Raw genomic sequence first — 57,671 nt, 5'->3', positions numbered from 1 at the left:
CGGCACCCGAGATCGACGCGTTCTTCTTACACAGGATGCCCACCGCCGCCGCGCCGAGGAAATAGTCGACCACGTTGGCCTCGGTCACTTCTTCGCTGAACTTCATGAAGTAGTGCAGCACCGCCGGGATGATCCCCGCCGCGCCGTTGGTCGGTGCCGTGACCATGCGCCCGCCGGCGGCGTTTTCTTCATTCACCGCCAGGGCGAACAGGTTGACCCATTCCATCGCGCTCAAGGTCGAGCCGATCACGTTCGGCTTGCCCAGCTCCTGCAAGCTGCGGTGCAACTTGGCTGCACGCCGCCGAACATTGAGACCGCCGGGAAGAATGCCTTCGTGCTTTAGGCCTTGCTCCACGCAATCCTGCATGGCGCGCCAAAGCTTCATCAGGCCGCTGCGGATTTCTTCTTCCGAGCGCCAGGTTTTTTCGTTCGCCAACATCAGCTCAGCGACGCGCAGGTTGTGGGTCTTGCACAGCTGCAGCAGTTCCACCGCACTGGAAAAATCATAGGGCAGCTCGGTGCGGTCCATGTCCGCCACGCCGCTGTTGGCCTGGGCTTCATCCACCACGAATCCGCCGCCCACCGAGTAGTAGGTGTCGCGGTGCAGCTCGCCGTTATCACCGAACACCACCAGGGTCATGGCATTGGGGTGGAACGGCAGGTTTTCGTCGATCAGGCGCATGTCCCGCGCCCATAAGAAAGGCACCGGCAAACGTGCGTCCAGCAGCAGGGTGTTGGTCTCGCGCAGGGTTTCGATGCGGATGCCGATCTGTGACGGATCGATCGCGTCCGGCCACTCGCCCATCAGGCCCATGATCACCGCGTTGTCGCTGCCGTGACCGATGCCCGTGGCCGATAAGGAGCCATACAGCTGAACTTCGACGCGCCTGACTTGTTCCAACACATCACGTTCACGTAATCCTTGAACGAACAACGCCGCGGCGCGCATGGGGCCGACGGTGTGAGAACTCGAAGGCCCAATGCCGATCTTGAACAGGTCGAAAACGCTGATAGCCATTGCCGTGAAACTCCTCGATGAGCACAGGCCAGGCGCACATAACGCCTGGTGACGGAGCTGCTACGCTCATGTCGCAATCCGCCCAGATGCGGCCATCATCAAGCTTTTGTTGGCGCTCACGGCGTCTCACACCGACGTACCCATGCTCATCAGCGCCGCTGTTGTGGAAGGCGACGTTTTGGCCGTTTTTTGCGGTGCAGATCGGTAAAAAGTGCAGTTTTGCCGTGGAAAAAATCTGTAAGCGACGTCACCGACACTGGATACGACCATCCCTGTACTGGATACGACGCCCCCTGTAGGCGTCAGATTTTCACTGGTACATGATCAGTCTCGACTCGTTTGCACAGTTGCGTGGCAGAGCTGTGCCGCACGCCCAACCGCAACACCTATAAGCGCGGTGTTATTGCCGCCAGAAAAACACCAGGAGTCCACCCCCATGAAAGGTTCCCCGTCGTTGTTGTTGGCCGCCATGCTGAGTCTGCCAGTCGTGGCTCACGCTGCAGAACCGGCGCAATGCCAGACCGTCAACTTCTCCGATGTCGGCTGGACCGACATCACCGTCACCACGGCCACCACCAGCGAAGTCCTCAAGGGCCTCGGCTACAAACCCCGCACCACGATGATTTCAGTACCAGTGACCTACAAGTCCCTGGCCGACGGCAAGAACATGGACATCTTCCTCGGCAACTGGATGCCGACCATGGAAAACGACATCAAGCAGTACCGTGATGCCGGCACCGTGGAAACCGTGCGCGCCAACCTGGAAAACGCCAAGTACACCCTGGCCGTACCGGAAGCGCTGTACAACAAGGGCCTGAAAGACTTCGCCGACATCGTCAAATTCAAGGATGAGCTGGGCGGCAAGATCTACGGGATCGAGCCGGGCAACGACGGCAACCGGACCATCCAGACCCTCATCGACAAGGACGCTTTCGGCCTGAAAACCGCCGGTTTCAAAGTGGTCGAATCCAGCGAAGCCGGGATGCTTTCGCAGGTGGAACGCGCCACCAAGCGCGACCAGGCCATCGTGTTCCTCGGCTGGGAACCGCACCCGATGAACACCCGCTTCAAGATGAAGTACCTGACCGGGGGTGATGATTCATTCGGCCCTAACTACGGCCAGGCCACCATCTACACCAACGTCCGCAAGGGCTACACCCAGGAATGCAGCAACGTGGGCCAGTTGCTGAAAAACCTGTCGTTCACCCTGAACATGGAAAGCACCCTGATGGGTAACGTCCTGGACGACAAAATGAAGCCCGACGCCGCCGCCAAGGCGTGGCTGAAGAAGAACCCGCAAGTGCTCGACACCTGGCTCGCCGGTGTCACCACTGTCGATGGCAAACCAGGACTGGAGGCCGTCAAAGCTTACCTCGCCAAGTAAACCGCTGACCCCGGGCCGGTACGCTGGCCCGGGATGTTTTTCCTCTTCGCATGTGGACATTCACTACCATGCTGACTGAACATAAAATCCCGCTAGGCCAGTACATCGCTGCCTTCGTTGAGTGGTTGACCCAACACGGGGCCGCCTACTTCGACGCAATCGCATCGACCCTGGAAACGATGATCCACGGCGTGACGTTCGCGCTGACCTGGTTCAATCCACTGGCATTGATCGGTCTGATTGCGCTGCTCGCTCACTTCATTCAACGCAAATGGGGCCTGACCGTTTTTGTCATCGCCTCCTTCCTGCTGATCCTCAACCTGGGGTACTGGCAGGAAACCATGGAGACCCTGGCGCAAGTGCTGTTCGCCACCCTGGTCTGCGTGGTGATCGGGGTGCCGCTGGGCATTGTTGCCGCGCACAAACCGATGTTCTACACCCTGATGCGGCCGGTGCTCGATCTGATGCAGACCGTACCGACCTTCGTCTACCTCATCCCTACCCTGACCCTCTTCGGGCTGGGTGTGGTGCCCGGGCTGATTTCCACGGTGGTGTTTGCGATTGCCGCGCCTATCCGTCTGACTTACCTGGGTATCCGTGATGTGCCGCAAGAGTTGATGGACGCCGGCAAGGCCTTTGGCTGCTCGCGCCGTCAGTTGCTCTCGCGGATCGAACTGCCCCACGCCATGCCGAGCATCGCCGCCGGCATTACCCAATGCATCATGCTGTCGTTGTCGATGGTGGTGATCGCGGCCCTGGTGGGCGCCGACGGCCTCGGCAAACCGGTGGTCAACGCGCTGAACACCGCCGACATCGCCCTGGGCTTTGAAGCCGGCCTGGCGATCGTATTGCTGGCCATCATGCTCGACCGCATCTGCAAACAACCCGACGCCAAAGTAGGGGGTGATGCATGAGCATTATCCGATTCGAAAATGTCGACGTGATCTTCTCCAAAGACCCACGCGAGGCGCTCAAGCTGCTGGACCAGGGCATGACGCGCAACGAGATCCTGAAAAAGACCGGGCAGATTGTCGGCGTTGAAAACGCCAGCCTGGATGTCGAGAAAGGCGAGATCTGCGTGCTGATGGGCCTGTCCGGCTCGGGCAAGTCGAGCTTGTTGCGCTGCATCAACGGCTTGAACACCGTCAGCCGCGGCAAGCTGTTTGTGGAGCATGAAGGTCGCCAGATCGACATCGCATCCTGCACCCCCGCCGAGCTGAAAATGATGCGCACCCAGCGCATCGCCATGGTGTTCCAGAAGTTCGCCCTGATGCCCTGGCTGACGGTGCGCGAGAACATCAGCTTCGGCCTGGAGATGCAGGGCCGCCCGGAGAAAGAACGACGCAAGCTGGTGGACGACAAGCTGGAACTGGTGGGCCTGTCGCAGTGGCGCAACAAGAAGCCAGACGAGCTTTCCGGTGGCATGCAGCAGCGTGTCGGCCTGGCCCGCGCATTGGCGATGGACGCCGATATCCTGTTGATGGACGAACCCTTCTCGGCACTCGACCCGCTGATCCGCCAGGGCTTGCAGGATGAGTTGCTGGAGCTGCAACGCAAGCTGAGCAAGACCATCGTATTCGTGAGCCACGACCTGGATGAGGCGCTGAAACTCGGCAGCCGCATCGCGATCATGAAAGACGGGCGGATCATCCAGTACAGCGTGCCGGAAGAGATCGTGCTGAACCCGGCGGATGACTATGTGCGGACCTTCGTGGCCCACACCAACCCGCTGAATGTGCTGTGTGGCCGCAGCCTGATGCGCACGGTGGATAACTGCACCCACGTCAACGGCTCCATCAGCCTGGACCCGGGCGGTGACTCGTGGCTGGACCTGGCCGAAGGCAACACCATCAAGGGCGCGCGGCAGAACGGTTCGGTGCTGAACCTGCAGAACTGGGCACCGGGGCAAGCCGTGGAAGGTTTGGGGCGGATGCCGACGCTGGTGGATTCCAATATCGGAATGCGTGAGGCGTTGCAGATTCGGTACCAGACAGGCAACAAGCTGGTGCTGCAGGACGACAACAAGGTGGTGGGGATTCTGGGTGACAGCGAGCTCTATCACGCCCTCTTGGGCAAGAACCTGGGCTAACAGACACCGCAAAATAAATGTGGGAGCGGGCTTGCTCGCGAATGCGGTGTATCAGTGTCAGATGTACTGACTGACACTGCGCATTCGCGAGCAAGCCCGCTCCCACATTTTGCTCAGGTGGTGTCAGTAACGACACCACCTGTCCTTTCACCACTCAGCTATAGACACGGCCAAGGAGCTGCCGATGGCTTTCAAACTGATCGAGCACGTCCCGGGTGATCTGCTCCTGGGTGAAGCCCATCAGGTCGTATTCCTGAGGCCCGTTGTGCAGGTAAACCTCGGCGCGGTAGTAGCGCGTGCGTTCTTCCTCGGGCAAGTCGTTCGGTGCCGACGAATAAGCATCCAGGCTGACCTCGTAGACAAACGGATTGCCCTCTTGCATCTCGATGCGCACACCAATGCAGCGCTTGGATTTGCCCAGCAGGGTCTGCACTTCCAGCCCCTGGTCACGCAACGCAGTCGCCGCTTCTTCCAGCGCCGGCGTGACGTGCTTGTCCATAAAGCGTTGCACGGTACCCTGGCTAGGTTGCAGGTCCAGGGCAGTCAAACGCTCGCTGAAACCACGCCGACCACGCTCGGCCAACTGCGCCTGCTCCAACTCGATCGCCACGTCCTGGCGCATCGCCTTGTGCAGGCCGAACATGAAGAACACCAGCACCACCGAGAACGGCAAGCCCGCCAGCACCACCATGGTTTGCATGGCTTCGAAGTTACCGGCGAACAGCAGGCCGATGGTCACCAGGGTGATCACCGCCGACCAGAAAATCCGCAGCCAGTGCGGCGCATCTTCGTCAACGTTGCCGCCCTTGCAGGACAGGTTCGCCATCATCACCGCGCCGGAATCCGCCGGGGTCAGGAAGAGTACGAAGCCGACGAAGATCGACACACCGATGACGATTTTCGACGCCGGGTAATGCTCAAGCAGTTGGTAGATCGCCATGGACGGCTGTTCCAGCGCCGTCTTGCCCAACTCCACCGCACCATGGTTCACCACCAGGTCCAGGGCCGAGTTGCCGAAGATCGACAGCCACGCCAGGGTGAAGCCCAGCGGGATCAGCAGCACGCCGGCCACCAGTTCACGCACCGTGCGACCACGGGAAATACGCGCGATGAACATGCCCACGAATGGCGCCCAGGAAATCCACCAGGCCCAGTAGAACAGGGTCCACAGGCCCATCCAGCGTTCGGTCTTGTCGGCGTCGCCTTCGTACACGTACAGGTCGAAGGTCTTCAGCACGATGCCGTTCATGTAGTCGCCGATGTTCTGCACGAAGCCGTTGAGCAGGTGCAGGGTCGGGCCAAACAGCAGCACGAAAATCAGCAGGCCGCTGAACAGCACGATGTTCAGGTTGGACAGGCGGCGAATGCCGTTCTCCACACCCGACACGGCGGCAATGGTCGCCACGGTGCTCATCACGATGATCACGATCAGCAGGTTGGTGTTGCTGTGCTGCATGCCGAACAGGTTTTCCAGCCCGGACGACACTTGCATCGAACCAATCCCCAGGTTCGTCACCAGGCCCAGCAGCGTTACGAACATGCCGAAGCCGTCTACCGCGTGACCGGCCGCGCCTTTGACCCAACGCTCGCCCACCAGCGGGTACAGCGCCGAACGCAAGGCCAGCGGCTGGTTATGACGGTAGGCAAAGTACGCCACGGCCAGGCCGACCAGTGCGTAGATCGCCCAGCCGTGCAGGCCCCAGTGCAGGAACGTCAACTGCAACGCCTGACGCGCAGCGTCGCCAGTGGCCGATGCGCCTTCAGGCGGGTTGAAGTAGTGGTCCAGCGGCTCGGACGCACCGAAGTACAGCAGCGAGATGCCGATACCCGACGAAAAGAGCATGCCGGCCCAGGCGCCGTAGCTGAAGTCCGGGGTGTCGTCCTTGCTGCCCAGTTTCAATTTGCCATAGGACGAAAACGCCAGGCCCACCACAAACACCAGGTAGGCGGCGATCACGACCATGTAGTACCAGCCAAAGCTTTTCGACAACCAGGCTTGGGCCACACCGAGCATCCTGCCGGCTTCCTGCGGGGCGATGATCAGAATCGCGGTCAACAACAGAATCAGCGCGGTGGAGGTGTAGAACACCCAACCGTTGACCCGCACCTTTTCTGGCGGGGTCTTTATAAGAGAGGCAGAACTCATGGCACAGATGCTCCGGGCAGTGCAGAGAAACACAAGGCAACGCTTGACCCGAGCCATCGATTTTTCGGCAGTCGACGGACGGGTGTATAAAGACACCCCGAAAAACCATAAACCCCCGGCGAACCGCTGTGCCGGGCTGTTTCATGGGTTTTCCCGATGTCAGGTGGCGCCACATGCACGTAGGAAATACCTGTAGGCAGCGACCATTTGTCGCAGATCTTATTCTTTGTTGATTGAACGTTCAATCAAAACAAAATAGACTGGCCCTCAAGCCGACGGACGTTTATCGCCCGTTGGCAGGCCTAAGGAGAGGTGCACGATGCCCAAGGTCGGTATGCAACCCATACGCCGCCAGCAGTTGATCGAAGCCACATTGACGGCCGTCGATCAGGTCGGAATGGGGGATGCCAGCATTGCGCTGATCGCCCGTCTGGCCGGTGTCTCGAATGGCATCATCAGTCACTATTTTCAGGACAAGAATGGCCTGATCGCCGCCACGATGCGGTACCTGATGAACGTGCTGATCGAGAACGTCACCGAGCGCCGGTTGGCGCTGAAAGATGACAGCCCGCGGGCCCATCTTCAGGTGATCATCGAAGGCAACTTCGACGCCAGCCAAGTCAACGGCCCGGCTATGAAAACCTGGCTGGCCTTCTGGGCCACCAGCATGCACCACCCGTCATTGCACAGGCTGCAGCGGATCAACGATCACCGTCTGTATTCCAACCTGTGTTGCCAGTTCCGCCGAGCGTTGCCGTTGCCCGAGGCACGCAGCGCAGCCCGAGGCCTGGCGGCCCTGATCGACGGTTTGTGGTTGCGCGGCGCCCTGTCGGGAGACGCTTTCGACACGGAGCAGGCGCAACGGATCGCTTACGAATACATGGACTTCCAATTGGCCAAGCAGGTGAGTTAGAGCACACATAAACGCTCAACTCCCGAACCGCGCCAACCACTAATGCACTTGCGAGGACTTTATGGCCCGTTTCGAACTGCAAAAACTCTACATTGACGGCGGCTACTCCGACGCTGGCAGCGATGCCACTTTCGAAGCCATCAACCCGGCTAACGGTGAAGTTCTCGCCAACGTGCAACGCGCCACCAAAGAAGACGTCGAGCGCGCTGTGGTCAGCGCCGAAAAGGGCCAGAAAATCTGGGCCGCCATGACTGCCATGGAGCGTTCGCGCATCCTGCGTCGTGCCGTCGACATCCTGCGTGAGCGCAACGACGAACTGGCCGCCCTGGAAACCCTGGACACCGGCAAGCCGTATTCCGAAACCCAATACGTCGACATCGTCACCGGCGCTGACGTACTGGAATACTACGCAGGTCTGGTGCCCGCCATCGAAGGCGAGCAGATCCCGCTGCGTGACACCTCGTTCGTCTACACCCGTCGCGAGCCGCTGGGCGTCGTGGCCGGTATCGGCGCATGGAACTACCCGATCCAGATCGCCCTGTGGAAATCCGCACCCGCCCTGGCGGCCGGTAACGCGATGATCTTCAAGCCAAGCGAAGTCACCTCGCTGACCACCCTGAAACTGGCTGAAATCTACACCGCCGCCGGCGTTCCGGATGGCGTGTTCAACGTCCTGACCGGCAGCGGCCGTGAAGTCGGCACCTGGCTGACCGAACACCCGCGCATCGAGAAAGTCTCCTTCACCGGCGGCACCGACACCGGCAAGAAAGTCATGGCCAGCGCTTCGAGCTCTTCGCTCAAGGAAGTCACCATGGAACTGGGCGGCAAATCCCCGCTGATCATTTTCGACGACGCCGACCTCGACCGCGCCGCCGACATCGCGATGATGGCCAACTTCTACAGCTCGGGCCAGGTCTGCACCAACGGCACCCGCGTGTTCGTTCCGACCGCCCTCAAAGGCGCGTTCGAAGCCAAGATCGCCGAGCGCGTTGCCCGCATCCGCATCGGCAACCCGGAAGATGAAAACACCAACTTCGGCCCGCTGGTCAGCTTCGCCCACATGGAAAGCGTGCTCGGCTACATCGCCAAAGGTAAAGAAGAAGGCGCCCGCGTGCTGTGCGGCGGCGACCGTCTGACCGACGGTGAATTCGCCAAGGGTGCCTACGTGGCCCCGACCGTGTTCACTGACTGCACCGACGAAATGACCATCGTGCGTGAAGAAATCTTCGGCCCGGTGATGAGCATCCTCACCTACGACACCGAAGAAGAAGTGATCCGCCGTGCCAACGACACCGACTTCGGCCTGGCCGCTGGCCTGGTGACCAAGGACCTGAACCGCGCCCACCGCGTGATTCATCAGCTGGAAGCCGGTATCTGCTGGATCAACGCCTGGGGCGAGTCCGACGCGAAGATGCCGGTGGGCGGCTACAAGCAGTCGGGCGTGGGCCGTGAAAACGGGATCAGCTCGCTGAACAACTTCACTCGCATCAAATCGGTACAGGTTGAGCTGGGCGACTACGCCTCGGTGTTCTAAAACCTGATTGAGCCTGGCATGGCCCATGTGGCGAGGGAGCTTGCTCCCGTCGGGCTGCGAAGCAGCCCCATGCCAGGTACCGCAGTTCTTTCAGACAGAACTCGAGCGCTGACTTTGCGACTGCTGCGCAGTCGAACGGGAGCAAGCTCCCTCGCCACAAAAGCAGCCTGAACCAACTTTCACGAGGGTGCATTTAATGTCCCAAGAATACGACTACATCATTGTGGGTGCCGGCTCCGCCGGTAACACCCTGGCGACCCGTCTGACCGAAGACGAAGGCGTCACCGTCCTGCTGCTGGAAGCCGGCGGCCCGGACTACCGTTTCGATTTCCGTACCCAGATGCCAGCCGCCCTGGCGTTCCCGCTGCAAGGCCGCCGCTACAACTGGGCCTACGAAACCGATCCAGAACCACACATGGACGGCCGCCGGATGGAATGCGGTCGCGGCAAGGGCCTCGGCGGTTCCTCGTTGATCAACGGCATGTGCTACATCCGCGGCAACGCGATGGACTACGACAACTGGTCGAAACTGCCGGGCCTGGAAGACTGGACCTACCTGGACTGCCTGCCGTATTTCCGTAAAGCCGAAACCCGCGACATCGGCCCGAACGACTACCACGGTGGCGACGGCCCGGTCAGCGTGACCACGCCAAAGGCCGGCAACAACCCGCTGTTCCACGCGATGGTTGAAGCCGGCGTACAGGCCGGTTACCCACGTACCGAAGACTTGAACGGCTACCAGCAGGAAGGCTTCGGCCCGATGGACCGTACCGTGACGCCAAACGGTCGTCGCGCCAGCACCGCTCGCGGTTACCTGGACACGGCCAAGAAGCGCTCGACGCTGACCATCGTCACCCACGCCCTGACCGACAAAGTCCTGTTCGAAGGCAAGCGCGCCGTCGGCGTGCGTTACCTGATCGGTGCTGCCGAAGAGCGCGTTGAAGCCCGTGCCCGCAAGGAAGTCCTGGTGTGCAGCGGCGCAATCGCTTCGCCGCAACTGCTGCAACGCTCCGGTGTTGGCCCGGCGAAACTGCTGGAAAGCCTCGACATTCCGGTGGTCCACGACCTGCCTGGCGTCGGCGAAAACCTGCAGGATCACCTTGAGCTGTACCTGCAATACGCGTGCACCCAACCGGTCTCGCTGTACCCGTCGCTGCTCTGGTACAACCAGCCGGCCATTGGTGCCGAGTGGCTGTTCAACGGCACCGGCATCGGCGCCAGCAACCAGTTCGAAGCGGGCGGTTTCATCCGTACCCGTGAAGAATTCGATTGGCCGAACATCCAGTATCACTTCCTGCCGGTAGCGATTAACTACAACGGCAGCAACGGTGTGAAAGAGCACGGTTTCCAGGCGCACATGGGTTCCATGCGTTCGCCGAGCCGTGGCCGCGTGCAGCTGAAGTCGAAGAACCCACGGGAATACCCGAGCATCCTCTTCAACTACATGTCTACCGAACAGGACTGGCAGGAATTCCGCGACGGCATCCGCCTGACCCGTGAAATCATGCAACAGCCGGCACTCGACCAATACCGTGGCCGCGAAATCAGCCCGGGCATCGACGTACAGACCGACGAGCAACTGGATAAATTTATCCGTGAGCACGCCGAGACGGCGTTCCACCCGTCCTGCTCGTGCAAGATGGGCACCGACGAGATGGCCGTGGTTGACGCCGAAGGCCGTGTGCATGGCATGCAGGGTCTGCGCGTGGTTGACGCCTCGATCATGCCGATCATCACCACCGGCAACCTGAACGCGCCGACGATCATGATCGCCGAGAAAATCGCCGACAAGATCCGTGGCCGCAAGCCACTGCCGCGCAGCACTGCGGATTACTACGTGGCAGGCGATGCGCCGGTGCGTGGCAAGCCGATGCGTGAAGTGGGTCCTACTGCGCAGTAGCTGATGGACCGAGGTGCTCCCTTCGCGAGCAAGCCCGCTCCCACATTTTTGACCGTGTGAACCCGATCAAATGTGGGAGGGGGCTTGCTCCCGAAGAGGCCCGATCTGACACCGCAAGACCTCCCGCCCGCCTACACTTTCCTTGATCAGCTCCCAGCCCAGGCCTACTCTGTTTGCCTGCCCGCGCCGAGCCGCCCACAAGGAAGGCCCCATGTTCGAACACCACGCCACACTCAAAAAGCAGTTCAGTGCCCTGCGCACTACCGCCGAATTCTTTTCCCTGCGCTACGTCCGCGAGTCCGGCCAGTACCTGTCGGTACGCAAGAACGTCGCCGAGCCACCACACCTCAGCCAGGACGAAGGCGCGATGCTCACCGTGCGCCTCAATGGCGTCGAAGCCTACGCCGCCACCCACGACATTTCCCTGCCCGGCCTGCAAGCCGCCCTTGAGCGCGCCGAACAGCAAGCCCGGCTCATCAAGCCCCACGCCCTGCTCGACCTGCGCGACCAGCCAGTGTCCAGCGACATTGCCGACTACCTGTCGCCGAGCCTCGACCAGCCCTTCCCGTCCCTGAGCGACTGCTACCAACTGCTCGGCGCCGAATCGGCCGCCGTGCCCAAGGACGAGCGCCTGGTGAACTGGGAAGTCAGCCTGGGCACCACCCACGTCGAACAGATCTACCTCAACAGCGCCGGCGCCGAACTGCGCCAGGCCCAGCGGTTTGTGTTCCCGGGTGTCAACGTCACGGCCTACGACGGCAACGACAGCCAGACCCGCACCCTGGGCGGCACCAACTTCGGCCAGCAAGGCGGCTTTGACGTGATCAGCCGCTTCGGCCTGGTGGGCGCGGCCCCAAAAGTCGCAGACAGCGCCCTGCAATTACTGTTGGCGCCAAACACGCCCAACGGCAAACGCGACCTGCTGCTGACGCCCGACCAGATGATCCTGCAGATCCACGAATCCATCGGCCACCCGCTGGAACTGGACCGCATCCTCGGCGACGAGCGCAATTACGCCGGCACCAGCTTCGTCAAGGCCAGCGATTTCGGCCATTTGCAATATGGCTCCAACCTGTTGAACGTGACCTTTGACCCGGACATTCCCGAGCAGCTTGCCAGCTATGGCCATGACGACGACGGTACCAAAGCCAGCAAGCAATTCCTGATCCGAGAGGGTCTGCTGCTCAAACCGTTGGGCGGGGCGCTGTCTCAATACCGTTCTGGCATGGACGGCGTGGCCAACAGCCGTGCCTGCAGCTGGAATCGCGCGCCGATCGACCGCATGGCCAACCTCAACATCGAGCCCGGCAACAAAAGCATGGCGCAGCTGATTGGCGGTATCGAGAACGGCATCCTGATGTCCACCAACCGTTCGTGGTCGATTGACGACGCGCGCAACAAATTCCAGTTCGGTTGCGAATGGGGCCAGTTGATTGAAAACGGTGAACTCAAAGGCGTGGTCAAGAACCCCAACTACCGGGCGATCTCCGCACAGTTCTGGCGCAACCTCAGCGCTGTAGGCGACGCCAGCACCTCCAGGGTCCTGGGTACGCCAAACTGTGGCAAGGGCGAACCGAACCAGGTGATCCGCGTCGGCCATGCATCGCCGGCCTGTGTGTTCAGCAATATTGATGTATTTGGGGGAGATGCCTGATGAACAACTTCAAGGCATTGGTCGATTGGCTCAAGCAGGCCATCACCGACCACGAACAATTCCACCTCGGCTACGCCGACGAGTCCTCCGAGTTTGTGCGTTTCAACCACGGCAAAGTGCGCCAGGCCGGCCAGGTGCAACAGGCCAGCCTGAACCTGAAGCTGATCAACGACGGGCGCCACGCCGACCTCGGTATCACTCTGGCGGGCGAGCCTGAACTGGATCGCCAGCGCCTGGCCGACGGCCTGCAACAACTGCGCGAGACCTTGCCGTTGTTGCCGCAGGATCCGTACCTGCTGCTCAACCACAACGCCTGGCAAAACAAGGACCAGCAGGACCGACCGCTGCCGGACCTGGCCCAGGTGCTGGAAGCAATCAGCCTGGCCGCTGAAGGTGTGGACATGGTCGGCTTCTACGCCGCCGGCCCTATCAGCCGTGGTTTCGCCAGCTCATCAGGCGCCTTCGGCTGGCACCAGGCCAACAGTTTCAACTTCGACTTCAGCCTGTTCCACGCCAACGGTGAAGCGGTGAAAGCCAGCTACGCCGGCAACGATTGGGACAGCGTGGCCTTCGCCCAGCGTTTCAAGCAGGCCCGTGAGCAACTGGAATACCTTGGTCGCCCGTTGCACCCGCTGGCACCGGGGCAATACCGCGCCTACCTTGCCCCGGCGGCCATGGAAGAAATCATCAGCATGCTCACCTGGGGCGGGTTTTCCGCCCAGGCCATCGCCAGCAAAGGCAGCCCGTTGCAACGGTTGTATGGCGGTGATCAGTCCTTGAGCCCGCTGGTGACCCTGGACGAACAGGTCAGCGGCTCCCTGAGCTCGGCGTTTTCCCGTGACGGCTATCCGCGCAGTGATGTGAAACTGATCAATGCCGGCAAGGCTGAAGGCCAATTGGTGAACTCTCGCAGTGCTGCCGAATACGGCTTGAGCACCAATGGCGCCAGCGGCGATGAATCTCCCAGCGCCCTGCAGATGGCCGCCGGCGACCTGGCCCAGGCCGATATCCTCAAGCAACTGGGCACCGGTTTGTATATCAGCAACCTGTGGTACCTGAACTACTCCGACCAGCCCGCCGCACGCCTGACCGGCATGACCCGCTTCGCCACGTTCTGGGTCGAAGACGGCGAGATCAAGGCGCCGGTCAGCACCATGCGTTTTGATGACAGCGTGTACAGCCTGCTGGGCTCGCAACTGGAAGCGCTGACCGCTGATCGGGAGTTGCTGCTGTCGGCGAGTACGTACAGCCAGCGTAATACCTCGTCCAATCTATTGCCGGGGGCATTGGTAAAACGCCTGACCCTTACCTTATAAGCAACGCAAAACCCATGTGGGAGCGGGCTTTCTCGCGAATGCGGCGTGTCAGCCACTACATCTGTGACTGAGGCACCGCATTCGCGAGCAAGCCCGCTCCCACAGTTGATCGCATTCCACATTTTGATTCGGTTCATCCTCAAAGCCCCACTCCAGACACCTGGCCGTCCGGCCAGTTGTCGCTCGCGAAAAACCTCGTTATAAAGGTTGGTGGCACCTAGCCACGTCCGCGCGGTAAAAAAACTCAAACAACACCCCGCCGTCCTCAACCCACTTGCACGCAAGTGATGCACGACCTTGCCCGGGATAGGGCAAGCTGGAGCGTTGACATGAACCATGGAAGTTTTGTCATTGAAAAGCTGTTCAAGCACTACAACGTTCACGTAGAGCAGCTTGGTAACAACCCAGAGAAGAAAACCGTGCTGTTGGTCAACGGCGCGCTGTCCACCACCCGCTCGTTTGCCCGCACCAGCAAGTGCCTGTCCGAGCACTTCAATGTGCTGATGTTCGACTTGCCGTTCTCCGGCTATTCACGCCCGCACAACACCGACCTCGGCCTTGTGACCAAGGACGATGAAGTGCAGATCCTGCGCGCCCTGGTGGAACGCTTTCAGGTCAACCACCTGGTGTCTGCCTCATGGGGCGGGATTTCCACGCTGCTGACCCTCGCCCACAACCCGCCGTCGATTGAAAGCTCGGTGGTGATGGCACTGGCGCCCAACCTCAACCAGGCCATGCTCGAATACGTAGAGCGGGTGCGCGTGCTGATCGAGGCCGATGACAAATCCGCCGTCGGCCATCTACTGAATGAAACCGTGGGCAAATACCTGTCGCCCCGGCTCAAGCGCAACAATCACCGGCACCTGTCGACCATGGCCACCACCGAGTATCGCCAGGCACGCTTCCATATCCATCAGGTGCTGGCGCTGGGTGACGGCAACTACCTGCCGCAACTGACCCGGATCGAAACCCCGGTGCACTTCCTCAACGGCGTGCTGGACGAGTACACCCCGGCAGACGAAGCCCAACTGTTCAAGAAATACGTAGGCCGCAGCAGCTTCGCCACCGCCGAGCACACTGGCCATTTGCTTGACCTGGAATCCCGCGAAGCGGCCCTGGCCGTGCACCGCGCGCTGATTGATTTCCTGGTGGGCAAACACGTGGCGTTGTCAGATATAGACGAAGGGCCTGTGGGAAAAGGAGCCGCCGATGGCGCATAATCGCCGACACATAGGCTGCTAACAAAAAGGTAACTCATGCCGAATCGCGCCCCTCTCGATGCCAAGACCGCCCGCTGGCTACCCTGGGTGGTAGCGATTGCCTTCTTCATGCAATCGCTGGATGGGACGATTCTCAACACCGCGTTGCCGGCCATGGCCCGAGACCTGGCGGAGAATCCCTTGCGCATGCAAGGCGTAGTGATTGCCTACATGCTCACCGTGGCCCTGCTGATTCCCGCCTCGGGCTGGGTGGCCGACCGCTTCGGCACCAAGAAGATCTTCTTCGGCGCGATCATGCTGTTCAGCATTGGCTCGTTGCTCTGCGCGCTCTCCAGCACGCTGACCATGCTGGTGGGCGCTCGGGTGATCCAGGGCCTGGGCGGTGCGTTGATGTTGCCGGTGGGCAGGCTGGTGGTGCTGCGCGCCTACCCGCGCTCGGAGCTGGTGCGGATCATGGGTTTCATCACCATTCCCGGGCTGCTCGGCCCACTGCTCGGCCCGACCATGGGCGGCTGGATGGTGCAATACCTGACCTGGCACTGGATCTTCCTGATCAACCTGCCGGTGGGCATCATCGGCTGCTACGCCGTCTGGAAATTCATCCCCGACCTGCGCGGCAGCGAACGTACGCGGTTCGACGGCGTGGGTTTCCTGCTGTTCGGCGCGGCGATGGTGCTGATCACTATCGCCATGGAAGGCCTCGGCGAATTGCACCTGCCGCACCTGCGGGTGATGTTGCTGCTGTTCGGCGGCCTCGCGTGCCTGGCGGCTTACTGGCTGCGCGCCGGGCATATCGACAACCCGCTGTTCTCGCCGGTGCTGTTCAAGACCCGGACCTTTGCGGTGGGCATCCTCGGCAACCTGTTCGCTCGCCTGGGCAGCGGCGCGTTGCCGTTCCTCGTGCCGCTGTTGCTGCAGGTGGCGCTCGGTTACTCACCGTCCGAAGCCGGGATGAGCATGCTGCCCCTGGCGGCGGCGGCGATGTTTGCCAAGTCCATCGCCCGGCCGCTGATCGAGCGCCTGGGCTACCGCGTGGTGCTGACCGGCAACACCCTGGCGCTGGGCATCATGCTGGCAAGCATGGGCCTGGTCAGCGAACACACGCCCTACCCGCTGCTGCTGAGCATGCTGGCGATCCTCGGGGCGATCAACTCGCTGCAATTCACCGCGATGAACACCGTGACCCTGATCGACCTCGACGACGCCCAGGCCAGCAGCGGCAACAGTTTGCTGTCGGTGGTGGCGCAGTTGTCCCTGAGCCTTGGGGTGGCCTGCGCCGGTGCGCTGCTGGGTGGTTTTACCGCCGAAGTGGGCAACGACGGGGTCGACACGGTGCTTGGGGCGTTCCAGTTGACCTTCGTCACCGTGGGCATCATGGCGATGCTGGCGGCGGCGATCTTCCTGCAATTGTCGCCAAAAGACGGCAAACGCGTGGTCAGCCGTGAGCACGACATTGAGCATTAACAGGCTTCTCGTCTAGAACTTGCAGGGAAAATCCCACGAGGCTGGTACACTGCGCGACATTTTGTTTTGCAGAGCCAGTCCCGTGACTACCATCGCCACCGCTTTTAATACTTTGCCCCTGTCCGCCGCCATGCTGGCTAACCTCGACTCGCTGGGTTATGTCGAGATGACGCAGATCCAGGCGCAAAGCTTGCCGGTGATCCTCAAAGGGCTGGACCTGATTGCCCAGGCCAAGACCGGCAGCGGCAAGACCGCAGCCTTCGGCATCGGCCTGCTGAACCCGATCAACCCGCGCTACTTCGGTTGCCAGGCACTGGTCATGTGCCCGACCCGCGAGCTGGCTGACCAGGTGGCCAAGGAAATCCGTCGCCTGGCCCGCGCCGAAGACAACATCAAGGTGCTGACCCTGTGCGGCGGCGTGTCCCTCGGCCCGCAGATCGCCTCCCTGGAGCACGGCGCCCACGTCATCGTCGGCACCCCGGGCCGCATCCAGCAGCACCTGCGCAAGGGTTCGCTGGTTTTGGACGGCTTGAACACGCTGATCCTCGATGAAGCCGACCGCATGCTCGACATGGGCTTCTACGACGCCATCGAAGACATCATCAGCAAGACCCCGGCCCGCCGCCAGACCCTGCTGTTCTCGGCCACCTACCCGGTGAGCATCAAGCAGCTGGCCTCGAAATTCATGCGCGCGCCGCAACAGGTCAAGGCCGAAGCGTTCCACTCGGACGACCAGATCGAGCAACGCTTCTACGAGATCTCCCCGGAAGAGCGCATGGACGCGGTGACCAAGGTCCTGGCGCATTTCCGCCCGGCGTCTTGCGTAGCCTTCTGCTTTACCAAGCAGCAAGTGCAGGAAACCGTGGATCACCTGACCGCCAAGGGCATCTCCGCCGTTGGCCTGCATGGCGACCTGGAACAGCGCGACCGTGACCAGGTACTGGCGATGTTCGCCAACCGCAGTACGTCGGTACTGGTCGCCACCGACGTGGCAGCCCGTGGCCTGGACATTGATGCACTGGACATGGTGATCAACGTCGAACTGGCCCGCGACTCGGAAATCCACATCCACCGCGTGGGCCGTACCGGTCGCGCGGGTGAGACTGGCATCGCTATCAGCCTGGTTGCCCCGTCTGAAGCCCACCGCGCCCAGGCCATCGAGCAGTTGCAGAAGTCGCCGCTGAACTGGGACCAGTTGGACAACCTCAAGCCGCAAAGCGGCGGCCCGTTGCTGCCGGTGATGAGCACCCTGTGCATTGCCGCCGGCCGTAAAGACAAGGTTCGCCCGGGCGACATCCTCGGCGCACTGACCGGTGAAGCCGGGATCCCGGGGGCCCAGGTCGGCAAGATCGCGATCTTTGATTTCCAGGCGTTCGTGGCCGTGGAACGCGGGATCGCCAAGCAGGCGCTGCAGCGTTTGAATGACGGCAAGATCAAAGGCCGTTCGTTGCGCGTGCGTATCCTGTAAAGATCTCAAGCTATACCGAGATCAAAAATGTGGGAGCGGGCTTGCTCGCGAATGCGGTATATCAGTCGACAGATTCGGTGACTGACACTGCGCATTCGCGAGCAAGCCCGCTCCCACATTTGACTGTATTCCAATTCAGAATTTGTATGAGGACATGGCTGTGCGCTCGACCGAAGTTGTGATCATTGGCGCCGGCGCCGCAGGCTTGATGTGTGCGCTGACCGCCGCCGGGCGTGGGCGCAAGGTGATGTTGATCGACCACGCGAACAAGGCCGGCAAAAAGATCCTGATGTCCGGCGGTGGCCGCTGCAACTTCACCAATATGTACACGGAGCCTGCCAACTTCCTCTCCCACAACGCGCACTTCTGCAAGTCCGCCCTGGCCCGCTACACCCAGTGGGATTTCATCGGGCTGGTGGCCAAGCACGGCGTGCCGTACCACGAGAAGAAACTCGGCCAGCTGTTCTGCGACAACAAGTCCAGCGACATCCTCGGGATGCTGCTGGATGAGTGCATCCAGGTCGGCGTGAGCATGCACCTGGACACCTCGGTGCAGGAGATTGCCAAGGTCGATGGCGGCTATCAGTTGCAAACCACCCTGGGTGAGTTGCGCTGCGAATCACTGGTGATCGCCACCGGCGGGCTGTCGATCCCGACCCTGGGGGCCACCGGCTTTGGTTATCAAGTGGCCAAGCAGTTCGGCCATGAACTGCTGCCAACCCGCGCCGGGCTGGTGCCGTTCACCATCACCGACCAGCTCAAGGAATTGTGCGGCGAGCTGTCCGGTACGTCCGTGGATTGCCTGGTGAGCTGCAACGACCAAAGCTTTCGCGAGAACATCCTGTTTACCCACCGTGGCCTGAGCGGGCCGGCGATCCTGCAGATTTCCTCCTACTGGGAACCCGGCGACACCGTGGAAATCAACCTGCTGCCCGACCACGACGCCCACACCTGGCTGCAAGAGCAACAGGTGGAGCGCCCGAACAGCGAGCTGAAAACCCTGCTGGGTGAGATCTTCACCAAGAAGATGGCCAACCTGCTGGCCGAAACCTGGTTCGTTTCCAAGCCGATGAAGCAGTACACCCACGCCGAGATTGCCGACATCGCCGGCAAACTGGGGAGCTGGCAACTGGTGCCGGCGGGTACTGAAGGCTATCGCACCGCCGAGGTCACCCTGGGTGGCGTGGACACCCGGGAGGTTTCGTCCAAGACCATGGAATCCCTGAAAAGCCCCGGCCTGTACTTCATCGGCGAAGTGTTGGATGTGACCGGTCACCTGGGCGGGTTCAATTTCCAGTGGGCGTGGGCCTCCGGTTATGCCGCTGCCCAATTTGCCTGACGGAACCCGGTAAAAAATGTGGGAGCGGGCTTGCTCGCGAAGGCGGAGTGTCAGCTAATACATCAGTGACTGATACACCGCCTTCGCGAGCAAGCCCGCTCCCACATTTGGTTCGTGGTGTGCTTGGAAGTAATGACTGGAATAAATTTTGCTCTCAGATGTGATCGCCACGCTTGCCGTGGCGTCATTACTGGCTCAATTTAGCGGCATCGTCCCGGAAGACCCCAGACTTCATGTCATCGACCTCCTTCAAGCAGTCCATGCGGCGCCTTTGGGCACTGGATAAGTTCAGTTACAGCGTACGGGTATTCATCGCCCTGACCGGCAGCATGGCGCTGTGCTGGTACCAGAATGAAATGGCGCTGCTGATCCCGCTGTTCCTGGGCATTATCGCCAGCGCCCTGGCCGAGACCGATGACAACTGGCAAGGCCGGCTCAACGCCCTGGCCGTGACACTGGTGTGCTTCAGCACTGCGGCACTGTCCGTCGAACTGCTCTTCCCCTATCCCTGGATCTTCGCGATCTTCCTGGCTCTGTCCAGCTTCGGCCTGACCATGCTCGGTGCCCTCGGCGAGCGTTATGGGGCGATCGCTTCGGCCACCCTGATTCTCTCGGTCTACACCATGATCGGCGTGGACCAGCGCGGTGGCGCCGTCACCGACTTCTGGCATGAACCCTTGCTGCTGGTGGCCGGCGCCGCGTGGTATGGCGCGCTGTCGGTGTTGTGGCAGGTGCTGTTTTCCAACCAGCCGGTGCAGCAGAGCCTGGCGCGACTGTTTCGCGAGCTGGGACGCTACCTCAAGCTCAAGTCGTCGCTGTTCGAACCGATCCGCCAACTGGATGTGGAAGCGCGGCGCCTGGAACTGGCGCAGCAAAACGGCCGGGTGGTGGCAGCACTGAACGCCGCCAAAGAGATCATCCTGCACCGGGTCGGCAATGGTCGCCCGGGCTCCAAGGTCAGCCGCTACCTCAAGCTGTACTTCCTGGCCCAGGACATCCACGAGCGCGCCAGTTCCTCGCACTACCCTTACAACGCCCTCGCCGAAGCCTTCTTCCACAGCGACGTGCTGTTCCGCTGCCAGCGCCTGCTGCGCCAGCAAGGCAAAGCCTGCCAGACCCTGGCCGAATCGATCCAGATGCGCCAGCCTTTCGTCTATGACGACAGCTTTGCCGAAGCCCTGGGCGACCTGAATGCCTCCCTGGAACACCTGCGCATCCAGAGCAATCCGGCCTGGCGCGGCCTGCTGCGCTCCCTGCGCGCCCTGGCGGCCAACCTGTCGACCCTGGACCGCCTGCTGGGCGACGCCGCCAACCCCGACAGCCTGGCCGATGCCACCGACAGCAGCCTGCTGGACCGTGCGCCGCGCAACCTCAAGGAAATGTGGACGCGCCTGCGCACGCAGCTGACACCAACCTCCTTGCTGTTCCGCCATGCCCTGCGCCTGCCCCTGGCGCTGAGTATCGGCTACTGGATGGTGCACTTGATTCACCCGTCCCAAGGCTATTGGATCATCCTCACCACGCTGTTCGTGTGCCAGCCAAACTACGGCGCCACCCGACGCAAGCTGGGCCAGCGGATCATCGGCACGGCCATCGGCCTGACCATCGCCTGGGCGCTGTTCGACCTGTTCCCCAACCCGCTGATCCAGTCGATGTTCGCCATCGCCGCGGGCCTGGTGTTCTTTATCAACCGCACCACGCGCTACACCCTGGCGACTGCCGCGATCACGCTGATGGTGCTGTTCTGCTTCAACCAGGTGGGCGACGGCTACGGGCTGTTCCTGCCACGGCTGTTCGATACCTTGCTCGGCAGCCTGATCGCCGGACTGGCAGTGTTCCTGTTCCTGCCGGACTGGCAGGGCCGGCGCCTGAACAAGGTGCTGGCCAATACCCTGACCTGCAACAGCATCTACCTGCGCCAGATCATGCAGCAGTACGCCGCGGGCAAAAGCGACGACCTGGCTTACCGCCTCGCCCGGCGCAATGCCCACAACGCCGACGCCGCGCTGTCCACCACCCTGGCGAACATGCTGATGGAGCCGGGGCACTTCCGTAAGGAAGCGGACGTGGGGTTCAGGTTCCTGGTGCTGTCCCACACGCTGCTCAGCTACCTGTCGGGGCTGGGCGCCCACCGGGAAACCCAACTGCCGGCGGAAGTGCGCGAGCACTTGATCGAAGGCGCCGGGAAGACGCTGGCGGCGAGCATCGACGAGATCGCCACCGGGCTGGCGAACAAGCAGCCAATTGCGATTCAGAGTGATGCCGAGGAAGCCTTGGCAGTGGACCTGGAGCAGATGCCGGATGAAATTGACGAAGGGCAGCGGCTGGTGCAGACGCAATTGGCGCTGATCTGCCGGCAACTGGGGCCGTTGCGCACGTTGGCGGCTCACCTGATCAAAGATACCAGCGAAGCCTGAACCCTCTTCGCGAGCAAGCCCGCTCCCACATTCGGCCGAGTTCCACCTTTGGAATGCGGTCGAATGTGGGAGCGGGCTTGCTCGCGAAGGGGCCATTAGCCTCACTACATCCCGTGCTGCTTCATCAACCGCGCATAACTGCCATCTGCCTTCATCCTGGCAATCTCCCGATCAAACCCGGCAACAATCTGCTGATGCTGAGGATTTTTCAGGCTAACCAGAATGTGCAGGCTGTTTTCGCTCAGCGGCACCGGCAAAAACTCCACCGCGTTGCGCACGGTGGCGGACTCCCGAGCCAGGTAGTAGCGGGCGACGAATTCGTCCTCCAACGTCAGCCGCACCCGCTGCGCCGCCAGCATGCGCACGGCCATGGCGAAGTTATGCACCGGGACTTTCTGCAATTGCGGATCGGCATCGAACGCCGCTGAATAGGCATAGCCACGCACCACCGCGACGGGGTAGTCATGCAACTGCTCCAGGTTCTGGTAGTCGATGGGATCGTCGCGGCGCTTGAGAAACAGCACCCGGTTGAGCAGGTATTCGCCGGAAAACTGCCCCAACTGAGTACGCGCATCGTCGTACCAGGCGTTCACCAATACGTCGTAACGCCCATCGCCCACGCCCATCAGCGCCCGCGCCCAGGGCACCTGTTCAAACTCACTGGCATAGCCGGCACGGGCCAGGGCGGTGGTCACGATGTCGGTGGCCAAACCACCATTGACCAGGGTGGCGTCAGTGAACGGCGGCCAGGCATCCGCCACCAGTCGCAAGCGTTCTGCCGCCGCCGCCTGGGCCAGCAACAACAAACCGATCAAAGCAACGGCACGAGAAAATCGCGGCATGCTCAAGTCCTTGGCGGGCATTCTATGGCCTGACCTCTGGGGCAACCCGAGGATTTAACAGTAGCTCATCAATGAGCCTGTACTGCAGATTACACAAAGACGGCAGCGTCGCACGCAGAGAATGATGGCAAATTGATCTCACTCACAAAAAAACCGCAATTTAGACACTCGCCTCCCGCGCGCTTACTATCCTGACCAGACAATCAGCCGAGAGAACACCATGACAGTCGAATGGGTCTGCAAACACCACAGTGACCTGGGCAAGGAGCAGCTGTACGCCATTTTGCGCCTGCGCTCGGAGGTCTTCGTGGTCGAGCAGAAATGCGTGTACCAGGACATCGACGGCCAGGACCTGGACGGTGACACCCATCACCTGATGGCCTGGGATGATGGTCAACTGCGGGCCTACCTGCGCCTGCTGGATCCTGAATCACAGGGTGGTGACGTGGTGATCGGCCGGGTGATCGTTGCGCCGAGCGCGCGGGGTACCGGGCTGGGCCACCAGATGATGGATGAGGCCCTCAGGCAGGCGGCGAAACAGTGGCCCGACGTGCCGATCTATCTGTCGGCCCAGGCGCATTTGCAAGGGTATTACGGGCGGTACGGGTTTGTGGTGGCGGGTGAGGAATACCTGGAGGATGACATTCCACATATAGGCATGCGCCGGGCATGAGGGCCTCTTCGCGAGCAAGCCCGCTCCCACATTTGACCGAGTTCCACCTTTGGAATGCGGTCGAATGTGGGAGCGGGCTTGCTCGCGAAGGCGTCAGCCCGGTCACCCCAAGCTTTCAGGGGTAACCCAACACCTGTTTAATGCTCGCCAGGTTCGCCTCGATCCAGCGCCGATCAATCGCGCCCCAATCACGAATCCGATAGCGCCCGGCATGATTGCGGGCCCCGTCTTCCTGTTCAAACTCACACACAATATCCAGGTCCGCCAACGCCGCAATCGTGTCCTGTGCAGTACGCCGGGGCATGCCCGTCACCTCGGTCAGTGCCGGCACGCTGCTGGCCAGCTGACTATCAATCAGGTACGCCACATACAGGCGCCGGTAGAAGCTGCTTTTGGTCTTGCTCACATCCATGCTCGATCGCCTTTGAAGGTCAGGGCTTGCCCTGCAGGTCCCGCCAGGTCAGGTACACCCGCAGGTCGAATTCCACCTGATGGTAGCCCGGCAACATGTATTCACAGAGTTTGTAGAACGCCTTGTTGTGGTCCGATTCCTTGAAGTGCGCCAGTTCGTGTACGACGATCATGCGCAGAAATTCCGGCGCGGCTTCCTTGAACAGCGAGGCGATACGGATTTCTTTCTTCGACTTGAGGTTGCCACCCTGCACCCGAGAGATGGTGGTGTGCAGGCCGAGGGCGCGGTGGGTCAGGTCCAGGCGGTTATCGAACAGCACCTTGTCGATGGCCGGGGCGTTGCGCAGGTGTTCCTGCTTCAGGGCCTGGGCGTAGTTGTACAGTGCTTTGTCGCTCTGCACGCCATGCCGTTCGGGGTAGCGCTGGGTCAGGTAGTCGCCGAGTTGGTCCTTGGCAATCAACTGGCGCACTTGCTCCTGCAATGCTGGGGGGTAGGCCTGGAGGTATTTCAGCGCGGTCATGGGGTCAACAACGGGTATTTGAATGGGCGCCAGTGTAGCGAATTCAGCGGGCCGCTGCGCGCAGGCGCCAGTCGGCAATTTCATCCGCGATCAACGGCGGCGCCACCTGCGGGCCCTGGATGAACTGGCAGCCGTTGGCCTTGAGCCACTCAACTTGCTCCTGGGTCTCGACGCCTTCGGCAATCACCAGCAGATCAAAATGCCGGCACAATTCGATAATGCTGCGCGCCATCGCCGCGTCCCGGGATGAACCCGGCAGGCGGGCGATCAGCTTCGGGTCGAGCTTGAGGGTGTCGAACTCCAGGTCCCGCAGGTGGGCCAGGGAGCAGTTGCCCGCGCCGAAATCATCCAGGGCAATCCGCACGCCGGCCCGGCGCAACAGCTTGAGCTGCTTGGTGGACTCATCCAGATTGTGCATCAGGCTTTCTTCACTGATCTCCACCTCAAGCTGCCGGCCTTGCAACCCATGTCGCTCCAGCACCTGCTGCAGCTGGCTGGCCAGGTTCGGCATATTGAACTGGCTGCTGCTCAAGCTCACGCTCAGGACCAACTCATCGTTGAACACCCCTGCCCATGCCTGCCGCTGGGCGGCCACCTGCTGGTAGATCCAGGTGCTCAACTGGCTGATCAGCCGCGCCTCTTCGAGCAACGGCAGAAACAGCCCCGGCGGCACATCGCCGACACTCGGGTGCTGCCAGCGCAGCAGCGCTTCGACGCCCCGCAGATGGCCGTCGTGCAACGACACCTGCGGCTGGTACACCAGGGTGAAATCCTTGCTGTCGATGGCGCTGCGTACGCTGTCTTCGAGCATCAGGCGCGAGCGGGCCCGGCCGTTCATTTCCTGGTCGTAGTAGCGATATTGCTGACGCCCGGCGCGCTTGGCCTCGTACATCGCGACGTCGGCCGCGCGCAGCAGGCCGTTGAGGTCCGAGCCGCAGTCCGGGAAAGTGGCGATGCCGATACTGACGCCCAGCATCACATCCAGACCGTCGACCTGCTGACAGATCGACACCCGTTCGATCAGTTTTTCCGCAATCTTGGCCGCCTGCTCCGGGAATTCCAGCTCCAGCAGCGCGGTGAATTCATCCCCGCCCATGCGCCCGAGAATGTCGTAGGAGCGCAGGCACGCCTTCAACTGTTCCGAGACCCAGCGCAGCACGCGGTCTCCGGCGTCGTGGCCGAGGGAATCGTTGACCCGCTTGAACCCGTCCAGGTCCAGATACAGCAGCACCAGCGACTGCTCGTTACGCTCGCTGCGCAACAGCACATTCTCCACCGACTGGTGAAACCCACGCCGATTGAGCAGGCCCGTCAGCGGGTCGGTGACGGCCTGGAACTCCAGTTGCTGATGCAGATGGCGCACCTCGGACATGTCCAGCACCGTGACCACCATGGCTTTCTGCTCGGCCGGCAGCGGGGCGCACGACATCGCCACGGGCAACTGCTGGCCGGGTGCGGTGCGCAAGATGGCGTCGTGCAGGCGCCAGGTTTCGCCACGTTTGTAGCCTTCATACAAGGCAGAATCGGACCACCCAGGCACATGGGGCTTCTGTAGGAAGCCCAGGAACTCGGCACCCTGGATCTCGGCGACCGGCGCATTGATCAGCCGCGAAATCGCCGGGTTGGCGTAGCTGATCACGCCGTCTTCGCCCACCACCAGGATGCCTTCGGCGGCATTGTCGAGCACCGAGGCATTGAAGGCCCGGGCCGATTCCAGATCGTGACTCAGGCGCTGCAAGGCACGGCGGTTGCGCTGGTGCTCCAGCAGGGCCTGGACCTTGGGCTTGAGGATATTCGGGTCGAAGGGTTTCAGCAGGTAGTCGATCGCGCCGCTGGCATAGCCTTCCAGCATCGCCGCCGGCGATTGGGCGTGAGCGCTGAGAAAGATGATCGGGGTCAGTTGCGTGCGCTGGCTGCCGCGCATCAGCCGGGCCACCTCGAACCCGTCCATGCCGGGCATCATCACATCCAGCAACACCAGGTCGACGTCGTGTTCGAGCAGCAATCCCAGGGCTTCCACCCCGGAGGCCGCCGTCACCACATGCCAATCTTCACGCTGCAATAGCGCACGCATGCTGATCAGGTTTTCGGGATAGTCATCGACCACCAAAAGCACTGAACAACCATCGCGAGGCTTGATTGGAGCGCATTCCATTGCTGCTTCTCTTTCGTCGGAGTCATTCCGGTCATTTTTGCGACAAAACCGGATAAACAATAAGGGCTCACTCTAGCCCTGGATCCCATAAAGCAGAAGCCACGACGGTGCCATCATTGCGCCAAAGCCCAGACAACCGACTAACGGTCAGTGTCTACAGCCCGCGGTTTACGGGGAACATGGCTTTTTGACATTTCATTGGCGCCAACAATCCGCCACAAAGCCATTAACAATCCATTTCGAGCCACCTATAAAGAAAGTGCCGGCTCCCGAGCCAAGGCCTTCTTTCCCCGTTATAGGCGTATTCAATGATTGATCTGTCCACCTGGAACCTGAGCATCCCCGTCGGCTCCCCGCCCTCGACCATCGACACGCCGAAGCTGCTCAGCGGGTTCAAGGACCAATACTTCCAGGCCGAAGGCAGCAGCGTGCAATTCTGGACCCCGGTAACCGGCACGCGTACCGAGAACGCCGTTTACCCTCGCAGCGAACTGCGGGAAACCTACGCCGACGGCCGCCTGCGTAACTGGCTGTACAGCGACGCCGACAATTTCCTGCGTGCCACGTTGGCGGTCAACAAGGTGCCGTCGTCCGGCAAGGTGGTGATCGGTCAAATCCACGCCTACGAAAGCCAGAAGCCACTGATCAAGGTCGAATACCAATACAAGGAAAAAACCCAGACCGGCAACATCGTCGCCAAGGTGCGCATGCGCCCTGACGAGTCGGAAGGCCGGGTGATCATCGTCGCCGAGAACGTACCGCTGGACCGCGACTTCACCTATGTCATCCACCTGAACAAGGCCGGATTGTTGAGCGTCGACGCTGCCAATGGGCAATGGAACGAACGCATCGGCGCTGCGTGGGGCAAACAACCGCTGTACTTCAAGGCCGGCGCCTACGTGCAGGACAACAGCGGCAACAGCAAGGAAGGCGCCCGCGTGACGTTTGCCAAGCTGGACATTGATCACGACTGAAGCTGATTCGCTTCAGCGACCGGTCCCACGACGCTTTAGGACAGAACCGCGACCCAGGGTCTCGACTTTCTTGTAGGACAATCCGAGTATGGCGCCGCGCACGCGCACTACCCCCTACAAGAAAGTCATGGAGACTGCCCAATGCCCTTTTCCCGCACCCTGCTCGCCCTCTCTATGGGCATGGCACTGCTGCAAAACCCGGCCTTCGCCGCCCCGCCCCTCTCGATGGCCGACGGGGTGGCCCAGGTCAATATCCAGGACAGCAACGCCTGGGTCGAAATCAACAAGGTCGCCTTCGAAAACAATATCCGCACCCTCCAAGCCAGCCTCGCTGACAAGTCGAAAATCTGCGCCGTGCTCAAGGCGGATGCCTACGGTCACGGCATCGGTTTACTGATGCCCTCGGTGATCAAACTGGGCGTGCCCTGCGTCGGCATCGCCAGCAACGAAGAAGCCCGCGTGGTCCGTGAAAGCGGCTTCAAGGGCCAACTGATCCGCGTACGCACCGCCGCCCTGAGCGAGCTGGAAGCTGCGTTGCCGTATAACGTCGAAGAGCTGGTGGGCAATCTGGACTTCGCCGTGCGCGCCAGCCTGATCGCCGAAAACCACGGCCGCCCACTGGTCGTGCACCTGGGCCTGAACTCCAGCGGCATGAGCCGCAACGGTGTGGAAATGACCACCGCCCAGGGCCGCCGCGACGCCGTAGCGATTACCAAGGTGCCAAACCTGCAGGTGACGGCGATCATGACCCACTTCGCCGTCGAAGACGCCGCCGACGTGCGCACCGGGCTCAAGGCGTTCAACGAACAAGCCAACTGGCTGATCAACGTCGCCCAGCTCGACCGCAGCAAAATCACCCTGCACGCCGCCAACTCCTTCGCCACCCTGGAAGTGCCCGAGTCGCGGCTGGACATGGTTCGTCCGGGCGGCCTGCTGTTTGGCGATACCGTACCGTCGTTCACCGAATACAAGCGGGTGATGCAGTTCAAATCCCACGTGGCGTCCGTCAACAGCTACCCGAAAGGCAACACCGTAGGCTACGACCGCACCTACACCCTGGCGCGGGATTCGAAACTGGCGAACATCACCGTGGGTTATTCCGACGGCTATCGCCGAGCGTTTACCAACAAAGGCATCGTGCTGATCAACGGGCACCGGGTGCCGGTGGTGGGCAAGGTGTCGATGAACACCCTGATGGTCGATGTCACCGACGTGCCGACCGTGAAGAGCGGCGATGAGGTGGTGTTGTTCGGCAAGCAGGGCGCGGTGGAGACCAGCCAGGCGGAGGTTGAAGACATCAACGGTGCGTTGCTGGCGGATCTGTATACGGTGTGGGGTAACTCGAATCCGAAGGTGCTGGTGGAGAACTAAGTCTCCTCACATCTCGTAGGCACTGTCCTATGGACCCAAGGATCATTCGGTGATTAACACAATCAATTAAACAACACTTATCCCTGTGGGAGCCGGGCTTGCCCGCGATGGCGGTGTATCAGCCAACTTATTCTTCGACTGGCACACCGCCATCGCGGGCAAGTCGAATCGTCGCACCGCCGGCTCCCACAGGGGTTCTGTGTCCTACAGGGCCGTTGCGGTGAATCGGAGCGCCGCTTATAGTTCGCCCCGTCGCCGGCATTGAACGGCGATAGGGTTTCGCAGCCCTAACGATACGTGTGTAACCAAGCATCATGAATGCAACGACTAGCGCTTCTACGTCCGTCGTTTATTTTATGGTGGCTGTGTGTGGGAGACCTTCGGGTCTGCCGGGTTCCTCGTATCCTCGGTCTGCGAACCCGCACACAGCTACCACCCGTTCGTTTCGCAGCGAATGGCGGTAGTCCTTTTTAGATACGAGGAATATTTGCCATGACGCCAGAACTCCCGCCCCGCCGTTTCACCCCCTGCACCGAAACAGCCACCGAATACCCGGTACTCCTGATCGACAGCGAAGCTCCGCTGCAGGACCTGCACGCCTGCCTGCGTGAACGCCTCAACGCCGCCCTCGAACACCTCAACTTGATGGCCTGCTCCAGCCTGCCCGATTTTGCGGAGCGTGACCTGAACCACGTAGCCAACACCGCCCGCATCCTGGTGCAGGACGTAAGCGACGTATTCCGCGTCATCGAATACCGCGGCTTCGACACCCCCGCAGCCGCCTGATCAAATTTCAGCCACAAAAAAGCCCGCATCGCTGCGGGCTTTTCATTAACGCGTAAGGCTTAGTTGACCTTGGCGTTCAACTCACCTTTCAGGTAACGCTGGTACATCGCTTCCAGGGAGATCGGCTTGATCTTCGAAGCGTTGCCCGCAGTACCGAAGGCTTCGTAACGTGCGATACATACATCACGCATGGCAGTCACGGTAGCGCCGAAGAATTTACGTGGGTCAAATTCGCTCGGGTTGGTGGCCATCAGGCGACGCATTGCACCGGTGGAGGCCAGGCGCAGGTCGGTGTCGATGTTGACCTTGCGCACGCCGTACTTGATGCCTTCGACGATTTCTTCAACCGGCACGCCGTAGGTTTCTTTGATGTCGCCGCCGTACTGGTTGATGATCGCCAGCCACTCTTGCGGTACCGAGGAAGAACCGTGCATCACCAGGTGGGTGTTCGGGATGCGCTTGTGGATTTCCTTGATGCGGTCGATGGCCAACACGTCGCCGGTAGGTGGCTTGGTGAATTTGTAGGCGCCGTGGCTGGTGCCGATGGCGATGGCCAGGGCGTCAACTTGGGTCTTTTTCACGAAGTCGGCGGCTTCTTCCGGATCGGTCAGCATTTGGCTGTGATCCAGTACGCCTTCGGCGCCGATACCGTCTTCTTCACCGGCCATGCCGGTTTCCAGGGAACCCAGGCAGCCCAGTTCGCCTTCAACCGAAACGCCACAGGCGTGAGCCATGGCCACGGTTTGTTGGGTGACGCGTACGTTGTATTCGTAGTCGGTCGGGGTCTTGCCGTCTTCGCCCAGGGAACCGTCCATCATTACCGAGCTGAAGCCCAACTGGATGGAGCGCTGGCACACGTCAGGGCTGGTGCCGTGGTCCTGGTGCATGCACACCGGGATGTGCGGGAATTCTTCGATCGCGGCGAGGATCAGGTGACGCAGGAACGGGGCACCGGCGTATTTGCGCGCGCCGGCCGAAGCCTGGACGATCACTGGAGAGTCAGTCTTGTCAGCGGCTTCCATGATGGCGCGCATCTGCTCAAGGTTGTTGACGTTGAAGGCTGGAACGCCATAGCCGAATTCGGCTGCGTGGTCCAACATCTGGCGCATGCTGATAAGTGCCATTGTGAGTCTCTCTCCCGGTCGAGGGTCGTTAATCGTGCAAGCCTGCCGTAGCGGCGGCTGCTATTCAAGTTATTGAAGGTCAGGCTTTCAAAGCCTGCCCTGCTTAATCGTTAAACCTGTCTGTAGGACCCGGCTTGCCGGCGATGGCGGCTGACGCTATCGCCGCCAAGCCGGCTCCTACGGGTGATCGCGGCGTGTTATTGCGCTTTACAGCCACGCCCGATCAAATCATCGGTGGCAACCCAGTAAACCAGGCCTTCCTCACCTTTTGTGTGAAACGCCAACTGGCCGTCGCTGTACAGCACGCCCGAGGCCGCCACATCCTGCTTGAGGCGATACACCTGGTCCGAGCCGCCGAGGCGCACATCCACCTGGGTGCGGGCCTGGTCGGCAAACCGCCAGTTGACTTGCGCCTGGCTGTCACACGTCCAGGTGGTCCACTTGTCTGCCGGCTCTGCCTTCTTGTCGAACATGTTCAGGTTGGTGCATCCGGCCAATAATGCCAGTGCCGCCAGGGCGAAAACGCCTTTCATTGCCAATCCTCAAGCGGCGACCTGCGGCCACCGCGGCTGTCGGTTAGTGAATCAGACCCGTCAAGGGCAACCCTGTTCCTGACCGTTGGGCGCAGAGTCGTATTTCTCCAACCCGTCCGGCCCGATGCGCTTGTTGATCACCGGCATGGTTTCGGCTTGCCAGTCAGCCTGATAGCAACTCTTTTGCCGAGCCGCCCCGGCCTTTTCAGACTCGGGCGCCGCTTTCGGCGTGCTGCCGCAGCCGGCCAGCAGGCCCGCTGCAATCACCAGTGCCAACGACCTGATCATCGGAATGCTCCTTTTCCTCAGCAAGTGCCTTATCCCTTGGCCCGGCTTTCCAGCACTTCGACAGCCGGCAGTACCTTGCCTTCAACGAATTCGAGGAACGCACCACCCCCCGTAGAAATGTAGGAGATCTGGTCAGCAACGCCATATTTATCGATGGCCGCCAGGGTGTCGCCACCGCCGGCGATGGAAAATGCCGAGCTTTCAGCGATGGCGTGGGCCAGCACTTTGGTGCCGTTGCCGAACTGGTCGAACTCGAACACGCCGACCGGGCCGTTCCACAGGATGGTCTTGGACGACTTCAGCAGTTCAGCGAAGTTGGCTGCCGTTTGCGGGCCGATGTCCAGGATCATGTCGTCAGCGGCAACGTCAGCGATCAGCTTGACGGTGGCTTCGGCGCTTTCAGCGAATTCCTTGGCCACCACCACGTCTACCGGCAGCGGCACGCTGACCTTGGCGGCAATGGCGCGGGCAGTGTCCAGCAGGTCCGGCTCGTACAGCGATTTGCCCACCGGGTGACCGGCAGCCGCCAGGAACGTGTTGGCAATGCCGCCGCCGACGATCAGCTGGTTGCAGATCTGGCTCAGGCTGTTCAACACGTCGAGCTTGGTGGACACCTTGGAGCCGGCAACGATGGCGGCCATCGGTTGGGCCGGAGCGCCGAGGGCCTTGCCCAGTGCGTCCAGTTCAGCCGCCAGCAACGGGCCAGCTGCGGCAACTTTGGCAAACTTGGCCACGCCATGGGTCGAACCCTCGGCACGGTGAGCAGTACCGAAAGCGTCCATCACGAACACGTCGCACAGGGCAGCGTATTGCTGGGCCAGTTCGTCGCTGTTCTTTTTCTCGCCCTTGTTGAAGCGCACGTTTTCGAACAGCACGATGTCGCCAGCCTTCACGTCCACACCGTTCAGGTAGTCGGCTACCAGCGGCACGTCGCGGCCCAGGGCCTTGCTCAAATATTCAGCTACAGGCTTGAGGCTGTTTTCTGCCGAGAATTCACCTTCGGTCGGACGACCCAAGTGGGAGCAGACCATCACGGCCGCACCTTTTTCCAGGGCCAGCTTGATGGTCGGCAGCGAGGCCAGGATTCGCGCATCGCTGGTGACAACACCGTCCTTGACTGGGACGTTGAGGTCTTCGCGGATCAGTACGCGCTTACCTTGCAGATCGAGGTCGGTCATCTTCAACACGGTCATGGGGGGCAATTCCTGAGAGCTAAAGTTGTGGAGAGGCTGTTTGCAGATAGTGTTCTGCAACGTCCAGCATTCGGTTGGCAAAACCCCATTCGTTGTCGAACCAAGCCAGGATGTTCACCAGCCGTGGGCCGGAAACGCGGGTCTGGCTGGCATCGACGATGGCCGAATGCGGGTCGTGGTTGAAATCACAGCTGGCGTGCGGCAACTCGGTGTAGGCCAACAGGCCTTTGAGCGGGCCGCTGGTGGCGGCGTCGCGCAGGATCCGGTTGACTTCGCCGGCGTCGGTGTCGCTGACGGTTTGCATGGTGATGTCCAGGCAAGACACATTCACCGTCGGTACCCGTACGGCTTTGGCCTGGATTCGCCCGGCAAGTTCCGGCAACAGTCGCTCGATACCGCGCGCCAGGCCGGTGGACACCGGAATCACCGACTGAAACGCCGAACGCGTACGGCGCAGGTCTTCATGGTGGTAAGCGTCAATCACCGGCTGATCGTTCATTGCCGAGTGAATGGTGGTGATCGACACGTATTCCAGGCCAATCGCCTGGTCCAGCAGGCGCAACAGCGGCACGCCGCAGTTGGTGGTGCAGGAGGCGTTGGACACCAGCAATTCGGCACCGGTCAGGCAATCCTGGTTCACGCCGTAGACGATGGTGGCGTCGACATCCGCCTCGCTGGCCATCGGCTGGGAGAACAGGACCCGTGGTGCGCCGGCGTCGAGAAACCGCTGGCCGTCGGCACGGGTGTGATAGGCACCGGAGCATTCCAGCACCAGGTCGACGTCCAGCGCCGCCCAGTCAATGCCCTCAGGGGTGGCACTGCGCAGGACCTTCACGCAGTTGCCATTAATATGCAGACAATCGTCCTCGACCCGCACTTCGCCGGGGAACCGGCCATGGGTGGAGTCAAAGCGTGTCAGGTATTCGATGCTGGCCATGTCCGCCAGATCGTTGATCGCGACAATTTCAAACCCGGCCGCCGGCCCTCGCTCGAACAGAGCACGCAAGACGCAACGACCAATCCGGCCGTAGCCGTTGAGTGCAACTTTGTAGGGACGCGGTTGAGGCATGGGGTTCTCGCATTGTGGGCGACACAAACCTTTGCAGGAACTCGCTTGTGTGGCGAGGGAGCTTGCTCCCGCTGGAGTGCGAAGCACTCCCAGACCGGCTGACGAGGTGTATCTGACACATCTCGATAGCACGGCTTGGGGCCGCTTCGCAGCCCAGCGGGAGCAAGCTCCCTCGCCACAACAAGCTCGCTCCTACAAGGGGACGCGCTTTAGTCTTCCAGCAGCTCTTCAGCCTGACCCAGGATGTTTTCCAGGGTGAAACCGAACTCTTCGAACAACGCTGGCGCCGGCGCCGACTCACCGTAGGTGGTCATGCCGATCACCCGGCCTTCCAGGCCCACGTACTTGTACCAGTAGTCGGCGTGAGCCGCTTCGATGGCGATACGTGCGCTGACCTGCAACGGCAACACCGATTGCTTGTAGTCGGCGTCCTGGGCTTCGAAGACGCTGGTGCACGGCATGGAAACCACACGCACGTTACGGCCGGCGGCCGTCAGCTTGTCGTACGCCTGAACCGCCAGGCCCACTTCGGAACCGGTGGAGATCAGGATCAGCTCCGGCTCGCCGATGCAGTCTTTCAGCACGTAGCCACCACGGCTGATGCCTTCGATCTGCGCCGCGTCGCGGGTTTGGTGCTGCAGGTTCTGACGGGAGAAGATCAGCGCCGAAGGGCCGTCCTTGCGCTCGATTGCGTGCTTCCAGGCCACAGCCGATTCGACCGCGTCCGATGGGCGCCAGGTGTCCAGGTTCGGCGTGGTGCGCAAGCTGGTCAATTGCTCGACCGGCTGGTGCGTCGGGCCGTCTTCGCCCAGGCCGATGGAGTCGTGGGTGTAGACGAAGATCACACGCTTCTTCATCAACGACGCCATGCGTACGGCGTTGCGGGCGTATTCCATGAACATCAGGAAGGTCGCGCCGTAAGGCACCAGGCCGCCGTGCAGGGCAACGCCGTTCATGATGGCGCTCATGCCGAACTCGCGCACGCCGTAGTACATGTAGTTGCCGCTGGCGTCTTCCGCCGAGACACCTTTGCAACCTTTCCACAGGGTCAGGTTGGAACCGGCCAGGTCAGCCGAACCGCCGAGGAACTCAGGCAGCAGCGGGCCGAACGCGTTCAGGGTGTTCTGGCTGGCTTTACGGCTGGCGATGGTTTCGCCCTTGGCCGCCACTTCGGCGATGTAGGCCGAGGCCTTTTCAGCGAAGTCGGCAGGCAGGTCACCGGCCAGGCGGCGAACCAGTTCGTTGGCCAACTCAGGGAATTCGGCGGAGTAGGCCGCGAAACGCTGGTCCCACTCGGCTTCGACCGCCAGGCCGGCTTCCTTGGCGTTCCACTCGGCGTAGATGTCAGCCGGGATTTCGAACGGGCCGTGGTTCCACTTCAGCGCAGCGCGGGTCAGGGCGATTTCCGCGTCACCCAGTGGGGCGCCGTGGCAGTCTTCTTTACCTTGCTTGTTCGGCGAACCGAAGCCGATGGTGGTCTTGCAGCAGATCAGGGTCGGCTGCTCGCTTTTGCGGGCCGTCTCGATCGCAATCTTGATTTCTTCCGGGTCATGACCGTCGACATTGCGGATCACCTGCCAGTTGTAGGCTTCGAAACGCTTAGGCGTGTCGTCGGTGAACCAGCCTTCGACTTCGCCGTCGATGGAGATGCCGTTGTCATCGTAGAAGGCGATCAGCTTGCCCAGGCCCAGGGTACCGGCCAGGGAGGCGACTTCGTGGGAAATGCCTTCCATCATGCAGCCATCACCGAGGAACACGTAGGTGTGGTGGTCGACAATGTTGTGGTTCGGGCGGTTGAACTGCGCAGCCAGCACTTTTTCAGCCAGGGCAAAACCCACGGCGTTGGCCAGGCCCTGGCCCAGTGGACCGGTGGTGGTCTCAACGCCAGGGGTGTAGCCGTATTCCGGGTGGCCCGGGGTGCGGCTGTGGATCTGGCGGAAGTTTTTCAGGTCGTCGATGGTGACGTCGTAGCCGGTCAGGTGCAGCAACGAGTAGATCAGCATCGAGCCGTGGCCGTTGGACAGGATGAACCGGTCACGGTCGGCGAACGACGGGTTGCTCGGGTTGTGTTTCAGGTAGTCACGCCAAAGTACCTCGGCGATATCCGCCATGCCCATCGGGGCACCGGGATGGCCGCTGTTGGCTTTTTGCACGGCATCCATGCTGAGGGCACGAATGGCGTTGGCACGCTCACGACGGCTGGGCATCGCTGATCTCCTGGAGGTTGAATAAAAGAAACGGAAAAAAGGATCGGCATTTTCCCTCAGCCACGGCCCTCGGGGCAATGACAGATAGTCACTTGGGGGTGTTTTTCCTGCGGATTGACTGGAGAAACCGCCCCCCGCTTCGTCCATGGGTTATAGCGGCTGCTTATAACCACCGATTATCGACCAATATCAAAACTTTTTGATATTGCCCTTGCGGGGTTTTCCCACCGTCACTAGACTGCTGGCCTTATGAACCTGAGCGCACCTTCCATTCGACCCGACGACAGCGACGAGCTGGCGGCCCTGTGCAAGGCCGGTGGCGATCCGTTGCGCCTGAATGTGTTGCGCGCGCTGACCAACGATTCGTTCGGGGTGCTGGAGCTGGCGCAGATCTTCGCCATCGGCCAATCCGGCATGAGCCACCACTTGAAGGTACTGGCCCAGGCCGACCTGGTGGCGACCCGCCGCGAGGGCAATGCGATTTTTTACCGTCGCGCCCTGCCCCACACCGAGCAACTGGGCGGCAAGCTGCACGCCGCTCTGCTCGAAGAAATAGACAGCCTGGCGCTGCCAGCTGACGTGCAGTCGCGCATCAGCCAGGTGCACGGGCAACGTGCTGCCGCCAGCCAGGACTTTTTCTCACGGGTAGCCGAGAAGTTTCGCGCCCAGCAGGATCTGATCGCCGGCTTGGCGCAATACCGCGAAAGCGTGCTGGCACTTTTGGACAAGCTGAGCTTCAGTGATGAGGCTACGGCGGTTGAAGTGGGCCCGGGTGACGGCGGCTTCCTGCCGGAGCTGGCGCGGCGCTTTCATCAGGTCACGGCGCTGGACAACAGCCCGGCGATGCTGGAGCTGGCCCGCCAATTGTGTGAGCGCGAAGCGCTGGGCAATGTCCACCTGCAGTTGGCGGACGCCCTGAATGACACCAGCCTGCGGGCCGATTGCGTGGTGCTGAACATGGTCCTGCACCATTTCGCCGCCCCGGCAGACGCCCTCAGGCAGATGGCGAATTTGCTGCAACCAGGCGGCAGCCTGTTGGTCACGGATTTATGCAGCCACAACCAGAGTTGGGCCAGGGAAGCCTGCGGTGATCTCTGGCTGGGTTTTGAACAGGACGATCTGGCCCGTTGGGCCACCGCTGCGGGACTCGTTCCCGGGGAAAGCCTCTATGTAGGTTTACGTAATGGTTTCCAGATTCAGGTCCGCCATTTTCAGCGGCCGGCTGGCGACACTCACCATCGGTAAATATCAGGAAAACATCGAGATGAGCGAATACTCCCTTTTCACCTCCGAGTCCGTGTCTGAAGGGCATCCGGACAAAATCGCCGACCAGATCTCTGACGCGGTGCTGGACGCCATCATCGCTGAAGACAAGTTCGCCCGAGTGGCGTGCGAGACTCTGGTGAAAACGGGCGTGGCGATCATCGCCGGCGAAGTCACCACCTCTGCCTGGGTAGACCTGGAGCAGATCGTGCGTGATGTGATCATCGACATCGGCTACAACAGCTCCGACGTCGGCTTCGACGGTGCGACCTGCGGCGTGATGAACATCATCGGCAAGCAGTCCCCTGACATCAACCAGGGTGTCGACCGTGCCAAGCCTGAAGATCAGGGCGCCGGCGACCAGGGCCTGATGTTCGGCTATGCCAGCAACGAAACCGACGTGCTGATGCCGGCACCGATCACCTTCTCCCACCAGTTGGTGAAGCGCCAGGCCGAAGCCCGTAAATCCGGTGCATTGCCATGGCTGCGCCCGGACGCCAAGTCCCAGGTGACCTGCCGTTATGAAGGCGGCAAAGTCGTCGCCATCGACGCGGTGGTACTGTCGACCCAGCACAACCCGGACGTTTCCTACGCCGACCTGCGCGAAGGCGTCATGGAGCTGATCGTCAAGCACGTGCTGCCTGCCGAACTGCTGACCAAGGACACCCAGTTCCACATCAACCCGACCGGCCAGTTCATCATCGGTGGCCCGGTGGGCGACTGCGGCTTGACCGGTCGCAAGATCATCGTCGACAGCTACGGCGGCATGGCCCGTCACGGCGGTGGCGCGTTCTCCGGCAAGGATCCATCCAAGGTTGACCGTTCGGCGGCCTACGCCGGTCGTTACGTGGCCAAGAACATCGTGGCCGCCGGCCTGGCCGAGCGTTGCGAGATTCAGGTGTCCTACGCAATCGGTGTGGCCCAGCCTACGTCGATCTCGCTGAACACCTTCGGTACCGGCAAGATCAGCGACGACAAGATCGTCAAGCTGGTGCGTGAGATCTTCGACCTGCGTCCTTACGCAATCACCACCATGCTCGACCTGCTGCACCCGATGTACCAGGAAACTGCGGCCTACGGCCACTTCGGTCGTACCCCTGAGCAGAAGACTGTCGGCAACGACACGTTCACTACGTTCACCTGGGAAAAGACCGACCGTGCCAACGACCTGCGTACTGCCGCCGGTCTGTAATCGTCCTACGGTGTACACAAAGCCCCGGCGTTTTGTTCAAACGAGCAGAAACATCGGGTAAAAAGCCTCGCGGTTGCGGGGCTTTTTTATGCCCGCGGGGATGGCTTAGGCTGGGCGCCCTTTTCAGAGCAAGGATGCTCATGATGACGTCACTTATGCGCTGGCTGTTTTTCCTTTTACTCAGCTTCTCGCCACTCACTGCGTGGTCGCAGGGGTGCCCCGACTGGGAGGCCGATCACGCCCGGGCCCAGATCAGCACCCTGGCGCAACAAATCCGCTTGTGGGATGACAGCTACCACCGGCTCGGCCAGTCATTGATCAGCGATGAGCTGTATGACCAGGCCAGCCAGCGCCTTGCCCAATGGCGCAGGTGTTTCACCCCCTCCGCCCCAGTCACGGACGACCCGCTGGGCAGCGCGCGGGGCGCGATCGCCCACCCGACGCCCCACACCGGCCTGGAAAAACTGCTGGACGATAACGCCGTGCAAACCTGGCTGGGGACTCGCCAGGACGTGTGGATCCAGCCCAAGGTCGATGGCGTCGCCGTCACGCTGGTTTACCGCAAGGGCCGGTTGAGCCGGGTCATCAGCCGCGGCGATGGCCGGCTGGGCCAGGATTGGTCAGCCTCCGCCCGCCGGATTCCGGGGATCGTGCAGCAACTGCCCGAGCCCGTTGACCTGCTGTTGCAGGGCGAACTCTATTGGCGACTGAATGACCATGTGCAAGCTGCCAAAGGTGGCCTCGGCGCCCGCGGCAAAGTGGCCGGGCTGATGAATCGCCGGCAGTTGAGCGAAGCCGAGGCCGCCAATATCGGTCTGTTTGTCTGGGCCTGGCCCCAGGGCCCCGATGACTTTTCCGAGCGGCTGAGCCAGCTGGCGCAGTGGGGCTTCACCGACAGCGGGCGCTACAGCCACCCGATCAAGGACATTACCGAAGCGGCGCACTGGCGCAGCTATTGGTACAGCCACCCGCTGCCCTTCGCCAGCGACGGCGTGGTATTGCATCAAGGCCAGCGGGCCCCGGCCGAGCGCTGGCGGGTCAGCGCGCCCTACTGGGCGGTTGCCTGGAAGTACCCGGTGGCCAAGGCGCTGGCCCATGTGCGCAAGGTGCACTTCAAGATTGGCCGCACCGGGCGCATCACCTCCATCCTGGAGTTGGAACCGGTACTGCTCGATGACCGGAAGATCAGCCGGGTCAGTGTCGGTTCGCTGAAACGCTGGCGGGAACTGGATATCCGTACTGGCGACCAGGTCTCCATCAGCCTCGCCGGGCACGTCATCCCACGCCTTGACCGCGTCATCCTGCGCAGCCAGCCACGGGCCGAGTTGCAGGTCCCGCAGGCCAGGGACTTCCACCCCTTGAGTTGCTGGCAACTGGCCCCGGGTTGCGAAGAACAGCTGCTCGCGCGCCTGACCTGGCTGAGCGGCGCCCAGGGCCTGGCCCTGCCACACATCGGCCGCGAAACCTGGAACACCTTGATCCAGGCCGGCCTGATCGACGGCCTGCTCGATTGGTTAACCCTGGATGAGGCAGAGCTTGCTAACATTGATGGCTTCGGCGAACGCAGCAGTGCGCGTTTACTCGACAGCTTGCGCAGCGCCCGGCAGCGACCGTTCGCGCAATGGCTGATGGCCCTGGGAGTACCGCCCACGGCCCGCAACAATCTACAAGGCGGCTGGCAAACCCTGGCCGCCAGAGACACTCAAGCCTGGCTGGCCGAAGACGGCATAGGCCCGGGTCGCGCAGCGCAACTGAGCGCTTTTTTTCGCGACCCGCAGGTACTGGCCTTGAGTGAAACATTACGGGCTGCCGGGATAGATGGTTTTTGACCTCTGCCCGACGGCATTAACCGGTGCCGGCAGAATTCATCCTGCCCACCTGATTGCGACCTTGTTTGCCTTGGAGCCTTTATGAAATTTCTTGCACCTTTTGCCCTGTTGACCGTCGCTACCCTTATGTCCGCGCCATTGCTGGCAGCCGAGGAAGCTGCGCCACTCACAGGCTGCGCCGCCAAGCGCGAGTCCATCAGCACCCAGATCGAACAAGCCAAGGCCCACGGCAACAGTGAGCAACAAGCCGGCCTGGAAAAAGCCTTGAGTGAAGTCACCGCCAACTGCACCGATGCCTCCTTGAAAAAGGAGCGGGAAAACAAGGTGCTCGACGCCAAGCACGAAGTCAGCCGCCGTCAGGCTGACCTCGACAAGGCCATGAAGAAGGGTGACTCCGACAAGATCAACAAGCGCAAGGACAAGCTGGCCCAGTCACGCAAGGACTTGCAGGAAGCCCTGGACGAACTGGACAAGTAAGACGGCCTCAGTGATCGCGGAACTGTTTATGGCACGCGGTGCAGGCATCTTCGACTTTCTGCACGGCCGGCCCGAGGTTGCTGGCCTTGTAGGGCTGGACCTGGCTGGCGATCACCAATTCACCGGTGGCCGTTTCAAGGTTTCGAGCCATTTCCTGGAAGCGTGCCTGCTGCTGCCACACGTCGTCCTTGGCGCTGGTGTGGTCTTCTTCACGCACGCTCGGGAAATGTTTCCACGGTTCGTGGGACAACGCATCAAGCTTGACCGCGCCTTCGGCAAATTTGCCGCCGTCGAATGGAATGCGCCCACGCAACATGCCGCCCAGGTCTTCGCCGGTCTTGAGCATCTGCTTGAAAATGGCCTTGCGCTGGCCAAGGGGCGAATTCGGATCAACCCCGCCGCAGGCGGACAGTGTCAGGCAGGCCAGCAATACAACGGTCAGTCTTTTAAAAGTCATGATGGCTCAAGGTCACGGGAAACGGCGGCCAGTATCCTCGCCCCGCCCGCAAAGACCAATACCCCTATTAATAATAAGGGTTGCTCGAACGCCAGCCGATACGAGCAATCGCTTCAGGAATTTTGTGTATGAATACCCGTTTTAAGCCTTGGCGCCGCCTCGTGTGGGCCCTGCCAATGATCGCGCTGCTGGCCGGTTGCGACACCGGCAAGGACGAAAAAGCCAAGCCCCACGCCATTGCTACCTACGTCGGCGCCACCTGGGAAAACCTGCCGGCCGTGTCGGACAGCGACCTGCAAGCCGGCTTCGAATCCTGGCGCAGTGCCTGTCAACGCCTCAAGGCTGACCCGGTATGGGGCGCGACGTGTGCGGCATCGGCCACCGTGCCGTCGACCGCAGTGGCGATTCGTGACTTCCTCAAGGCCAACCTCGACGTCTACGGCCTGCGCTCGGCCGACAACAGCCCCAACGGCCTGATCACCGGCTACTACGAACCGGTTTACCCCGGCAGCCTCACCGAAACCGCCACCGCCCATGTACCGGTGTTCGGCGTGCCGGATGACCTGATCATCGTCAACCTGGAAAGCATCTACCCGGAGCTCAAGGGCAAGCGCCTGCGCGGTCGCCTGGAAGGCCGGGTACTCAAACCCTATGACGACGCCAGCACCATCAACCACCAAGGCTCCACCGCCAAGCCCATCGCCTGGCTGACCAACCCGATGGACCTGCAATTCCTGCAGATCCAGGGTTCGGGTCGTATCCAACTGGCCGACGGCCGCCAATTGCGGGTGGGTTACGGCGACCAGAACGGTTACCCGTACCGCCCCATCGGCCGCTGGCTGGTGGAGCAGGGCGAGCTGAAAAAAGAAGACGTGACCATGGGCGCCATCGCGGCCTGGGCCAAGGCGCATCCGCAGCGTATTCCTGAATTGCTGGCAAGCAACCCCAGCTACGTGTTCTTCAGTGCACGCCCCGACAGCAACGAAGGCCCGCGTGGCTCGCTGAACGTGCCACTGACTGCGGGTTATAGCGTCGCGGTGGACCGCAAGGTAATTCCGCTGGGCAGCCTGTTGTGGCTGTCGACTACCCGACCGGATGGCGCGCCGATTGCCCGCCCCGTGGCCGCACAGGATACCGGTGGTGCAATTACCGGCGAAGTGCGGGCCGACCTGTTCTGGGGAACCGGTGATGCCGCTGGTGAGTTGGCGGGCAACATGAAGCAGCAGGGCCAGATCTGGATGCTGTGGCCCAAAGGCGCAGCGTTGCCAAAAGTGCCGGACGCGCCGACAGGCACCTGAAGAACACCAAGGTCTATGTGGGAGCGGGCTTGTGTGGGAGCGGGCTTGCTCGCGAATGCGGTGGATCAGTCGATACATCCGGTGACTGACACACCGCATTCGCGAGCAAGCCCGCTCCCACACTTGAACAGTGTCAGGCTTCAGATCGAGACGAAGAAGAAGCTCGCAATCAACGCCATCCCCACCGCCCACACCACCGACCGCAGCATCGCCCAGTCCGCCAGGTAGCAGATGATGTAGAGCAACCGGCTGGTAATAAACAGCACCGCCAATACGTTTATCGTCACCAGCGACGCAACGCCAGCCAGATGGGCAATGATCACCGCGGCCGCAAAGGCCGGGGTCACTTCGAAGCTGTTGAGTTGCGCACTGTGGGCGCGCTTGGCAAACCCCTCGAGGGTGTCGAGGAACGCCCGCGGGTCATGGTTCTGCCGGGGCCCGAACTTGCCGCCGCTGAACTTGGCCACGCCCGTGCACAGGTACGGCAGAAAAATTGCGATCAACACACACCAGAAAGCGACTGTCATAACCCATTCCTTTTTTAGTTTTATCCGACGGTTAGAGTTTCATCACGAACATGCCGATCAGCACCAACCCACAGGCTATGAGCCGTGGGCGGCCGAAAGGTTCTTTCAGGTAACGCATGCCGAACAGCACCACCAGGATCACACTGACTTCGCGCAGCGCGGCGGCTTCGGCAATCGAGCCCAACTGCATGGCCCAAAGCACCAGAGCGTAGCTCAACAACACGCACAACCCGACACTCAGCCCCAGCCGCCACTGCGTGCGCCAGAACAGCCCGAACGCCACCCGCTTGCGCAGCACCGCCAGCAACGGAAACGGCCATGCGCTTATCAGCGTCAGCCACACCAGGTAGTCCAGCGGGTGTGACCAACGGCGCAATGCCTGGCCATCGAGGAAGGTGTAGCAACCGATACACAGGCCGATCAACGCCACCACCGGCAGCATCGACCAGGGCAACCGGTCGCCACCGCCGCCCTGCCATAACAGGCACAGCATGCCGAACGGAATCAGCAGAATGCCGAGAATCTGCTGGGTACTGAGCACCTCACCGGCAAACACCAGCGTCAGCGCCAGCACCACCAAAGGCGACAAGCCGCGCATCAATGGGTACACCAGGCCCAGGTCACACACGCGATAGGCCTGGATCAGCAGGTAGCGGTAGAGCAATTCAAACAACGCCGAGGCGATGATCCACGGCCAGATTTCCGGTGGCGGAAACGATACAAACCCCACCGCCAGCACCACAAACAGCAACGCCACCGTGTCCATGCACGCGATGACCAACAGGCGCTCGCCGCTGAATTTGATCAAGGTGTTCCACGTCGCATGCAACAACGCCGCTACCAGTACCAGAGCTGTTGCGATCACGGTGACTCCCCAGTCATAAAAAGCGGAATTGATTCGCCATATTTCAGCACCTGTTTATACTAAAGCCGACCACGCCGCACTCAGTTGCGCAAAGACCTGGACCAATAAATTTTTGCTGCTGCCCGATCTTCGCCGATCCGGGCGTCGGCCTGCGTATGCCTGATCAGAGCGCCGCGATTACCGAAAGAGATCCTCGCATGCCGCTCGGTGCCTGGATCGGTGGGATGGTGGTGGCGGCACTTTTGTTCATCGAACTGCAACGTCGCCGCCCGGCTGCGGTCAACGTAGCCAACTGATAAATGTGTTCTGTGTGGGAGCTGTCGAGCTTTAGGGCGGCTTCGATACAGGCGCTGCGGTCTTGCAGCCTCACCCAGGTGATGCCATCGCAGCCTCGCTGGGGCTCGACAGCTCCCACATATGATCTCTACTCACTCCTCCATCCAAGGACCCCGGATGCTTGAACTTGTCGCTGCGTTTATTTGCCTCACCACCCTGCTCACGTATGTGAACTACCGCTTCATCGGCCTGCCGCCCACCATCGGTGTGATGGTCACGGCACTGATGTTTTCCCTGCTGCTGCAAGGCTTGAGCTTTATCGGCTACCCCGGCCTTGAAGAGCGCATCCAGCAGTTGATCGGCCAGATCGACTTCGGCGACCTGCTGATGAACTGGATGCTCTCGTTCCTGCTGTTCGCCGGCGCCTTGCACGTCAACCTGAGCGACCTGCGCAGCTACCGCTGGCCCATCGGCCTGCTCGCCACCTTCGGCGTATTGATTGCCACGGTGGTGATCGGCAGCCTGGCCTTCTACATCTTTGCCCTGTTCGGCTGGCACGTGAGTTTCCTGTACTGCCTGCTGTTCGGCGCGCTGATTTCCCCCACCGACCCGATCGCCGTGCTCGGTGTGCTGCGGACCGCCAATGCGTCGAAACCACTGAAAACCACCATCGTCGGCGAATCGCTGTTCAACGACGGCACGGCGGTGGTGGTGTTCACCGTGTTGCTGGGCATCGCGCAACTGGGCGAGACGCCTACGGTCGGCGCCACGGCCATGCTGTTTGCCCATGAGGCGATTGGCGGCGTGGTGTTCGGCGGGCTGATCGGCTACATCGTGTACCTGATGATCAAGAGCATCGAGCAGTATCAGATCGAAGTGATGCTGACCCTGGCCCTGGTGATCGGCGGCTCGGCGATGGCCACTGAACTGCACGTCTCGGCACCCATTGCGATGGTGGTGGCGGGCCTGATCATCGGCAACCTCGGCCGCAAGCTGGCGATGAACGACATGACCCGGCGCTACCTGGACGGTTTCTGGGAACTGCTCGATGACATGCTAAACGCCCTGCTGTTTGCGCTGATCGGCATGGAACTGCTGCTGTTGCCGTTCAACTGGCTGCACGTGTTGGCCGCCAGTTTGCTGGCCGTGGCAATCCTGTTGTCACGCCTGCTGACGGTGGCCCCGGCGATCCTGCTGCTGCGCCGCTGGCGCACGGTGCCCCGCGGCACCATCCGCATCCTCACCTGGGGTGGCTTGCGCGGCGGGGTTTCCGTGGCACTGGCCCTGGCCCTGCCACTGGGCCCGGAGCGTGACTTGCTGCTGAGTATCACCTACATCGTGGTGCTGTCGTCCATCCTGTTGCAGGGCTTGAGCATCGGCAAGCTGGTCAAGCATGTGACCAAGGATGAGCCGGCGCCTGCTGCGGCGCCGGAGACTCACTGACCCTTGTTGATCTGCTGCGGATGCCTCGGGTCCGCAGCGGCTTTGCCCGGCAGGCTGCTTTCGCTGCGAATCTGCGCATGGCTGATCAGCGCAAAGATAAAGCTGCCGCCGATGATATTGCCCGCCAGCGTCGGCCCGGCGAACACCAGCCAGAAGTCTTTCCACGGCAGCTCGCCGGCGAATACCAGGTACGACACTTCCGCCGAGCCCACCACGATGTGGGTGAAGTCTCCCAGTGCCATCAGGTAGGTGATCAGGATGATGATCCAGATTTTGGCGCTTTCCATGGATGGGATCATCCAGACCATGGTGGCGATCATCCAGCCCGACACGATGCCCTTGGCGAACATCTGGTAGGCGTCGTTTTCCATGACCTTGCGCCCGATTTCCAGGAAGGCCAGGTCGGTCTTGGTGTCAAAGATCGGCAAGTGCAGCATCACGTACGCCACCAGCAAGGTGCCGCACAGGTTGCCCACCAGCACCACGGCCCATAAACGCAGCAGGCGTGCGAAATTCTTCAGCGTGGGTTTGCTCATCACCGGCAACACCGCGGTCAGGGTGTTTTCGGTGAATAACTGCTGACGGGCGAGGATCACGGCAAGAAAGCCGGCGCAGTAACCAAAACTGGCGATCACCTTGAACTCTTCGCCATCCGGCAGGCGCGAGTTGAGCAAGCCCATGCCCATCAGTGACAGGCCCATGGTCAGGCCGGCGGCCAGCGCCGACCACCACAACGCGGCGACGTTGCGCTCCAGTTCCTGATCGCCTTGAGTGCGGATGATTTCATGCAGAACCGCCGCGCGAGGCGGCTGGTTCTTGTCGACGTCGTGCTGCTCTTCCTGCGACAGATTGGGGGTCTTGCCGTCTTCTTGCGTGGCCATGGTGATACCTGAACGGGGGGGCGATGTTCAGGTACGACCTATGGTTGATCAAGAGCGTTCACTGGCCCTGCGCAGGATTACTCGCCGAGGCCTTCCGACTGGAACTGATCCTTCACGTACTTGATCTCGGTACGGCCGTGGGGCGCTGGCAACCCGTCTTCACCCAGGTTCACGAAGACCATTTTTTCCACCGTCAGAATGCTCTTGCGCGTGATCTTGTTGCGCACTTCACAGGTCAGGGTGATGGAGGTGCGACCGAACTCGGTGGCGGTGATGCCCAGTTCGATGATGTCGCCCTGGCGCGAGGCGCTGACGAAGTTGATTTCGGAGATGTACTTGGTCACCACCCGTTGGTTGCCCAACTGGACAATCGCGTAGATGGCCGCTTCTTCGTCGATCCAGCGCAGCAGGCTGCCACCGAACAGGGTGCCGTTGGGGTTGAGGTCTTCGGGTTTTACCCATTTGCGAGTGTGGAAGTTCATGTTCACTCCAAAGCGTGTTGCGAAATGATGGGCAACATCATGGCAGAGGCCGGGCCCAAGCTCTATGAGCCATTGCCTATCAACCCCATGAGCGATCTTCATGCCGCCGACAGAAAGGCTTTAGAAGTCAGGCGCAGGCGGCTATAATCGCCTCCGCTTCAAAACGGTCATCTTCGATTGATACCGTTCTCCCGCCACCTGTCCGAGGGGCGCTGCAGCAGGCTCGACCTGTCAGGCTCGGATGGGGCGTTGTCCGGCCTGGTTAGCCAGCTGGATACTAAACGCACAACGGCGCCCATTCGCACACTACGAATGGAGGCTCTTCATGAGCGCTGTAATCACGCCTGCAGGTTTTACCGACTACAAAGTCGCCGACATGTCCCTCGCTGCCTGGGGCCGTCGCGAAACCTTTATCGCCGAATCCGAAATGCCAGCCCTGATGGGCCTGCGTCGCAAGTACGCCGCTGAGCAGCCGCTCAAGGGCGCGAAGATTCTCGGCTGCATCCACATGACCATTCAGACTGCCGTGCTGATCGAAACCCTGGTTGCCCTGGGTGCCGAAGTACGCTGGTCGTCCTGCAACATTTTCTCGACTCAAGACCAGGCCGCTGCCGCTATCGCTGCTGCCGGTATCGCCGTGTTCGCCTGGAAAGGCGAAACCGAAGAAGAGTACGAGTGGTGCCTGGAGCAAACCATACTCAAGGATGGCAAGCCATGGGACGCCAACATGATCCTCGACGACGGCGGCGACCTGACCGAGCTGCTGCACAAGAAATACCCGCAGATCCTCGACCGCGTCCACGGCGTGACCGAAGAAACCACCACCGGCGTTCACCGCCTGCTGGACATGCTGGCCAAGGGCGAGCTGAAAATCCCGGCCATCAACGTCAACGACTCGGTGACCAAGAGCAAGAACGACAACAAGTACGGCTGCCGTCACAGCCTGAACGATGCGATCAAGCGCGGCACCGACCACCTGTTGTCCGGCAAGCAAGCGCTGGTGATCGGCTACGGTGACGTGGGCAAGGGTTCGTCCCAGTCCCTGCGTCAGGAAGGCATGATCGTTAAAGTCTCCGAAGTCGACCCGATCTGCGCCATGCAAGCCTGCATGGACGGTTTCGAAGTGGTTTCGCCGTTCATCAACGGCCAGAACGACGGCACCGAAGCCAGCATCGACAAGGCCCTGCTGGGCAAGATCGACCTGATCGTGACCACCACCGGCAACGTGAACGTGTGCGACTCGAACATGCTCAAGGCCCTGAAAAAGCGCGCCGTGGTGTGCAACATCGGTCACTTCGACAACGAAATCGACACCGCTTTCATGCGCAAGAACTGGGCATGGGAAGAAGTGAAGCCACAGGTACACAAGGTTCACCGTACCGGTGCTGGCGATTTCGACCCGCAGAACGATGACTACCTGATCCTGCTGGCCGAAGGCCGTCTGGTCAACCTGGGCAACGCCACTGGCCACCCAAGCCGCATCATGGATGGCTCGTTCGCCAACCAGGTACTGGCGCAGATCTTCCTGTTCGGCCAGAAATACGCCGACCTGTCGCCCGCCCAGAAAGCCGAGCGCCTGACCGTGGAAGTACTGCCGAAGAAACTCGACGAAGAAGTGGCCCTGGAAATGGTCCGCGGCTTCGGCGGCGTAGTGACTCAACTGACCAAGACCCAGGCCGACTACATCGGCGTGACGGTCGAAGGCCCGTTCAAGCCGCACGCTTACCGCTACTGATTTGCCTGCTGCCTGCTCCCCATGTGGGGGCAGGCTTTTGTGGGAGCGGGCTTGCTCGCGAAGGCGGTGTGTCAGTCGACTTATCTACTACTGACATACCGCCTTCGCGAGCAAGCCCGCTCCCACATTGACGGTGTGCACCTTCTGGCTTTATGAGTTTCCATAGGTATGACCATGTCCCAAGACCGTCGCTACAGCTTCGAGTTCTTCCCGACCAAGACCGATGCTGGGCATGAAAAACTGATGGCAACTGCCAAGCAGTTGGCCAGCTACCACCCCGATTTCTTCTCCTGCACCTACGGTGCCGGTGGCTCCACCCGCGATCGCACGATCAACACCGTGCTGCAGCTGGAAAGCCAAGTCAAAGTACCTGCAGCTCCGCATTTGTCCTGCGTGGGCGACAGCAAGGCCGACCTGCGCAGCCTGCTGACCCAATACAAGCAAGCCGGCATCAAGCGCATCGTCGCCCTGCGCGGTGACCTGCCCTCCGGCATGGGCATGGCCAGCGGCGAGCTGCGCTACGCCAATGACCTGGTGAGCTTCATTCGCGAAGAAACCGGCGATCACTTCCACATCGAAGTGGCCGCTTATCCGGAGATGCACCCCCAGGCGCGCAATTTCGAAGACGATCTGCAGAATTTCGTGCGCAAGGCCAACGCCGGCGCCAACAGCGCGATCACCCAGTACTTCTTCAACGCAGAGAGCTACTTCTACTTCGTTGAGCGTGTACAAGCGATGGGCGTGAACATCCCGATCGTGCCGGGCATCATGCCGATCACCAACTACAGCAAACTGGCGCGCTTCTCTGACGCCTGCGGCGCGGAAATCCCACGCTGGATTCGTAAACAACTGGAAGCCTACGGCGACGACGTCAAGAGCATCCAGGCGTTCGGCGAACAGGTCATCAGCGAAATGTGTGAACAATTGTTGCAAGGTGGCGCGCCAGGGTTGCACTTCTATACCCTGAACCAGGCTGAGCCAAGCCTCGCTGTCTGGAACAACCTGAAGCTGCCACGCTAAGGTCTGTTCCGAAATGCAAAGGCCCTCATAATGAGGGCCTTTGCCGTTCTAAACGCCCACGGAATTCTGCAGTCCATGAATACATCCGCCCCGACGTCCCGCCCGCAACTGGTCTACCTGGTGTTCGGCGCAGAGACTTACCATCAGGAAGCGGTATTCAGCATCGCCAGCGCCCTGTCGTTCCTGCGGGACGAGCCGGACACAGGCATCGACATCCAGGTCTTCACCGACAACCCCGAGCCCTACCGCCTGCTGCCAGTACGGGTACGCCCGCTGGACGAAGCCACGCGCAAACGCTGGAGCGAGCCTCACGGCTACCACTTTCGCACCAAGCACGTAGTGCTGCGGCAAGTGTTGCAAGAATCCGAAGTGGCGCTGCTGATCGACACCGATACGTTTTTCCATCATTCGCCCCTGGCGCTGTTTGAACGCGTGCAGCCGGGCACCCTGCTGTGCAACGCCTTCTACACCAAATACGGCGACAACCACGAAAGCATTCTGTACAGCGCCCTGTACCAGCGCCTGCTGGACATGGGCGTGGCCGACGATGACATGATGACCCTCAATTCCGGGGTCATGGGCCTGACGCAGCAGGACGCGCACATCCTCGACCGCTCGATCGAGTTGATGGACGAACTGTTTCCCCATGCCCAGGGCGCCTACACCCTGGAAGAGTTCTGCCTGTCCATTGCCGCCTATCGCACCCTCAACGTGCGCGAATGCCCGGACCTGATCCACCACTACTGGAGCCGCAAGCAGCTGTTCCGGGCCAAGGTCAAGGCGTGGATCGCCAAGCATGGGGCAAACCCCACCAGCGCCACGGCCCTCGATGACACGCGCCAGGTTTCCGCCCACCTGCCCCGCCCGCCTCGTCTGCAACGCTTGATGTACAAGCTGATCACCCTGGCACTGCCCAAGCACCAACAGCAGTTCATCCGGGAAATCCTCTACGGCTGCTACGAACATGAAAACGAGTTCGACCAGGCGTGTGGCCCGGTTTGGTGGGACAAGGCCCGACAAAACCAGGAAGAGCGCCAGGGCCGACCGGTGGATGCCCATCTGCTGGAGCACTGGTTTGGCAATCCCGTGGTGCGGCTGATTCTCGGCGAGCGGCGCGAGGCGATCTACGAACACCTGATCAAATCTCCGGACAAGTAAACCTGGCGGGCGCCCGCAGATCACTGTGCCAGAGCTTCTCTTTAGCCCGATACAGTCGTAATCTCAGGGTATGCCTGTCACTTTCCGGTTATTGACTGCTGTTCTTTTCGCTTGCCTGAGCCTCGGTGCCCATGGCGAGAAACTGCGCATTGTCACCGAGCCCTGGGCGCCTTACGTCTACGACGACAACGGCACCATGCGCGGGCTCGACTACGAGACCACGGTGATCGTGTTCCAGCGCCTGGGCATCGATGTGGATTGGCAATTCCTGCCCTGGAAGCGCTGCCTGGCGATGCTCGACCAGGGCCAGGCCGACGGCGCACTGGATATTTTCCATAGCCATGAACGCGACGCGGTGCTGCTGTACCCCAGCGAGCCGCTGTCCGAGGTGGAGTTCGTGCTGTTCTACGCCAATCAGCGCCCACACCCGTTCCAGACCTTCGACGACCTGCGCGGCCTGACCATCGGCACCTCGCCTGGCTACCTCTATGGCGCCGAATTCAGCGAGTCCACCCTGTTCAAGCAGGAGTCGGCCGCCAGCCATGAGGCCAACTTCGGCAAACTGGCCCTTGGCCGGATCGACCTGGTGATCACGGACCGTCGGGTTGGCCAGCATGTCCTCAAAGCCCTTGGACTTGAGGACCAGGTCACCCAGGCACCCCAGGTAGTCAGCAGCCAGCCACAGTTCCTGGCCGTGCGCCGCGGTGCCGGCATGGATTTGCTGGTGCAACGCTTCGCCGCCGAACTCAAACGCTTCAAGCAAGAGCCTGCCTACGCGGCCTTGAGCGCCAAATATGCGGGCAGCAGCCCGCAAACCAGCGCATCAGCCCTGCCCGTACGCACCGTTGAGCAGCAGGAAAGCAGCGCAGAGTGATTGCTCTGTTATACTCCGGCCTTTCCGCCAGGCTTACGCCCGGACGCTTCGGTCTTGCAAAAGGCACCCGACCCCGCTACAGCGCAGCTTTCAAGCCCGCGCGAGCCGTCTGAGTGCCCGCCAGCCCCAGCAGGACCGGACGGGATTGCGTTCATCTAAACGCCATTCACGCCAGGCAAGACTATCCCTCTGGGCCAAGCCCTAACTAAAACAGGATTACTCATGTCCTTTGCTTCCCTCGGTCTCTCCGAGGCTTTAGTCCGCGCCATCGAGGCGGCGGGCTATACCGAGCCTACTCCGGTGCAACAGCGGGCCATTCCCGCCGTGTTGCAAGGCCGCGACCTGATGGTTGCGGCTCAGACAGGTACTGGTAAAACCGGCGGCTTCGCCCTTCCGATCCTGGAGCGGTTGTTCCCCAACGGTCACCCGGACAAATCCCAGCGTCATGGCCCGCGCCAACCGCGGGTACTGGTCCTGACCCCTACCCGCGAACTCGCCGCCCAAGTGCATGACAGCTTCAAGCTGTATGCCCGCGACTTGAAGTTCGTCAGCGCCTGCATCTTCGGCGGCGTCGGCATGAACCCACAGGTTCAGGCCATGTCCCGCGGTGTCGACGTACTGGTTGCGTGCCCGGGTCGTTTGCTCGACCTGTGCGGCCAAGGCAGCGTCGATTTGTCCCACGTGGAAATCCTCGTGCTGGACGAAGCCGACCGCATGCTCGACATGGGCTTTGTCCATGACGTGAAAAAGGTCCTCGCGCGCCTGCCGGCCAAACGCCAGAACCTGCTGTTCTCGGCCACGTTCTCCAACGACATCACCGCGTTGGCGGGCAAGTTGTTGCACAACCCCGAGCGCATTGAAGTCACGCCGCCGAACACCACGGTCGAGCGTATCGAGCAGCGCGTATTCCGCCTGCCGGCCGCCCACAAGCGTTCGCTGCTGGCCCACCTGATCACCGCCGGCGCGTGGGAACAGGTGCTGGTGTTCACCCGCACCAAACACGGCGCCAACCGCCTGGCCGAGTACCTGGACAAGCACGGCCTCACCGCCGTCGCGATCCACGGCAACAAGAGCCAGAATGCCCGCACCAAAGCCCTGGCCGACTTCAAGGCCGGTGAAGTGCGCATCCTGGTCGCCACCGACATCGCCGCTCGCGGCCTGGACATCGACCAACTGCCCCACGTGGTCAACTTCGAGCTGCCAAACGTCGATGAAGACTACGTGCACCGTATCGGCCGTACTGGCAGGGCCGGTCGTTCGGGCGAGGCCATTTCCCTGGTCGCACCGGACGAAGAAAAGCTGCTGAAAAGCATCGAGCGCATGACCAAGCAGAAAATCGCCGACGGCGACCTGATGGGCTTCGACTCCAGCGCCGTTGAGGCCGAGAAGCCTGAAGTACGCGAGCGTCCGGACGTGCGCAACCCGCGCAACAACCCACGCGGTCCGAAGGGCGATGGCCCGAACGGCGGCGGCGGCGGTGGCGGTCGTAAAGACAAGGGCAAGGACAAGGGCGGCAAGGACAAGGCTGCGACCAATGGCCGTGGCGAACGCCCGGCCCGTGAGCAAAAGCCCCGTGAAGGCACCCCGGCCCGCGAACAGCGCCAGCCGAGCCAGCCGCCACGTGCTGCTGCCGACCGTGCTCCGGACGAGTTCCTGGACGACGACGTGGACAACTTCGGTAACCGCGTTGACTACGTGCCCCAGGCCAAGCCGGCCCAGGGCCGTGGTCGTCGTCCGGGCGCTCCGGCCCAGGGCGCAGGCGCAGGTACTCCGCGTACCGGCGGGCAGCCGCAAGGTCGCCAGAACGGTCCGCGCAGCAGCAACGGCGCCACCACCGGCACCCCGCCTGCCAAGCGCAGCGGCCCGCGCAACGGTGCACCGCGTGACGGCCAGGCCCGTCGCGAAGAGTCGCGCAACCGTCGCCCGGCCCGTGATGATCAACCTCGCCTGTCGGAGCCAGCGGTGCAAAACCCGCGCGGCGGCCCGGCACCGAAGATCATCCACAAAGAGTCGAAAAGCGATCGCACGCTGACACCTGAGCAGTTGGATCAACTGCCGGGCCGTCCACGTGGTGAAAAACCGGCGTTGCTGACCCGCAACCGCTGAGTTTTCAAAGCGCCATGAAAAATGCCCCGGATCGCGAGATCCGGGGCATTTTTGTGTGGCCGGCGAAAATTACTTCGCTTTCACACCTTCAAACGTCACGTACAGCTCAACGTTGTTGGACGCTGGACCCAGGTCCATCTGCTTGCCGAAGTCCTGGCGATTGAAGGAGGTAGTACCTTCAAAGCCGGCACGGTAGCCGCCCCATGGATCCTTGCCTTCACCCAGGAAGGTCGCCTTGACGACGATCGGCTTGGTCACGCCGTGAAAGGTCAGGTCGCCGGTCACGTCAGCAGTGACTTGGCCAGCAGCATTCTTGCCAGTGGTCTTGACGCTGGTGGAGACGAACTTGGCATCGGCAAACTTGCCAACGTCCAGGAAGTCTTTGCTGGCGATGTGCTTGTCACGTTCGGCGTGGTTGGTGAACACGCTGGCGGTGCGGACGTTGAACTCAATCTTGCTGTCTTCAGGCTTGGCAGCATCGAAGCTGAACTTGCCGTCCAGGTCCTTGAAGGTACCGGTGATGAAGCTGTAGCCCAAGTGGCTGATCTTGAAGTCAACGAAGGCGTGCTGGCCTTCCTTGTCGACAACGTAGTCAGCTGCCATCGCCTGACCGGCAGTCAGCAGGGCAGAACCGATGGCCAGAGCGGCGAGAGTCTTTTTCAACATGCTTTCTATTCCTTGTGAGTCGAGGTTGAACATCAGGCTTTGCGCCCCAGCATACGAACCAGGGTCACATCACGATCAATGAAATGGTGTTTCAGCGCGGCCACGCCATGCAGGCCGGCGAACACCACCAATACCCAGGCCAGGTACAAATGCACCACGCCTGCAGTGTCTGCCTGGTCCGGTAGCCCGGAAACCAGCGCAGGAATCTCAAACAAGCCAAACACCGGGATCCCGACACCGTCTGCGGTGGAAATCAGGTAACCGGCAATCATCACGGCAAACAGCCCGAGATACAGGAACGCGTGGCCAAACGCAGCCCCCAGACGCGTCATGCGGCTATAGCTGGCAAGCGGTGGCGGCGGCGGGCTGACCAGGCGCCAGACGATCCGCACGAGCATGATGGCGAACAGCGTAATGCCGATGCTCTTGTGCAGGTCCGGGGCGTCTTTGCGCCAGGCACTGTAGTAGTCGAGACCGACCATCCACAGGCCCAATGCGAACAGACCGAACACCACCAGGGCCACGCCCCAGTGCAAAACGATGCTGACCCAGCCATAGCGGGCCGGTGAATTACGTAGTTGCATGTCCCAAATCCCGTAAGAGCTGTGGCAAGACTATCGATTTACCTATCGAATTAAAGCGGAAAATTTCGCTTTGAAATATCGAGAAATACGATCAAGAGCGTATGCAGAGTAAGTTAACAAGAGATTAAGGACTATCCAGAAGAAACGTGACGGACTGTCCTGCGTTTACCACCAATTTACGCTTCAGACTCGCAATGGGTTGTGACACAGGCCTGCATTGCATAGGCTTGCGCGATTGTTTCGCCCGCGCACGTCGCGAGCCGCTTCGAGGAGAATGAACATGGGTTTGAATAACCAGTGGATGCAACGCGACCTTGCGGTGCTGTGGCATCCCTGCACCCAGATGAAAGACCACCAGCAACTGCCGCTGATCCCGATCAAGCGCGGTGAAGGCATCTGGCTGGAAGACTTCGAAGGCAAACGCTACCTCGACGCCGTCAGTTCCTGGTGGGTCAACGTGTTTGGCCACGCCAACCCGCGCATCAACCAGCGCATCAAGGACCAGGTCGACCAGCTGGAACACGTGATCCTCGCCGGTTTCAGTCACCAGCCGGTAATCGAGCTGTCCGAGCGCCTGGTGAAGATGACCCCCGAAGGCCTGACCCGCTGCTTCTACGCCGACAACGGCTCGTCGTGCATCGAAGTCGCGCTGAAGATGAGCTTTCACTATTGGCTCAACCGCGGCCTGCCGAACAAAAAGCGCTTTGTCACCCTGACCAACAGCTACCACGGCGAAACCATCGCCGCGATGTCGGTAGGCGATGTGCCGCTGTTCACCGAGACCTATAAAGCCCTGCTGCTGGACACCATCAAGGTGCCGAGCCCCGACTGCTACCTGCGCCCCGACGGCATGAGCTGGGAAGAACATTCCCGGAACATGTTCCTGGCCATGGAGCAGACCCTGGCCGAAAACCACGACACCGTGGCCGCCGTGATCGTCGAGCCGCTGATCCAGGGCGCCGGCGGCATGCGCATGTACCACCCGGTGTACCTCAAGCTGCTGCGCGAAGCCTGCGACCGTTATGGCGTGCACCTGATCCACGACGAAATCGCCGTGGGCTTTGGCCGCACCGGTACGATGTTCGCCTGTGAACAGGCCGGCATCCGCCCGGACTTCCTGTGCCTGTCCAAGGCCCTGACCGGCGGCTACCTGCCGCTCGCCGCCGTAGTCACAACCGACGATGTGTACGACGCCTTCTACGACGACTACCCGACCCTGCGCGCCTTCCTGCACTCCCACAGCTACACCGGCAACCCGCTGGCCTGTGCGGCAGCCTTGGCGACCCTGGATATCTTCGAAGAAGACAACGTCATCGAAAACAACAAGGCCCTGGCCCAGCGCATGGCCACCGCCACCGCGCACCTGGTGGACCATCCGCACGTCTCGGAAGTGCGCCAGACCGGCATGGTGCTGGCCATCGAGATGGTGCAGGACAAGGCCACCAAGACCGCCTACCCGTGGCAGGAACGCCGTGGCCTGAAGGTGTTCGAACATGCGCTGGAGCGAGGCGCGTTGCTGCGGCCGTTGGGCAGCGTGGTGTACTTCCTGCCGCCCTATGTGATCACCCCGGAGCAGATCGACTTCCTGGCTGAAGTGGCCAGCGAAGGGATCGACATTGCCACCAACAGCAAGGTCAGCGTGGCGGTGCCCAAGGATTTCCACCCGGGGTTTCGTGATCCGGGCTGATTGAGTTGATCGTTCCCACGATCCGCGTGGGAATGCAGCCATGGACGCTCCGCGTCCGCCCTGCACACTATTTCCAGAGAACAGAAATGAGACTGTCCCGCTTTTTTGTCGACGCCCCCCTGAGCCTTGGCGACCACGAGTTGCCGGAAGCCCAGGCGCACTACATCAGCCGCGTATTGCGCATGAGCGAAGGCGACCCCGTGCAGTTGTTCGACGGTTCCGGACAGGAGTTTCGCGCCAGCTTGCTGGAAGTCGGCAAAAAACGCGTGGTGGTGCAAGTCACCGAAACCTTCGCCGGGCAGGTCGAGTCGCCGCTGCAGATTCACCTCGGCCAGGGCCTGTCCCGTGGCGAGCGGATGGACTGGGCGATCCAGAAAGCCACCGAGCTTGGGGTGAATGAAATCACCCCGATCTTCAGCGACCGCTGCGAAGTGCGCCTCAAGGACGAACGCGCCGACAAACGCCTGCAGCACTGGCGCCAGGTGGCGATCAGCGCGTGCGAGCAGTGCGGTCGCTCGCGAGTGCCGGTGATTCACCCACCGCTGTTGCTGGCGGATTGGTTGAAACAGGCCGAAGCGGATTTGAAGCTGGTGCTGCACCCGGTGGCCGAGCCCCTGGTGAGCCACGCCAAGCCTGGGAGCCTGGCCTTCCTGATCGGGCCGGAGGGTGGATTGACTGATGGCGAAGTCGAAACGGCACAAGGTGCGGGGTTTCATGCCGCACGGTTGGGCCCACGGGTGCTGCGTACCGAAACTGCGCCAGTCGTGGCGCTGGCCGTAGCCCAACAACTCTGGGGCGACTTCTAAACCCGTTTTGCAAACCCCATCAAATGTGGGAGCGGG

At 61.3% G+C, this 57,671-nt stretch carries 49 protein-coding genes and 1 riboswitch (1 of these 50 cut by a window edge); of the genes, 30 read left to right on the top strand and 19 right to left on the bottom strand.

Translation table 11 applies throughout. The annotated features are described in order from the left end of the window. A protein-coding gene (locus HX814_RS09700) for an L-serine ammonia-lyase (protein WP_008434038.1) crosses the window boundary here: on the bottom strand, window positions 1-1,018 show its 5' portion. It extends 359 nt beyond the left edge of the window; the window shows 1,018 of its 1,377 coding nt (coding positions 1-1,018); its start codon is at window positions 1,016-1,018; its stop codon lies beyond the left edge, outside the window. Between the two features lie 436 nt (window positions 1,019-1,454). Between HX814_RS09700 and HX814_RS09695 the strand changes: the two genes are divergently transcribed. From HX814_RS09695 to choV, 3 genes are all read left to right on the top strand, one after another. Beyond that, window positions 1,455-2,402: a choline ABC transporter substrate-binding protein gene (locus HX814_RS09695; RefSeq protein ID WP_003216912.1), complete on the top strand. Its 948-nt coding sequence runs from the start codon at window positions 1,455-1,457 to the stop codon at window positions 2,400-2,402. 68 nt (window positions 2,403-2,470) lie between these two features. After that, window positions 2,471-3,316: a choline ABC transporter permease subunit gene (gene choW, locus HX814_RS09690; RefSeq protein ID WP_003216909.1), complete on the top strand. Its 846-nt coding sequence runs from the start codon at window positions 2,471-2,473 to the stop codon at window positions 3,314-3,316. Further along, window positions 3,313-4,491 (top strand): choline ABC transporter ATP-binding protein, encoded by a 1,179-nt coding sequence (choV, locus tag HX814_RS09685; protein ID WP_134327444.1) that lies wholly within the window; start codon window positions 3,313-3,315, stop codon window positions 4,489-4,491. The genes choW and choV overlap by 4 nt, the downstream gene beginning before the upstream one ends. A 154-nt stretch (window positions 4,492-4,645) precedes the next feature. Here choV and HX814_RS09680 read toward each other — a convergent pair whose 3' ends face one another. Continuing rightward, window positions 4,646-6,580 (bottom strand): BCCT family transporter, encoded by a 1,935-nt coding sequence (locus tag HX814_RS09680; protein WP_371318518.1) that lies wholly within the window; start codon window positions 6,578-6,580, stop codon window positions 4,646-4,648. A gap of 376 nt (window positions 6,581-6,956) precedes the next feature. On the opposite strand from HX814_RS09680, the gene betI reads away from it, so the two are divergent. The 10 genes from betI (at window position 6,957) to yccS (ending at window position 21,862) form a co-directional block, all read left to right on the top strand. Beyond that, a complete protein-coding gene (gene betI / locus HX814_RS09675; protein ID WP_003216902.1) occupies window positions 6,957-7,550 on the top strand; it encodes a transcriptional regulator BetI in 594 nt (197 codons plus the stop codon). Window positions 7,551-7,611: 61 nt separating this feature from the next. Further along, window positions 7,612-9,084 carry a betaine-aldehyde dehydrogenase gene (gene betB, locus HX814_RS09670; protein ID WP_003216900.1) on the top strand — a complete coding sequence of 491 codons (1,473 nt, stop codon included), beginning with the start codon at window positions 7,612-7,614 and terminating at the stop codon, window positions 9,082-9,084. Window positions 9,085-9,280: 196 nt separating this feature from the next. Then, window positions 9,281-10,984 carry a choline dehydrogenase gene (betA, locus tag HX814_RS09665; protein WP_003216899.1) on the top strand — a complete coding sequence of 568 codons (1,704 nt, stop codon included), beginning with the start codon at window positions 9,281-9,283 and terminating at the stop codon, window positions 10,982-10,984. A 211-nt stretch (window positions 10,985-11,195) separates the two neighbouring features. Next, entirely contained in the window at window positions 11,196-12,638 is a 1,443-nt protein-coding gene (locus HX814_RS09660) for a TldD/PmbA family protein (RefSeq protein ID WP_177009115.1), read from the top strand. Beyond that, window positions 12,638-13,954, top strand: a complete 1,317-nt coding sequence (locus HX814_RS09655) for a TldD/PmbA family protein (RefSeq protein ID WP_177009114.1) — start codon at window positions 12,638-12,640, stop codon at window positions 13,952-13,954. The genes HX814_RS09660 and HX814_RS09655 overlap by 1 nt, the downstream gene beginning before the upstream one ends. Window positions 13,955-14,283: 329 nt before the next feature. Further along, on the top strand, window positions 14,284-15,174 hold the full coding sequence (locus tag HX814_RS09650) for an alpha/beta fold hydrolase (RefSeq protein ID WP_177009113.1): 891 nt from the start codon (window positions 14,284-14,286) through the stop codon (window positions 15,172-15,174). Between the two features lie 36 nt (window positions 15,175-15,210). Next, entirely contained in the window at window positions 15,211-16,638 is a 1,428-nt protein-coding gene (gene mdtD / locus HX814_RS09645; RefSeq protein ID WP_003216894.1) for a multidrug transporter subunit MdtD, read from the top strand. A gap of 130 nt (window positions 16,639-16,768) precedes the next feature. Next, the gene (gene dbpA / locus HX814_RS09640) at window positions 16,769-18,106 is read left to right on the top strand and encodes an ATP-dependent RNA helicase DbpA (protein WP_236260841.1); all 1,338 of its coding nucleotides are present in this window, start codon (window positions 16,769-16,771) and stop codon (window positions 18,104-18,106) included. 160 nt (window positions 18,107-18,266) lie between these two features. Beyond that, entirely contained in the window at window positions 18,267-19,445 is a 1,179-nt protein-coding gene (locus HX814_RS09635) for an NAD(P)/FAD-dependent oxidoreductase (protein ID WP_177009112.1), read from the top strand. Between the two features lie 233 nt (window positions 19,446-19,678). Further along, window positions 19,679-21,862, top strand: a complete 2,184-nt coding sequence (gene yccS / locus HX814_RS09630) for a YccS family putative transporter (protein ID WP_003216889.1) — start codon at window positions 19,679-19,681, stop codon at window positions 21,860-21,862. Window positions 21,863-21,966: 104 nt separating this feature from the next. On the opposite strand, the gene HX814_RS09625 is transcribed toward yccS, so the two are convergent. Next, complete coding sequence (locus tag HX814_RS09625; protein WP_043226204.1) at window positions 21,967-22,704, bottom strand: ABC transporter substrate-binding protein; 738 nt, start codon at window positions 22,702-22,704, stop codon at window positions 21,967-21,969. 220 nt (window positions 22,705-22,924) lie between these two features. Here HX814_RS09625 and HX814_RS09620 point away from each other — a divergent pair, with 220 nt between their 5' ends. Further along, window positions 22,925-23,377 carry a GNAT family N-acetyltransferase gene (locus HX814_RS09620; RefSeq protein WP_177009111.1) on the top strand — a complete coding sequence of 151 codons (453 nt, stop codon included), beginning with the start codon at window positions 22,925-22,927 and terminating at the stop codon, window positions 23,375-23,377. A gap of 115 nt (window positions 23,378-23,492) precedes the next feature. Here the strand turns inward: HX814_RS09620 and HX814_RS09615 are convergent, their stop codons facing one another. The 3 genes from HX814_RS09615 to HX814_RS09605 are packed head-to-tail and all read right to left on the bottom strand — an operon-like array spanning window position 23,493 to window position 26,464. Further along, entirely contained in the window at window positions 23,493-23,789 is a 297-nt protein-coding gene (locus tag HX814_RS09615) for a helix-turn-helix domain-containing protein (protein WP_008434063.1), read from the bottom strand. 19 nt (window positions 23,790-23,808) lie between these two features. Further along, on the bottom strand, window positions 23,809-24,309 hold the full coding sequence (locus tag HX814_RS09610) for a M48 family metallopeptidase (RefSeq protein WP_087693221.1): 501 nt from the start codon (window positions 24,307-24,309) through the stop codon (window positions 23,809-23,811). Window positions 24,310-24,352: 43 nt separating this feature from the next. Then, entirely contained in the window at window positions 24,353-26,464 is a 2,112-nt protein-coding gene (locus HX814_RS09605; RefSeq protein ID WP_102605036.1) for a bifunctional diguanylate cyclase/phosphodiesterase, read from the bottom strand. Between the two features lie 308 nt (window positions 26,465-26,772). On the opposite strand from HX814_RS09605, the gene HX814_RS09600 reads away from it, so the two are divergent. From HX814_RS09600 to HX814_RS09585, 3 genes are all read left to right on the top strand, one after another. Continuing rightward, window positions 26,773-27,438: a polysaccharide lyase family 7 protein gene (locus tag HX814_RS09600; protein ID WP_003216876.1), complete on the top strand. Its 666-nt coding sequence runs from the start codon at window positions 26,773-26,775 to the stop codon at window positions 27,436-27,438. Window positions 27,439-27,579: 141 nt separating this feature from the next. Continuing rightward, window positions 27,580-28,809 (top strand): alanine racemase, encoded by a 1,230-nt coding sequence (gene alr, locus HX814_RS09595; protein WP_003216875.1) that lies wholly within the window; start codon window positions 27,580-27,582, stop codon window positions 28,807-28,809. A 492-nt stretch (window positions 28,810-29,301) separates the two neighbouring features. Next, a complete protein-coding gene (locus HX814_RS09585; RefSeq protein ID WP_087693224.1) occupies window positions 29,302-29,595 on the top strand; it encodes a fructose-bisphosphate aldolase in 294 nt (97 codons plus the stop codon). Between the two features lie 59 nt (window positions 29,596-29,654). Here HX814_RS09585 and fba read toward each other — a convergent pair whose 3' ends face one another. The 6 genes from fba to tkt form a co-directional block, all read right to left on the bottom strand. Continuing rightward, complete coding sequence (fba, locus tag HX814_RS09580) at window positions 29,655-30,719, bottom strand: class II fructose-bisphosphate aldolase (RefSeq protein WP_003177554.1); 1,065 nt, start codon at window positions 30,717-30,719, stop codon at window positions 29,655-29,657. A 197-nt stretch (window positions 30,720-30,916) separates the two neighbouring features. Then, window positions 30,917-31,252 carry an MliC family protein gene (locus HX814_RS09575; protein ID WP_003216869.1) on the bottom strand — a complete coding sequence of 112 codons (336 nt, stop codon included), beginning with the start codon at window positions 31,250-31,252 and terminating at the stop codon, window positions 30,917-30,919. A 60-nt stretch (window positions 31,253-31,312) separates the two neighbouring features. Then, the gene (locus HX814_RS09570; RefSeq protein WP_008434073.1) at window positions 31,313-31,540 is read right to left on the bottom strand and encodes a hypothetical protein; all 228 of its coding nucleotides are present in this window, start codon (window positions 31,538-31,540) and stop codon (window positions 31,313-31,315) included. 29 nt (window positions 31,541-31,569) lie between these two features. Then, the gene (locus HX814_RS09565) at window positions 31,570-32,733 is read right to left on the bottom strand and encodes a phosphoglycerate kinase (protein ID WP_003216867.1); all 1,164 of its coding nucleotides are present in this window, start codon (window positions 32,731-32,733) and stop codon (window positions 31,570-31,572) included. A 19-nt stretch (window positions 32,734-32,752) separates the two neighbouring features. Then, on the bottom strand, window positions 32,753-33,802 hold the full coding sequence (epd, locus tag HX814_RS09560; RefSeq protein ID WP_008434077.1) for an erythrose-4-phosphate dehydrogenase: 1,050 nt from the start codon (window positions 33,800-33,802) through the stop codon (window positions 32,753-32,755). Window positions 33,803-34,011: 209 nt separating this feature from the next. After that, window positions 34,012-36,009 (bottom strand): transketolase, encoded by a 1,998-nt coding sequence (gene tkt / locus HX814_RS09555; protein ID WP_087693225.1) that lies wholly within the window; start codon window positions 36,007-36,009, stop codon window positions 34,012-34,014. Window positions 36,010-36,258: 249 nt separating this feature from the next. Here tkt and HX814_RS09550 point away from each other — a divergent pair, with 249 nt between their 5' ends. From HX814_RS09550 to HX814_RS09535, 4 genes are all read left to right on the top strand, one after another. Continuing rightward, entirely contained in the window at window positions 36,259-37,254 is a 996-nt protein-coding gene (locus HX814_RS09550; protein WP_003216864.1) for a metalloregulator ArsR/SmtB family transcription factor, read from the top strand. A 19-nt stretch (window positions 37,255-37,273) separates the two neighbouring features. After that, the gene (metK, locus tag HX814_RS09545; protein WP_003216863.1) at window positions 37,274-38,464 is read left to right on the top strand and encodes a methionine adenosyltransferase; all 1,191 of its coding nucleotides are present in this window, start codon (window positions 37,274-37,276) and stop codon (window positions 38,462-38,464) included. A 143-nt stretch (window positions 38,465-38,607) separates the two neighbouring features. Next, entirely contained in the window at window positions 38,608-40,293 is a 1,686-nt protein-coding gene (ligB, locus tag HX814_RS09540; protein WP_256343981.1) for an NAD-dependent DNA ligase LigB, read from the top strand. An 81-nt stretch (window positions 40,294-40,374) separates the two neighbouring features. Then, window positions 40,375-40,770 carry a DUF1090 domain-containing protein gene (locus HX814_RS09535; protein ID WP_008434082.1) on the top strand — a complete coding sequence of 132 codons (396 nt, stop codon included), beginning with the start codon at window positions 40,375-40,377 and terminating at the stop codon, window positions 40,768-40,770. 7 nt (window positions 40,771-40,777) lie between these two features. On the opposite strand, the gene HX814_RS09530 is transcribed toward HX814_RS09535, so the two are convergent. Continuing rightward, on the bottom strand, window positions 40,778-41,227 hold the full coding sequence (locus tag HX814_RS09530; protein WP_008434083.1) for a cytochrome c: 450 nt from the start codon (window positions 41,225-41,227) through the stop codon (window positions 40,778-40,780). A gap of 128 nt (window positions 41,228-41,355) precedes the next feature. Here HX814_RS09530 and HX814_RS09525 point away from each other — a divergent pair, with 128 nt between their 5' ends. Further along, window positions 41,356-42,525, top strand: coding sequence for a murein transglycosylase A (locus HX814_RS09525; protein ID WP_177009109.1), 1,170 nt, complete (start codon window positions 41,356-41,358; stop codon window positions 42,523-42,525). A gap of 140 nt (window positions 42,526-42,665) precedes the next feature. On the opposite strand, the gene HX814_RS09520 is transcribed toward HX814_RS09525, so the two are convergent. Continuing rightward, on the bottom strand, window positions 42,666-43,052 hold the full coding sequence (locus HX814_RS09520) for an MAPEG family protein (RefSeq protein ID WP_003216858.1): 387 nt from the start codon (window positions 43,050-43,052) through the stop codon (window positions 42,666-42,668). A gap of 31 nt (window positions 43,053-43,083) precedes the next feature. After that, on the bottom strand, window positions 43,084-43,917 hold the full coding sequence (locus HX814_RS09515; protein WP_177009108.1) for an EamA family transporter: 834 nt from the start codon (window positions 43,915-43,917) through the stop codon (window positions 43,084-43,086). 453 nt (window positions 43,918-44,370) lie between these two features. Between HX814_RS09515 and HX814_RS09510 the strand changes: the two genes are divergently transcribed. Next, complete coding sequence (locus HX814_RS09510) at window positions 44,371-45,636, top strand: sodium:proton antiporter (RefSeq protein ID WP_008434094.1); 1,266 nt, start codon at window positions 44,371-44,373, stop codon at window positions 45,634-45,636. On the opposite strand, the gene HX814_RS09505 is transcribed toward HX814_RS09510, so the two are convergent. Together HX814_RS09505 and HX814_RS09500 are read right to left on the bottom strand one after the other, a co-directional pair. Beyond that, window positions 45,630-46,517, bottom strand: coding sequence for a formate/nitrite transporter family protein (locus HX814_RS09505; protein ID WP_008434095.1), 888 nt, complete (start codon window positions 46,515-46,517; stop codon window positions 45,630-45,632). The genes HX814_RS09510 and HX814_RS09505 overlap by 7 nt on opposite strands. A gap of 77 nt (window positions 46,518-46,594) precedes the next feature. Then, a complete protein-coding gene (locus HX814_RS09500; RefSeq protein WP_003216852.1) occupies window positions 46,595-46,999 on the bottom strand; it encodes an acyl-CoA thioesterase in 405 nt (134 codons plus the stop codon). Between the two features lie 198 nt (window positions 47,000-47,197). Next, window positions 47,198-47,303: riboswitch (S-adenosyl-L-homocysteine riboswitch) on the top strand. A 21-nt stretch (window positions 47,304-47,324) separates the two neighbouring features. On the opposite strand from HX814_RS09500, the gene ahcY reads away from it, so the two are divergent. The 5 genes from ahcY (at window position 47,325) to HX814_RS09475 (ending at window position 53,892) form a co-directional block, all read left to right on the top strand. Beyond that, window positions 47,325-48,734, top strand: coding sequence for an adenosylhomocysteinase (ahcY, locus tag HX814_RS09495; RefSeq protein WP_003216850.1), 1,410 nt, complete (start codon window positions 47,325-47,327; stop codon window positions 48,732-48,734). Between the two features lie 174 nt (window positions 48,735-48,908). Next, a complete protein-coding gene (gene metF, locus HX814_RS09490; RefSeq protein WP_008434100.1) occupies window positions 48,909-49,754 on the top strand; it encodes a methylenetetrahydrofolate reductase [NAD(P)H] in 846 nt (281 codons plus the stop codon). Between the two features lie 75 nt (window positions 49,755-49,829). Further along, window positions 49,830-50,912 (top strand): hypothetical protein, encoded by a 1,083-nt coding sequence (locus tag HX814_RS09485; RefSeq protein ID WP_177009107.1) that lies wholly within the window; start codon window positions 49,830-49,832, stop codon window positions 50,910-50,912. A gap of 70 nt (window positions 50,913-50,982) precedes the next feature. Continuing rightward, window positions 50,983-51,786 (top strand): ABC transporter substrate-binding protein, encoded by an 804-nt coding sequence (locus tag HX814_RS09480; protein ID WP_177009106.1) that lies wholly within the window; start codon window positions 50,983-50,985, stop codon window positions 51,784-51,786. 222 nt (window positions 51,787-52,008) lie between these two features. Continuing rightward, on the top strand, window positions 52,009-53,892 hold the full coding sequence (locus tag HX814_RS09475) for a DEAD/DEAH box helicase (RefSeq protein ID WP_003216846.1): 1,884 nt from the start codon (window positions 52,009-52,011) through the stop codon (window positions 53,890-53,892). Window positions 53,893-53,961: 69 nt separating this feature from the next. Here the strand turns inward: HX814_RS09475 and HX814_RS09470 are convergent, their stop codons facing one another. Together HX814_RS09470 and HX814_RS09465 are read right to left on the bottom strand one after the other, a co-directional pair. Continuing rightward, the gene (locus HX814_RS09470; protein ID WP_003216844.1) at window positions 53,962-54,558 is read right to left on the bottom strand and encodes a YceI family protein; all 597 of its coding nucleotides are present in this window, start codon (window positions 54,556-54,558) and stop codon (window positions 53,962-53,964) included. A 32-nt stretch (window positions 54,559-54,590) separates the two neighbouring features. Continuing rightward, window positions 54,591-55,142, bottom strand: coding sequence for a cytochrome b (locus tag HX814_RS09465; protein ID WP_003216842.1), 552 nt, complete (start codon window positions 55,140-55,142; stop codon window positions 54,591-54,593). A gap of 280 nt (window positions 55,143-55,422) precedes the next feature. Between HX814_RS09465 and HX814_RS09460 the strand changes: the two genes are divergently transcribed. Together HX814_RS09460 and HX814_RS09455 are read left to right on the top strand one after the other, a co-directional pair. Next, complete coding sequence (locus tag HX814_RS09460; protein WP_003216840.1) at window positions 55,423-56,829, top strand: adenosylmethionine--8-amino-7-oxononanoate transaminase; 1,407 nt, start codon at window positions 55,423-55,425, stop codon at window positions 56,827-56,829. An 86-nt stretch (window positions 56,830-56,915) separates the two neighbouring features. Beyond that, complete coding sequence (locus tag HX814_RS09455) at window positions 56,916-57,635, top strand: 16S rRNA (uracil(1498)-N(3))-methyltransferase (protein WP_087693231.1); 720 nt, start codon at window positions 56,916-56,918, stop codon at window positions 57,633-57,635. The last annotated feature ends 36 nt before the right edge of the window (window positions 57,636-57,671 follow it).

Source organism: Pseudomonas sp. C8002 (assembly GCF_013385765.1).
Lineage (GTDB): Bacteria > Pseudomonadota > Gammaproteobacteria > Pseudomonadales > Pseudomonadaceae > Aquipseudomonas.
Note: the sequence above shows the minus strand (reverse complement) of the source record. Positions and strands in the feature narration are given on the sequence as shown.

What these genes read in the sequence shown, in the direction of transcription:
- HX814_RS09695 (WP_003216912.1), top strand. Translation starts at nt 1,455, where the DNA reads ATGAAAGGTTCCCCGTCGTTGTTGTTGGCCGCCATGCTGAGTCTGCCA.
- choW (WP_003216909.1), top strand. Translation starts at nt 2,471, where the DNA reads ATGCTGACTGAACATAAAATCCCGCTAGGCCAGTACATCGCTGCCTTC.
- choV (WP_134327444.1), top strand. Translation starts at nt 3,313, where the DNA reads ATGAGCATTATCCGATTCGAAAATGTCGACGTGATCTTCTCCAAAGAC.
- betI (WP_003216902.1), top strand. Translation starts at nt 6,957, where the DNA reads ATGCCCAAGGTCGGTATGCAACCCATACGCCGCCAGCAGTTGATCGAA.
- betB (WP_003216900.1), top strand. Translation starts at nt 7,612, where the DNA reads ATGGCCCGTTTCGAACTGCAAAAACTCTACATTGACGGCGGCTACTCC.
- betA (WP_003216899.1), top strand. Translation starts at nt 9,281, where the DNA reads ATGTCCCAAGAATACGACTACATCATTGTGGGTGCCGGCTCCGCCGGT.
- HX814_RS09660 (WP_177009115.1), top strand. Translation starts at nt 11,196, where the DNA reads ATGTTCGAACACCACGCCACACTCAAAAAGCAGTTCAGTGCCCTGCGC.
- HX814_RS09655 (WP_177009114.1), top strand. Translation starts at nt 12,638, where the DNA reads ATGAACAACTTCAAGGCATTGGTCGATTGGCTCAAGCAGGCCATCACC.
- HX814_RS09650 (WP_177009113.1), top strand. Translation starts at nt 14,284, where the DNA reads ATGAACCATGGAAGTTTTGTCATTGAAAAGCTGTTCAAGCACTACAAC.
- mdtD (WP_003216894.1), top strand. Translation starts at nt 15,211, where the DNA reads ATGCCGAATCGCGCCCCTCTCGATGCCAAGACCGCCCGCTGGCTACCC.
- dbpA (WP_236260841.1), top strand. Translation starts at nt 16,769, where the DNA reads ATGCTGGCTAACCTCGACTCGCTGGGTTATGTCGAGATGACGCAGATC.
- yccS (WP_003216889.1), top strand. Translation starts at nt 19,679, where the DNA reads ATGTCATCGACCTCCTTCAAGCAGTCCATGCGGCGCCTTTGGGCACTG.
- HX814_RS09625 (WP_043226204.1), bottom strand. Translation starts at nt 22,704, where the DNA reads ATGCCGCGATTTTCTCGTGCCGTTGCTTTGATCGGTTTGTTGTTGCTG.
- HX814_RS09620 (WP_177009111.1), top strand. Translation starts at nt 22,925, where the DNA reads ATGACAGTCGAATGGGTCTGCAAACACCACAGTGACCTGGGCAAGGAG.
- HX814_RS09615 (WP_008434063.1), bottom strand. Translation starts at nt 23,789, where the DNA reads ATGGATGTGAGCAAGACCAAAAGCAGCTTCTACCGGCGCCTGTATGTG.
- HX814_RS09610 (WP_087693221.1), bottom strand. Translation starts at nt 24,309, where the DNA reads ATGACCGCGCTGAAATACCTCCAGGCCTACCCCCCAGCATTGCAGGAG.
- HX814_RS09605 (WP_102605036.1), bottom strand. Translation starts at nt 26,464, where the DNA reads ATGGAATGCGCTCCAATCAAGCCTCGCGATGGTTGTTCAGTGCTTTTG.
- HX814_RS09600 (WP_003216876.1), top strand. Translation starts at nt 26,773, where the DNA reads ATGATTGATCTGTCCACCTGGAACCTGAGCATCCCCGTCGGCTCCCCG.
- alr (WP_003216875.1), top strand. Translation starts at nt 27,580, where the DNA reads ATGCCCTTTTCCCGCACCCTGCTCGCCCTCTCTATGGGCATGGCACTG.
- HX814_RS09585 (WP_087693224.1), top strand. Translation starts at nt 29,302, where the DNA reads ATGACGCCAGAACTCCCGCCCCGCCGTTTCACCCCCTGCACCGAAACA.
- fba (WP_003177554.1), bottom strand. Translation starts at nt 30,719, where the DNA reads ATGGCACTTATCAGCATGCGCCAGATGTTGGACCACGCAGCCGAATTC.
- HX814_RS09575 (WP_003216869.1), bottom strand. Translation starts at nt 31,252, where the DNA reads ATGAAAGGCGTTTTCGCCCTGGCGGCACTGGCATTATTGGCCGGATGC.
- HX814_RS09570 (WP_008434073.1), bottom strand. Translation starts at nt 31,540, where the DNA reads ATGATCAGGTCGTTGGCACTGGTGATTGCAGCGGGCCTGCTGGCCGGC.
- HX814_RS09565 (WP_003216867.1), bottom strand. Translation starts at nt 32,733, where the DNA reads ATGACCGTGTTGAAGATGACCGACCTCGATCTGCAAGGTAAGCGCGTA.
- epd (WP_008434077.1), bottom strand. Translation starts at nt 33,802, where the DNA reads ATGCCTCAACCGCGTCCCTACAAAGTTGCACTCAACGGCTACGGCCGG.
- tkt (WP_087693225.1), bottom strand. Translation starts at nt 36,009, where the DNA reads ATGCCCAGCCGTCGTGAGCGTGCCAACGCCATTCGTGCCCTCAGCATG.
- HX814_RS09550 (WP_003216864.1), top strand. Translation starts at nt 36,259, where the DNA reads ATGAACCTGAGCGCACCTTCCATTCGACCCGACGACAGCGACGAGCTG.
- metK (WP_003216863.1), top strand. Translation starts at nt 37,274, where the DNA reads ATGAGCGAATACTCCCTTTTCACCTCCGAGTCCGTGTCTGAAGGGCAT.
- ligB (WP_256343981.1), top strand. Translation starts at nt 38,608, where the DNA reads ATGACGTCACTTATGCGCTGGCTGTTTTTCCTTTTACTCAGCTTCTCG.
- HX814_RS09535 (WP_008434082.1), top strand. Translation starts at nt 40,375, where the DNA reads ATGAAATTTCTTGCACCTTTTGCCCTGTTGACCGTCGCTACCCTTATG.
- HX814_RS09530 (WP_008434083.1), bottom strand. Translation starts at nt 41,227, where the DNA reads ATGACTTTTAAAAGACTGACCGTTGTATTGCTGGCCTGCCTGACACTG.
- HX814_RS09525 (WP_177009109.1), top strand. Translation starts at nt 41,356, where the DNA reads ATGAATACCCGTTTTAAGCCTTGGCGCCGCCTCGTGTGGGCCCTGCCA.
- HX814_RS09520 (WP_003216858.1), bottom strand. Translation starts at nt 43,052, where the DNA reads ATGACAGTCGCTTTCTGGTGTGTGTTGATCGCAATTTTTCTGCCGTAC.
- HX814_RS09510 (WP_008434094.1), top strand. Translation starts at nt 44,371, where the DNA reads ATGCTTGAACTTGTCGCTGCGTTTATTTGCCTCACCACCCTGCTCACG.
- HX814_RS09505 (WP_008434095.1), bottom strand. Translation starts at nt 46,517, where the DNA reads ATGGCCACGCAAGAAGACGGCAAGACCCCCAATCTGTCGCAGGAAGAG.
- HX814_RS09500 (WP_003216852.1), bottom strand. Translation starts at nt 46,999, where the DNA reads ATGAACTTCCACACTCGCAAATGGGTAAAACCCGAAGACCTCAACCCC.
- ahcY (WP_003216850.1), top strand. Translation starts at nt 47,325, where the DNA reads ATGAGCGCTGTAATCACGCCTGCAGGTTTTACCGACTACAAAGTCGCC.
- metF (WP_008434100.1), top strand. Translation starts at nt 48,909, where the DNA reads ATGTCCCAAGACCGTCGCTACAGCTTCGAGTTCTTCCCGACCAAGACC.
- HX814_RS09485 (WP_177009107.1), top strand. Translation starts at nt 49,830, where the DNA reads ATGAATACATCCGCCCCGACGTCCCGCCCGCAACTGGTCTACCTGGTG.
- HX814_RS09480 (WP_177009106.1), top strand. Translation starts at nt 50,983, where the DNA reads ATGCCTGTCACTTTCCGGTTATTGACTGCTGTTCTTTTCGCTTGCCTG.
- HX814_RS09475 (WP_003216846.1), top strand. Translation starts at nt 52,009, where the DNA reads ATGTCCTTTGCTTCCCTCGGTCTCTCCGAGGCTTTAGTCCGCGCCATC.
- HX814_RS09470 (WP_003216844.1), bottom strand. Translation starts at nt 54,558, where the DNA reads ATGTTGAAAAAGACTCTCGCCGCTCTGGCCATCGGTTCTGCCCTGCTG.
- HX814_RS09465 (WP_003216842.1), bottom strand. Translation starts at nt 55,142, where the DNA reads ATGCAACTACGTAATTCACCGGCCCGCTATGGCTGGGTCAGCATCGTT.
- HX814_RS09460 (WP_003216840.1), top strand. Translation starts at nt 55,423, where the DNA reads ATGGGTTTGAATAACCAGTGGATGCAACGCGACCTTGCGGTGCTGTGG.
- HX814_RS09455 (WP_087693231.1), top strand. Translation starts at nt 56,916, where the DNA reads ATGAGACTGTCCCGCTTTTTTGTCGACGCCCCCCTGAGCCTTGGCGAC.